Raw genomic sequence first — 57,671 nt, 5'->3', positions numbered from 1 at the left:
TTCAATATATGCTACTAATTCTTCTATCGTTTGAAAATTTCTCATGTCATCCCTCTTAACGCAATTTACGAAACATTTGGTCTTGGTACATACGAAATGCCGAATTTCCTTTTATTTTTCGCTTCTCCATTAACTGTTGAAATCGAAGAGTTTTTGCTGTTAACTCCTCTTTTAATTTTGCTCGTTCTGTTTCATCGTAACAACAAGCGATTAAATCTTCTATTTTCAATATATCCTTTTGTAATTCCATCTCTGCCGGAATCATTCCAGCATTCTTCAAAATTTTGTAGCTCATTCTAAGGTCTGGAGGTACCATTGAAAGGTCTTCTAATTGCAGTGGTTTCCCTTTACCTGGAAGATCATCAAGGTCACCATTATTGATTGCTTGACGAATTCTTTCTTCAGCAATGCTTAAGAAAACATCCATGCCGCTCCCTCCCTTACATATTTTTACTATTATTTTACATTAAAAATTCTAATTATACCATAATATGGTGCGCAAAAAATCAGATTCCATATTTATTTATACCTATATAATTTTGATTTTTCGACATATAAGTCACTGTTCCGAAGAAGAACAAGTGACTTTCACTCATTTTCTCTTTCCGTTTTAACCTGGCATGGTGCAGGAACAGAATATAACCGCCGCTATGCATAATCGCCTCCTCTCTTCCGCCTAAAAAGAAAGGATTTATGGCGTTTTTTATTTTGGTTTATATACTCCAAAAATAAAAAAATGCGGTAACTCTTATAATAGAGCCACCGCATTTCGTCAATCTTTCTTCAATTTTCTAGCAATCCCATTTCCTAGAGACTGTAAGCCTTGAACAAGAATAATTAAGATAAATACCGTTGCATACATCACTTCCGGTTCATACCGTAAATGGCCAAATCGGTATGCTAAATCCCCAAGTCCACCTGCTCCTACAAGCCCAGCCATTGCTGTTGCACCTATTAAACCAATCGTCGCAATTGTAAGTCCTAATACAAGAGATGGACGCGCTTCTTTCACCATAACGTGCCAAATAATCTTTACTGTAGAAACTCCCATCGCTTGATATGCCTCAATCACACCACGATCCACTTCTAATAAAGCTGTTTCCATTAACCGCGCAATATAAGGTGCTGTAAAAACAACAAGCGGTACAATTACACCTTTCACACCAATCGACGTTCCCATAAGCAGCTTCGTAAAAGGTAAAATGAAAAATAATAGAATAATAAATGGAAGAGAACGAATCACATTAATAATCGTATTCAAAATGGGATATACAATTTTATTCTCACGTTGACCACCAGGCCTTGTTAAAACAAGTGTGACGCCAAGTGGCAATGCAATAATGACTGATATAAGTAGTGAAATGGATGTCATTTGAAATGTTTGGATCGTCGCTTCCCATATCATCTTACTCCACTCATCCCAAAAGGACTTGCTTCCCATACTCTTCTTCTCCCCTTTCTACGATAATTCCTTGTTCCCTTAAAAACGTTAAAGCCCGTTTTACCTCGTGCTTTTCACCCTGCATATGAACAACGAGTTTACCATATGATTCTGATTTTAGTTGTGTAATATTCCCCGATAAAATATTGGGATATACTTGAAATCGCTTTGTAGCAACAGCAAGTGCCGGTTCTCCTGAAGAGTTTCCGACAAAGGACAACGTTACAATTTCACCAGTATTTTTTAGTTCTTTCTGTATTTCTTCTGGAATCTTAACCGCTAAAGCACTATTCACAAATTTTTTCGTTGTTTTATGTTGTGGGTTTGTAAAAATCTCTTTCACTGTTCCACTTTCTACGATAGCTCCCTGTTCCATCACAGCAACTCGATCACATATGCGCTGGATAACGTTCATTTCATGTGTAATAAGTAAAATCGTAATCCCAATTTTCTCATTAATTTCTAGTAGCAGATCTAAAATCGACTCCGTTGTTTCAGGATCTAATGCGCTTGTCGCTTCATCACTTAGCAACACTTCTGGTTCATAAGATAACGCACGTGCAATTGCAACACGCTGTTTTTGTCCACCAGAAAGCTCGCTTGGATACGCATCTTTTCTATCAAACAGATCAACAATACGTAAATACTTTTCTACTCTTTTTTCAATTTCCGTTTTTGAAATCCCAGCTAATCGTAAAGGTAATGCAATATTTTCATAAACGTTGACTGTTTTTAATAAGTTAAATCCTTGAAAAATCATCCCGATTTTTTGTCTCGCCTTTGCTAACTCTTTTGTAGATAAGGTTGTTAAATCCTTTTCATTTACAATTACATTACCTGTTGTTGGTTTTTCTAATAAGTTTACACAGCGAATTAATGTACTTTTACCTGCACCGCTATATCCAATGATTCCAAACACTTCTCCTTTTTCTATTTTAAGAGAAGTTGGTTTCAGAGCTTCTATCTTACCTTTTTTTGTTGTAAATACTTTAGAAACATTCTTCAATTCAATCATGATATTCAGCTCCTACCAAGACGGTAAAACAGAACCATCGAATTTTTTCTCGATAAACTCTTTTACTTCTTTAGACTGATACGCTTTCTTCAGTTTTTTTACAACTTCATCATCCTTATTCTCCGTACGAACAACTACCCAGTTCACATATGGTGAATCTTTTCCTTCACGGAAAATAGAATCTTTAGCTGGACTTAACTTTGCACCTAATGCAAAGTTTGTGTTAATCGCAGCAGCTTTCACTTCACCTAATTGCGTTGGTAGTTGCGATGCCTCTAATTCAACAATTTTTAAATTCTTCGGATTCTCAATGACATCTTTTGCAGTTGCTTTTTCTGTTGCTTTTGGATCCACTTTTAAAACGCCTGCTTTTTCAAATAGTTTTAACGCTCGAAGTTCATTCGTTGGATCATTGGGTACAGCAATCGCATCTCCATCTTTTAACTCTTTTACATCTTTCAAACTTTTAGAATATACTCCCATTGGGAACGTGACCGTTGAAAATACTTCTGTCAGTTTCATATTACGTTCTGCTTTAAATACATCTAAATAAGACTTCGTTTGGTAACTATTTACGTCAATGCTTTTTTCATCTAGCGATACATTCGGCGCTACATAATCATTAAATACTTTTATGTCGACTTGCACCCCATCTTTTGCTGCTACTTCTTTTACTTTTTCAAAAATTTGTTCATGTGGCCCCCCAGTCACACCAACTGTAACTTTTTTCTCTTCTAGCGCTTTTGCCTCCTTACCCGAATCAGCACTACATGCACCTAGTAATAATACCGTTCCGCTTACAATACTTAACAACAACTTTTTCATATACAGTTCCCCCCACATATATTCTCTCTCTTCAAACCAAAAACACCTCTCAAATAAGAGAGGTGTCGAATAAACAAAATAGGCTCCTCTCTTATCTTCCAAAACGAAAATCGTTTTGCAGGAATTAGCACCTTAGCTTATTATTCATAAGCTCGGTTGCCGGGCATCATAGGGCCAGTCCCTCCGCCTCTCTGGATAAGAGTATTTGTATGAATTTTTTTAAAAGTTATGGTACTAATAGTAAATCTTACAAATTTTTTTGTCAATCATATTTTTCAGAATATATTTTATTTTCATTTTGAAACATCATAGCAATAGTGAGCAATTACTATGTACAAAGTATGTGCATCATTACTATACTTAGTAACAGCACATACACGAAAAGAGGTTACATTTTATGAGTGAATCATCATCTATACAAACCCTACTCCTATCTCAAATAGAAAAACTAACACAATCCTTTCATTACGATTTTTTATATGAGGTTGAACAACAAAAAACGCTATGCCAAATTCTTTTAAGGGATGATAACGGATCAATTGTAGCGACACCTCTTAGTTTTCATATGTCAATAGACGAAGTTGCCGGCAAAGGTGAATGTATTTTTTATCACGAACATGGTGAATTTCATCGACAAAAATTTGATATTTACACAGAAGACAGCATCGTTAAGTTGCTGTTGTTCATTCAAGAACGTTTGCAAGTAAATCAATGAACATAATGAAAGCAGCCACAAAAAGTGGCTGCTTTCATTTTATATTCCTAAATAACTTTCCCTCTTATTTTTTAGTACGATTCATTTCCTCCAAATTCCAAACTCGTGTCACCCAAGACTCATAAAAAGATGGCTCGTGAGAAACGAGTAAAACCGTTCCTTGATAATTTTGCAAAGCTTCTTCTAGCGCTTCTTTCGCATACACATCTAAATGATTGGTTGGTTCATCTAAAATTAATACATTACTCCGCGTTAACATAAGCTCACATAAACGTACCTTTGTTTGTTCTCCACCACTTAACAAGTGAAGAGACTGCCGAATATGCTCTTCCTTTAAACCACATCTTGCTAAAGATTGCCTGATTTCTTTTTGCGTCATATCCGGACGTCCTGACCAGATTTGCTCAAGTGGTGTAATTTCTTTCGCAAATTCTTCTTGAGCAAAATATGCAGGGTGTACTCGTTCTCCAATACTTACGGTTCCACTTATTGGTTTTAATTGCCCTAGTAATGTTTTTAACATTGTGGTTTTTCCAATTCCATTATGCCCAACAATTGCAATCTTTTCGCCCCTTTTCACTTGTAAATTAAGGGCTGTAAACAATGGTTCTGCATAACCAATTTGGATCTGCTGCGCTTGTAATATGCGGCTCACAGGCTCATTGTGAACCTGAAAATGAAAACGCGGCCTGTGTGCATCATTAGGCTTTCCAACCTTTTTCATTTTCTCCAATACCTTTTCACGACTTTTTGCTTGCTTTGCTTTTCGGATTTTATTTTTTTGAATAAAACCCTCTAAATTTGCAATTTCCTTTTGCTGCCTTGTATAAGCTGCTTTTAATTGTTGTTTCTGAAGTTGATAGCTTTCTAAAAAACTTTCATAACTCCCCGCGTAGCGCTTTATTGTGTTCCCTTCTAAATGATAAATCACATTCGTAATACTGTTTAAAAATGATTCATCATGTGAAACGACAATATAAGCATGCTCATACGTTTGTAAATATGCTCTTAGCCAATCAATATGAAGCGTATCTAAATAATTTGTCGGCTCATCAAGTAATAAAACGTGTGGCTTCTCTAAAAGAAGCTTGCCAAGTAATAACTTTGTGCGCTGACCACCACTTAATTTTGAAACATCTTTTTTCATCCCTAAATCTAACAAGCCTAAACCAGTTGCTACTTCTTCTATTGTTGTATGAAGTTGATAAAAATTTGAGCCTTCTAGCTTATTTTGTAATTCCCCATACTGTACTAATAACTTCTCTAAATCTGTTTCCTTTGCCATCTTGTCAGCAATATCCATCATTTCACGTTCAACCTTATACAGATGAGAAAATGCACTTTGCAAATATTCTTCAATCGTTGTTCCTTCTTGTAAATCAATATGCTGCTGTAAAAAACCGACTTTCACATGTGGAAACCATTCAATTGTTCCCCTATCTGGTAAAATCTCTCCTGCTAAAAGACGAAGCAATGTAGATTTTCCGGCACCATTACTTCCTACAAGCCCAACATGATCACCTTGTAATAACCGAAAGCAAGCATTATATAAAATGGTTTTATCCCCATACATATGCGAAAGATTTTCTACTGTTAATACACTCATTTTTGTTCTCTCCTTTTCTTTATCGCTAACAAGCCAAATAGAGAGAACAGCAAAATAAAGGTCTTATTAAATTGTGTATACATGAAAAATGGGTAAGGTGAATACACCTTACCCATCACAAAATATTATTGTAAAAAAGGATTAAGGTTCTTTATCTGCTGTCTTCAATTTGGCTTAAACTTTAAAAATGGGCAGACTTCTCCCATATCAAGCTAAAACCATTTGAAGAACAGTTGATAAAGTCATCTTATCCTTTCACTCCTTTATAAATCATTATTGTCTTATAATAAGCATGTACCATGCTCTTATATTTTATTCGTTATAAATCTGTTTGTTCCTCTTTTTCACAAAAAAATTTCTTCATACATCTTCTCCATTGCGTAAGGTCTTGTAACATCTAAAGTTAACGATTTCCACATAAAAAAGCCTCTTAACAATCATTATACCAAAAATTGTTAAGAGACCTTTTTCACTTCCGCATATAAGGAGCTAATATCTCTAAAATCTCCGCTTTGTCTTCTTTTAACTCAAGGGATGTCAACATATCCATCGTACGAGGACGTGGTAAATTCACTTGTACTTCCCCTACAATCGTTGCTGGCCTTTGCGATAGAATAAATACACGATCAGATAATAGAATTGCTTCATCCAAATCATGCGTTACCATCACAATCGTTTGCTTCTCTTGATGCCAAGAATCTAAAAGCCAACGATGCACTTCCATTTTTGTAAATGCATCTAACTTACCAAAAGGTTCATCAAGCAACATAATCGGTTTTTCACATAAATACGTACGAAGGAAACTAATGCGCTGACGCATACCACCTGACAATGCATCTGGATAATGATTTGCGTATTCAGCTAAACCAAACTGCTGTAAAGCTTCCATTCCATCTGCAAGTCGCTCTTTCTTTGGCTTTCTATCAATTTCTAATGGAAGGACAATATTTTGCAGTGCTGAGCGCCATGGAAGCAGCAAATCTTGCTGCGGCATATAACTTACAATATCCTGCTTTTGAACGAGAGTATCGTTGTAGATTACCTCACCGCTAGTCGCCTCTTCAACGCTCGCAATCAGATTTAATAACGTACTTTTCCCGCAACCACTTGGGCCTACAAATGAGACAAATTCACCTTCTTGTATAGAAGCGCTAATCTTTTCTAGTACATTTTTTCCATCAAATGCTTTTACAACATCTTTTATTTGTAATCCGTTCATTTTTCACTTGGAAGGAATTCATTTGTAAAGGCATCTTTCACATCAATTTTCTTTTTAATAACTTTGTTATCATATAAGAAATTCATGTAATTCGTCCAAACTTCTTCCTTCTGTACTCCCCATGCTTTTGCATCGTCTTGATACTTTGTGCTTAGCCACTTTTGGCTCTCTTGTACTAGTTCTTTATTAATATCTGGTACATTTTTAATTAAAATATCAGCCGCTTCTTTTGGCTCTTTAATTGCAAAATTATATCCTTTTGCTGTTGCATTCATGAATTTTTTTACAAAGTCTTTATCATTTTTCGTATGTTTTTCACTTGTAATAATGACTGGGCTATAGAAATCTAATGCTGGGTCTAAGTCTTTTACCATAATTGTATTTAATTCTTTTCCTTGTCGTTTCGCTTCGATACCATCCCAGCCATAATAAATCCATTCAAAATCTGCATCTCTACCAATTGATTTAAAGAAATCAGTTTGTCCAAGAACAATCTTTTCTACTTTACTAAAGTCAGCTTGATGTTTATCCATAATTGTTTTTAGCGTCGCTTCTTCTGCTGGTGCTCCCCAGCCTCCATAACGTTTTCCTTCAAAATCTTTTGGAGAAGTAATATTGTCTTTTTTCAACGATGCAAATGCAGATGTATTATGTTGAATAATTGCTCCAATAGAAACGACCGGGATTTCTTCAACACGAGCTGATGTTACATTTTCTTGATAACTTACACCGAAATCCGCTTTTCCTGATGCAATCATTTGCTCTGCCGATACGTTATCACCTGGCTGAATGATTTCTACATCTAACCCTTGCTTTTTATAATAATCTTTCGTCTTTGCTACGTATAAACCAGTATGGTTTGTATTTGGAAACCAATCTAAAACAACTTTTACTTTCTTTTCTTTATCTGGACTCTCTTCTTTCTTCGCCGCATTACAACCGACCACGCCTACAGCTAACAACGCTGCTAGCATAACTTTTAAACCTTTTTTCATTTTTTATCGTCCTTTCTATAGATCCATGGTGCTGTTAGTCTTGCCATAAATTCTACGATAAAATACAAGAGTAATGTCACCATGACGATAATTGCTGCGATTCCAAATACACGAGCTGTTAAAAAGGATTTTGTTGCACGCGTAAGCATGACACCTAATCCTTCACTCGCGCCAAGCCATTCCCCAATAATCGCTCCCATCACGCTATATGTAACGGCAATTTTCAGCCCCGAGAAAAAGTATGGAAGCACGGCTGGAAATTTTACCTTTTGGTAGATTTGCCATTTGGTTGCACGCATTGTTTGTAATAACTTAAGCATGTTTTTATCTACTGTTTGAAAGCCTTCTAAAATACTAAGAGCAATCGGAAAGAAACAAACAAGAATAACGACCATCACCTTTGGAAGCATCCCATATCCAAACCAAATAATAAATAAAGGTGCTAGCACGACAATCGGAATGGTTTGTGAGATAACGAGTAACGGGTTAATTAAAATGCGAAATAACGGAATAACATCCATAATAATTGCAATACTTGTTCCAAGTAAAATCGCAAAAAACAAACCAATTACAACTTCTTGTAGTGTTTGCATTGTATTTGGTAACAATAAATCTTTCATTCCAATTAGCTCTTGAACAATCGCAGAAGGTTTTGGCAAAATCCACGGTTCAATTCGAAATAATGAAACAGATCCTTCCCATATAGCAATGAGAAGGATAAGCCAAATTGTTGTAATTGTTATGTTAGATTGTTTCTGGTTTTTCATATTCATCACGGTACTTCCAAACTTTCTCATCAATCGTTACACCAGTACTTGGACGATAATGAATTTTAATAGAAGTAATCACTTCTTCTGCTCCAGCATCGACACAAGCTTGTTGTGCACGCTTAATAACATCAAGAAGCACGTCTAATTCTCCTTCCAGCGTTGTTTCCATTGCACCTACTTCATAGCGAACACCAGATTGTTGTACGACTTCAATCGCCTTATCAACAACGGAATACACATCTTTCGTTTTCGCTTGTGGTACAACTGAAAATGAAATGGTAACTTGTTGTGACATACTAAAATCCCCCTTGCAAAATATGTTTTGTAAAAAGAAAAGGCTTTCCTACGAAGTACGCAGGAAAGCCTTGTATGCAAGTTATTATACAATAACATTTGCTTACATCACTTTAAGTAACTCCCTACGCTGGCATTATCCAGATCAGGTTGAGGGTCGATGCTTACTTACATCCTCTCAGCCAATTGGCTCCCCAGTCTTAATTCGTTTTCATTGTAGCATGATTTATTTTTTCAAACAAACAAATCCACATTTTTTTTCATAATATGATACTGCTTACAATCTATTGGTCATATATTTTATCATAGCAAAAATACAAGCATATTAAGGAGGGGAAAAATGGGAATCCGTTTTATTCAAATCTCTTCTATTTATTTTGTCATCGGTGTTTGTATGGGGTTATTCATGTCAATTTCATCTAATTTCAAATTGACCGCAGTTCATGTGCATGTTTTATTACTAGGCTGGACTTCTATGATGGTAGCTGGTATTTTATATTATATTTTCAAAGAAGCTGGCACCTCAAAACTTGGTAAATTACATTTTTGGCTCTTAAATATCGGACTACCGATTATGATGATTGCACTTGCCTTTGAGATTTACGGTTACCATGCAGCTATCCCTTTTGTTGCTGGTGGAAGTATTCTTGTTGTTCTTTCCATTATTATCTTTACTATTAATATTTTTGTGCATATAAAAGAAAACAATAGCATTCTTTAAAAGGAAAAAGCAGAAACGAATAAACTCGTTTCTGCTTTTTTCTTTCCCCCCTCTTAACATCCTCATTTCACATTTTCTTAAAATATTTTTACTAAATATAATGAATGTTACTTTTTATGTGTTATATAATAAAAAAGGTTTATATAACAGCACTTCATTTGTTTAATTTAATAATTATCACTCAAATTAAATTATTCAAAAATATCTTACCATATGGATTTTGGAGGTATTTTATCATGTTTTGGCTACAATTTCTTACCTTACTAGTCTGCATTTTTATCGGTGCACGCCTTGGCGGAGTCGGCCTAGGAGTAATGGGTGGAGTTGGTATGGCAATCCTCGTTTTTGTCTTCCACTTACAACCTACCGCTCCTCCTATTGACGTTATGCTGATGATTTTAGCAGTCATTACTGCTGCCGGTGCCCTGCAAGCTGCGGGCGGAATGGATTACCTTGTCCATCTTGCAGAAAAAGCACTTCGTAAAAATCCAAAGCGCATCACATTCTTCGCACCAATTGTAACTTATTTATTTACATTGTGTGCTGGAACTGGACACGTTGCCTATTCCGTACTTCCTGTTATCGCAGAGGTGTCACGCGAATCAGGAATTAGACCGGAACGCCCGATGTCAATCGCCGTTATCGCTTCACAACAAGCAATTACAGCAAGTCCAATCTCTGCTGCAACAGTGGCCCTTTTAGCAATGCTAGCTGATTATAAAATTACATTGCTAGATATTTTAAAAGTGAGTATTCCTTCTACTTTTATTGCTTGTATGTTAGCCGCTTTCGTTGCAAGCAAAATGGGCAAAGAGTTAAATAAAGATCCAGAATACTTAAAGCGTTTAAAAGAAGGTATGATTCCTAAACTTGAAGAAAAGAAAGAATTTATCGGTGCGAAAGGTGCCAAATTATCTGTTATTCTTTTCTTATTCGCAACTGTTCTTGTTGTTCTTCTTGGTTCATTCGAAACACTTCGTCCAGGATGGATGATAGACGGAAAATTAGTTCGTCTTTCTATGCCAAATACAATCGAAATGGTCATGCTTACAATTGCTGCCCTTATTATTATCTTCTGTAAACCAAATGTAGAAAGCATTGTATCTGGAAATGTCTTTAAAGCCGGTGCTACAGCTGTTGTGGCAATCTTCGGTATCGCTTGGATGGGAGACACATTCTTTAACGGAAACTTAAATATGATTCAAGGATCAATTCAACATTTAGTAACAAGTGCACCATGGTTATTCGCTATTGCGTTATTTATCCTATCTATCTTACTGTATAGCCAAGCAGCAACAGTACGTGCTTTAATGCCTCTTGGATTATCACTTGGTATTTCACCAGCACTTCTCATTGCGATGTTCCCTGCAGTAAACGGATATTTCTTCATTCCAAACTATGGGACAATCGTTGCCGCAATCAATTTTGACCGTACAGGAACAACACGTATCGGTAAATATGTATTAAATCATAGCTTTATGATTCCTGGTCTTGTCGCAACGTTTGCTTCCATTGGAATTGGGGTGTTGTTAATTTCAATTATGTTTTAGTGTTACAGGTACAAATCTTTTATCATAAAAGGTTTGTACCTTTTTTTACACACATAACTTAAAAAAGGGATTTTTTGTTATATAATTCATATGAGAAGTATTTATTCGAGGTGAAACATGGTACAAAGCGAGAAAAAAGAATTGTTAATCGATATAAAAAAGTGCACAAAAATAGCTAATATTTCTCTTCTTCTATTGGGAATTATCACTTTTATTATTTATTCTCTATTATGGGGAATTTCTATTAATCTTGATTATATATTTTTAACAACCTCTTTTGTGCTTTACTTCGTATTAATAATTGCGCACGAATTGTTACATGCAATCGGCTTTATTGTTTTCGGAAAAGCCGTTTATAAAGACATTAAGTTTGGTATTATCCTGCGTTATTTCATGCCCTATGCTCATTGCAAAATACCTATGCAAAATCAAAATTATAAAAAAGCCCTGCTACTCCCAGTCATTGTGACAGGAATCATTCCGCTCCTAATCGGTATTACATTTGAATATGGTTTACTTACTTTTGTTAGTGTAGGTCTAGTGGCTAGCGGTGTAGGTGATATGATGATTTATCAACTCATCAAAAACCTTCCCAGCGAAACAATGATTCAAGATCATCCGAGCGAACCTGGATGCATTGCCTTAGAAAATAAGAGCTGACAATTTCGTCAGCTCTTATTTCATTTCATCAAACGTTTGTTTAAATTATTCATTCAACAATTTCTACGTTGTACCCTTTCTTTTCTATCCCACTTAACACTTCTTCAATATGGTTTTTATCTTTCGTTTCTAATGATAAATGGAGCTGTGCATATCCCGGAAACACCTTTGTTCCAATCCGCTCTAAATGAATATGTAATACATTTGCTTCAAAACTTGTTACAATTTCCAGTAAGTGCTGCAAATGTCCTGGTTTATCTTTAATCATTGTTGCAATGTGAACAAAGCGGCCAGCTTCAACCATCCCATGTTCAATAATGCGAGTAATAAAGTTAACATCAACATTTCCACCACTTAAAATCGACACAACTTTTTTCTCTTTCACAGGAATCTTTTGATAGAGCAATGCGGCCAACGAGCTAGCACCTGAGCCTTCTACTAATAATTTATTCCGTTCCAATAGCATTAACATCGTTCTCGCAATTTCCATTTCATCTACACAAAAAATATCATCTACATATCGCTCTACAAGCTGAAATGTAAGTTCTCCCGGCCTCTTCACTGCAATTCCATCTGCCATAGTTGGTGAAGATTCCACAGTAATTACTTTCTTTTCTTCCAGAGATTGCTTCATTCCTGGACAAGCAAGCGCTTGTACACCATATACTTTCACCGACGGTTTTTGTTCTTTAATCGCCATCGCGACACCTGCAATTAAGCCACCACCACCAACAGGACAAATAACAGCTTCGACATCATCAAGCTGTTGCAATATTTCTAAACCTACCGTTCCTTGACCAGAAATTACAGCATCATCATCAAATGGATGTACAAACTTCGCTCCTGTTTGTTCTTTCAAATCTAGCGCATAAGCTAATGCGTCATCAAATACATCACCTTGCAACTCTACATGCGCGCCATATCGTTTAGTCGCAAGTACTTTACTAAGCGGTGCACCTTTTGGCATCACAATCGTACAGGGAATATCAAGCATATTACTTGAATAGGCAACACCTTGTGCATGATTTCCAGCAGACGCTGCAACAACCCCATTTTCTAATTCACCTTTATCAAGAGAAACCATCTTATTATAAGAGCCACGCACTTTAAAAGAACCCGTCTTTTGTAGATTTTCGAGCTTTAAATACACTTCATTATGTGATAGTTCACTAAATGTGCTCGAATAATCTAGCGGTGTCATATGGACAATGCCTTTCATTTTCTCATGAGCAGCTATAATATCTTGTAAAGAAATCATGCATTCGCCTCCGAAACAATATATGTTCATATATACTTAGTTTAAGCGGCTGAGTTTGTTTTATTCTGTAAAAAAGAACCATTTCTATAATCGGCGCTTTTCTATATATCGGAATTTCAACGCTGTATAGCATATCCTCCAAAAAAAAATGTCTGTCAATAAAGACCAGCCATTTTCTTCGTACTTTCATAAGGTGAATCTGCTAAACTTATCGCTGAAATAACGGAAATCCCATCTGCCCCAGCCTCTATAACCGAAGCAGCATTTTCAAATGTAATTCCTCCAATTCCCACAATCGGAATTGTAATCCCCGCATCTCTAAAATGACGCAGACCTTTCGTTCCTTGTACTGCTTTTGTATCTTTTTTCGTGCTCGTTGGAAAAATAGGCCCTACTCCTAAATAATCCGCTCCATTTGCAATTGCAAAACGAGCTTCCTCTATCGTATGAGCGGATACCCCAACAATTTTATCTCCCATTTTTTCACGAACGGATGTGATTCCTTCATCATCTTGTCCGACATGAACGCCATCTGCATCTAATTCAATGGCTAATTCCACATCATCATTTACAATAAAAGGAACATCATATTCTTTACAAAGCGCTTGTAACTGCTTAGCAAAATGTACTCGTTCTTCTCCCGTTAAAGCACCTTCACCTTTTTCACGAAATTGGAAAAGTGTCACTCCGCCATCTAACGCTTCCTTCATTACTTGCAACGGTTCTTGCTTACAGTTGTTACTTCCCATAATAAAATACACTTGCAATAATTTAGATATTTGCTGTTGATCCATACACGCCATTTCTCTCATCCCTTCTTACTGCACCTCTTGGACATTTCCATATTGTTCAATATCGCATTTAGTAGTGTTTGCTAACTGATTCAAAAATTCGATTTGGAAACTTCCTGGTCCTTGCTCCACTGTTTTATTTGCAGCTATTTCTGCTGCTACCCCATAAAACGTTAATGCAGCCACCGCCGCTTTCACATAATCCTTTTCAACTGCTGCAAATGCTCCCATGACTGAAGTTAATAGACAGCCTGTCCCTGTCACTTTCGTTAAAATTGGATGACCATTACGAATAATGATTGTTCGCTCACCATCTGTTACAACATCTTCTTTTCCTGTAATGACAGTGACTGTATCTAATTCATCTGCTGCTTGTTTTGCAATTCCTACAACGTCACCATTACCAGCGCCAGCGTCAACACCTTTAATTTCCCACTTTTCATTAATCACATTAGCAATTTCTGCTACGTTCCCGCGAATCATCGCTAAATTCACTTCACTTGGAATGTGTCTTGCAACTTCTGTTCGATAAGACGTTGCTCCTGCACCAACTGGATCAAACAATACAGGTACATGATGTGTATTTGCAGACTTCCCGGCAATTAACATCGCTTCTACTTCTTCAGGACGAAGTGTACCCATATTTAAAACAAGCGCCCCAGCAATGCTTGCCATTTCTGCCACTTCTTCTTTTGCATATGCCATAACAGGTGAAGCTCCTAATGCAAGTAAACCATTGGCTGTAAAGTTTGTCACAACGACATTTGTAATATTATGCACAAGCGGACTTACTTCCCTTACTTTCTCTACTACTTTTGCGATTTCTTGTATATTCATTCTCTTCATCTCCTAACCTTATAATGGGAGATACACAAAAAGACACTTCGCGTATGCAAAGTGCCTGAACATGTGCTACTTACACTCTCCCTACGCTGGCATTATCCAACAGGTTCAAATGGTCAACGGGCGGTTTAGCCGTACTCTCAGTCTGCATCCGCAAACTCCCATGTGTTCTTATTCATCTACTTCAGAGTCTACTCTTATTCTAGTAAAATAACAAGTTACAAGTTTTTATTATCTGAATGTATAAGACTGATATAAAACCATTTCTTTTAAGTGGGAGAGAGCATCCGCTCATGCATAGAAACAGTCAGAGCCTTTTTCTGCCCCATGCCTTGTGAAAATAGAAGGAGAAAACAAATGGAGAATTTCTGTTGTTTTCATAACCGTGACTTATATATAAAAATAGTGGTAGGAAATCAAATTTCCTACCACTATCTTTCACATTATTTTAAGCCTTTAGATACTTCTTTCACCATTTCAGAAACAGACTCAAGTCCGCCGCCAGATAGGTACCAGTAGTTTGCATCTAAGTAAACTACATTACCATTTTTTGCAGCGTTTGTTTTGCTAACAATTTCATTTTCTACAACTTGTTTTGCAGAAGATTTGCCGCCAACAACAGCCCCTCTATCAATTACAAATAAGTAATCTGGGTTTTTCTCTAAAATATATTCAAATGAAACTTTATTACCATGTGTATCTGCTTTAATTTCTGTATCCGCAGGAGCTACACCAAATACATCATGAATAATACCGAAGCGAGAATTTGGACCATATGCACTTACTTGACCGTCATTCGCTAAGATAATTAAACCTTTTTTATCACTTTTCGTAGCTTTTTCATTTAATGCTTTTACATCTTTTTCAACTGCTGCAATTTCTTTTTTCGCTTTATCTTCTTTACCGAAGATTTTTGCTAACATTTCTGTGTTTTCTTTAAATGATTTCATATAATCTTTTGTATCTTGTTCTACATAAATTGTTGGAGCGATCTTTTCGAATTCTTTGTATGAATCAGATTGTCTTCCAGAAATAATAATTAAGTCTGGTCCAATTTCGTTAATTTTTTCGAAATCTGGCTCTTTTAGTCCACCAACGTTTGTATATTTTTTATCTTTGTATTTAGAAAGATATGCTGGTGTATTTTTTTGTGGTACACCCGTTACTTCAACGCCTAATTTATCTAACGTATCTAAAGAACCAAAGTCAAATACTACAACTTTTTTCGGGTTTGTTTTAACTTTCGTTTCTCCTAATTTGTGCTTAATCGTAATTTCTTTACTTTCACTTGCTTCTGTCTTTTTGTCAGAAGAAGCATTATTGCTACATGCTACAGCTACAATAGCAAGCATGAACGTTAATAATAACATTGCTAATTTCTTCATTTCCTTCACCTCTATAAATTTTTTAAAATTATTTTAAATTGATAGTAAGTGATTACTATCAAAATAACTTCCACTATGAAAAATAAATACATATATTGTTGCCAGCTATTTCTTCAATATGAATATCCATATCATAAATCTCTTTCAAAACAGCCGGATCAATAATTTCATTTGTTGCTCCTTCTTTCATTACCTTTCCATCTTTCAAGGCAACAATGTGATCGGAGTAACAAGAAGCGAAGTTAATATCATGAATGACAATTACAATTGTTTTGCCAAGCTCTTCAACTAATCGTCTCAGCACTTTCATAATTTGGACAGAATGCTTCATATCTAAGTTGTTAAGCGGCTCATCTAGCAAAATATATTCTGTATTTTGAGCAATGACCATCGCAATATACGCCCTTTGTCGTTGCCCGCCACTGAGCTGATCTAAATACTTATATTGAATATCTTCCAGCTCCATATAACGGATTGCTTCTTCAATATGATTCCAATCTTCCTTTGATAGATTGCCTTGTGAATACGGAAACCTTCCAAAACTCACTAACTCTCGAATTGTAAGTCGTAAATTGATATGATTCGTTTGTTTTAGAATAGAGATTTTCTTGGCAAGTTCATTACTATCCCATTCGCCAATCTCTTTATCCTCTATATGAATTTCACCAGCATCTTTTTTCAAAAGCCTACTCATCTTAGATAGAACTGTACTTTTCCCAGCTCCATTCGGTCCAATAAACGATGTTATCTTCCCTTTTGCTATTTTAATAGAGACATCCTCAACAACATTTTTATTTCCATATTGTTTTGATACATTTCTTACTTCTACCATGTCTTGCTCTCCTTTAATAGAAGATAAATGAAGTACACGCCACCAACGAAATTGACAATAACACTTAAGGTCGTATTAAACTCAAACACTCTTTCAACAATTAGCTGTCCACCTACTAAAGCGATAATACTAATAAAGATGGATTCCTTCGCCCATCATCTTAATTTTTTGTTTCAAATCCTTCGCTACATCACGTTTTGATATTTTTCCATAAAAAAGAAAAACATACTCAACTATTCTATCTATCCGAAACACGAAAGCTTTCACCTCTTCACTACTTAAAGATGTAGAGGATTTAAGTAATAACAAAAGGTTAGAATCTTCGGCATAACTGAATCCGCAAAGGATGTATGCTATATTTAACTTACGGAAATTTGAAAGGATGTTTGAAATATGGCAAAAAGTGTTGTAATTGCTGAAAAACCTTCTGTTGCACGTGATATCGCACGTGTACTGAAATGTGATAAAAAAGGGAACGGCTACCTTGAAGGTAGTAAATATATTGTTACTTGGGCTCTAGGTCATCTCGTTACATTAGCAGATCCAGAAAGCTATGATGTGAAATATAAAAAGTGGAATTTAGAAGATCTGCCAATGTTACCTGAGCGTTTGAAATTAACAGTAATTAAACAAACTGGCAAACAGTTTAATGCTGTTAAAAGCCAACTGATTAGAAAAGATGTAAATGAAGTAATTGTAGCTACAGACGCAGGTCGCGAGGGAGAATTAGTCGCTCGTTGGATTATCGATAAAGTGAAAGTTCATAAACCGATTAAACGTCTATGGATCTCATCTGTTACCGATAAAGCAATCAAAGATGGATTTGCAAACTTAAAGCCAGGTAAAGCCTATGACAATTTATACGCTTCAGCTGTCGCACGTTCAGAAGCTGACTGGTATATCGGTCTGAATGCGACACGTGCATTAACTACAGGGTTTAACGCACAACTAAACTGCGGTCGTGTGCAAATGTATCCCGTCAATAGTTAGGGTGAAATTAATATTTCTAGTATTTATATGACTTGTATGATTTCCTCCCAAATTTATATGGTTATAATGATAATTTAAAGTAGTAAAAACCTCGATTTGCTTGTAAAACACCTTCCTTTTTATTAACAGCGTATTCCCACCACTTTGAAATTGATTTAAAAAAGTTTGCAATTAAGTGTATAGGTATTGTTTTGTCTCATTTCCCTGATATTGGTTTGGAATAAAGTTTAATCGGAAATGTTTTGCAAACCCTTATTTGATAAGAAACAAAAGGAATCCATCTTGAAAAAAATTCATCAAAACGAATTCCTACTTCGCGAAGCATTATACAATTTTTGCGAAAAATTTTAATTAAAATGTTGGTTTGAAATAAAGTTTGATTAAAAATTAATTTTAATAAGAAGAAAACGGACTCGTTTTGAACAAAGTTTGATCAAAACGAGTCCGTTTTTTACTATTGATAAATTTATTTTTATAAAGAAATTCATCAAAATACTTACTATCGATATTTTACCAAAAGTAATTATATATTCCGAAGTCTTTTAAATTCCCAAGCTTAAAACACACCTAAAGCTTTATATACTGCATCAATTGGATCTGAATAAAATATTGGTTGCACCTTAATTAAAAGGTCAGATGGTACTGTCTGAAAATCTACGACAGACGAAGCTGGAATTAATACTTTTTTTGCTCCTGCATCTACACAAACTTGCAGTATGTTAGCAAGTTCTTCTACTTTTTCAATTGTTCCTCCTACGGTCATGTTTCCAAGTACAACCGTACTTTCTTGCACAGGTTTTTCTAATGCTCCTGAACAAAGCCCAATTAATTCGGCAATAGCTAATTGAGGAGTTAAACCTATTCCCTGCAAATCAGCAATATGCATAAGATAGTCTCTTGTTTTAATAGATATTGTACCACTAATGCTTTTACTGTTCGCAGTAAAGTAACGATATGCTGTATCTAAACCCTCTTTTACCCCCCTGTTAGTTCCAATGCCTGACTTTTCAAATTTCCCTGATCCACTAACAACCTGATTTTCAAGTTTAAAGACTCCTATCATACCTGATTCCCCAACACCTACAGTATAAACATGTCCAGGTTTCCCCATTCCTTCTGGTATAAGTTTACCACCGCCTTGTTCAGGAACAGATACATATTCTTCTTGCAAAGACCTCTTGTCAATGTAGGAGAACATTACATCGTAGAACTCCATGCCGCCAATTTTCTTTAATTGCTCTTTTACACGTCTACGACCCTCAAGCGCATATTGTAGAACTTCTTCGACATCTTCTTTTGTATATTCCCCATGAGGATACAGTAACTTCATAAGACCAGAAGCTGTTTTCCTTACACCGATAACATCACGTTGATTCAAATTATTACCAAGCTTAAAAAACTGATCAATTGAATCGCCGTATGATCTTTTTCTCATTTCTCTAAAATACTCAGCCAAATAATCAACAATAAATCCATATCGATCCGTAAAGAAATCGGGTCGCATTTTTGGAATCTCCCAACCTGGAAGATAGTAGTGCATCCGATCAAAGAATGCTGAGTCATTATTCATTCCCTCTGGAAATGGTGCAAATAAGTGAGATGTCTTGATTAGAGAATCAACACTTTGATTAATATTTCCAACAAAAACCATGGAAGCTGATGCCGCCTTCTCTTCTTTTCCTCTAGCAAAGGAACCACTTGCCATATAATCTTTCATGATTTGGATGCCGTCTTTATCTTTAAACTTAATACCCGCTACTTCATCAAATGCTACGACATCCCACATACCAACAAGTCCAACCGTTCTTGATGACATATTGTAAAAAAGGTTGGCAACTGTTGTTTGTCCGCCCGAAACTAAGATAGAGTTCGGGGAGATTTCTTTATATACATGACTCTTACCTGTCCCTCGTGGACCAAGCTCACACACGTTATAGTTGTTTTCTACAAGTGGAACAAGGCGTAATAATAGATGCCATTTCACTCGATCATTGATTTGTGTAGGCTCCATCCCTGTGGAACGGATTAATATGTCGATCCATTCATCTTTTGTGAATTGTTTTCTACCTTCAATCATTTCATTTAGATCCATGTTTGGCATCTGAATCGGTTTAAGGTTACTTATACTGAATGGATTTATATTTCGCTGTTCTTCATCATAGAAGTAATCCATTTTCAGCATACACCAAATTCCGCCAGCCAAAAGTTTATCGTACTCTTTTACATAGTTCGATGAGATAGGCACTTCTCTCAAGCCAAGATTAGAAAATTCTGCTTCGTATGTGTCCCTTTTCGGATTTAATCGAACCGTTATCTTATCTATAATGGAATATTGCCCAATTTCTCGAATTTTGCTTTTTATCTTTTCTGCTTCATCTGGGCGAACAAAATTTTCAGAGAGTATTTTCTTTACTCGGTAAACGCCTTCCTTGATGCTTTCATCATCATCTGTGGCACAGTACATTCCCAGCAAATATTCTAATACGTAAACAGGCACGTTGGCACCCTCTTTAATGAGCTTTGTGAGATCTTTTCTCACGACACGTCCCGCAAATACTGAATTTAACTTTTTGTCTAACTCCAACGTATTGATTTCATTCACGTTCTCCAACAGTTTCCCTCCTTTTCTTTAGAAATCAAAATCACTTACAATGCCAAGATTAATCGTAAATGGTATCTGTTCAAGCACCACGCCGGTTTCCATATCTTTCAAGATTAAGTAATAGTCCTTATTCTTGTCATAAGTGATTGTTTTTAATGCGAATCGCAGTTTGAACATACGCCCTTCTGGTTTATCAGATGTACGGTCTCCAATAATGGTTTCTTCATTTGATATGCCATTTCCCTCTTCATCAGTCATGTAAATGAGGACTGTTCGTGGAATCATTTTCCCTTCTACTTTTTCTGTTTGGAAAAACGACAAGTGAAAAAGACTATTTGTTATTTTTCTTGTACTACTTGTAAGCTTGACATCTACCTTCGTGATTTCACGACTGTGCGACTGCCCTCTGCGGATATTTTTATACTTAATTAATGGAACAACAACTTCTTGAAGGCTGGCTCCTCCATGAACAAAGTTGGCACCAGAGCCTGGCATCTGAAATCGAATCGTTGCTTTTGGAACATATGCTTGTAATTGTTGCTCATTTTTAATGATTGAATCCAAGCCAATTGTAAGAATGCCATTTATTTTTCTTTTTTCCTTTGAAAGTAAATACCTTCTTTTAACTTCAAGTGTTTGGATATCTTCTTGTTGAATTTTATCACTCTCAACCAGTTCTTCACGCTGATAAACAAAACCATGATCTGCTGTAATCAGAATATTAGTTCCAGACACATCATCACGAATAATCTTAATGAGTATAGAGATTTCCTCGATTGCTTTCTTTACTGCATCAAATGTGTAAATTTCAGTAGATGCTTTATCTCCCATCGCATCAATCGTGTCATGATAGATGTAAATGAGCTTCTTCCCTTTAAATCGCTCTCTTCTTCCTGTTTTATTCATCGCAAATACTTCTTGAGCATGAATTGCAACACTATCTGAAATGGCTGACTCAATGATGGCCTTGCGCTTTTCAAGTCCGTTTGACGATTTCCCATCGACTATCACTCTTGCATTTTCATCCAAATCAATCTCTCTGTGTGGAAGTAAGGATGCCATACCAAGCTTTGTCACGGAAGGAATTACACTCAACATCGGCTCTATTTCACAAGCCCCGAGCGTTTCTGCGTTTAACTTCTCTGCAATCTCTACCCCGACTTCATAACGAAGTGCATCAGAAATAATAACAAATACTCGCTCACCTTTCTTCACTTTCGGAGCAACATGTTGCCTGTAAAATTCCTGTTGGTTTATCACACCTGGAAGCAACCATTTTTCCGTTAAATCGTCTTCTACTGCTTGAGACCAGTGTGAATTTAAATTACCCATATACCAGTGTGTATAAAGATTTTCGACCATCCCTTTTAACTTTTTGAGAAGTTCACTGTTTGGTTCTTGGTCAACTGCTACATAAAACTTACGATAATATGTATCCATCTCGTAGTATTCATTGATGTAATTCTTCCATAGATCGATTGCTGGCAATGTCGGTATGCCTGCCTCATACTTTTTATAGAAATCATACATTTTTACGGTATAGAACAATCCCTCATAGATAAACTCAAACTTTTCATAAAAATGCTTTACTCTTCTCAAATTGATCAGTTTGATATATTCCTCATAATCTTCATGTGAGGCTTCCAAACTGTTCGCAATGTAGATAATAATGGCTTTATCGAAGTAAGGGAATGTATCTGCCTTTTTAAAAGCATCAACTGGCATTTTTGAGACAACACTTACCAGTTTGAGTTCCTGTTCTACCATTTCAGCCAACTCATTATAAATAGCATAATCTGTTTTATGATGCATCCAATGATCAATAAATACGAGTGCATTGGACTTGTTTCTCTTCGCAATAAACCCCTTAAAGTTATCTAATAATGATTCATCAATCGAATGGCTCAATGCCGTTACAGTCAGGTGCATAAACAACGTTTTTAATGATTTTTCTTCTCGATCATACCCGTAAAGATTGGATACATACGTCCAGAACACTTCCACATCAAAATACTTCTTGAATAAATCAATATATTTATTATCCTCTTCGGAAAGGCTTTCCTTCAAAATTATTTTCAATACTTCTTCAAAGTTAGGTATCTTCAAATTACAGAAAACGCTCATAATGGTAATTTCAATCATCTCTTCTGTGAAGTCATGAATTCCATAAGATTTGAACTTTTGCGTGTGCTTTTTATTAAAAAATTTCTCATATTTCTTTACGATTGCTCGTAATGACGGATCAATTCCCAAATCAGCTAACAGCAGGGAAATCTTATCCGCATAAAAGGTTTTCGAGTAGGACACTGTATCGATTAACCAGTTATCCTCCACAATCAAATCACCACTTGTATAAATAAGATAATGAGAGGTCGGGTCTTCCTCTTCCAGCAGATGTTTTGTATAAAACTGGTTCCGTTCAGTTAAATGATGAATTTTCACACCATCGATTGACAACCGATTGATCTCTTCTATAAACTCTCGATCCTTATCGACCCAAAATATAATTTTCCGCTGTTCCTCATCATTTAATGGTTCGTTAAATGAACCTTTTAATGTATCAATGACTTGATTTAAATTCAAATCTACTCACCCCTTTACAGTTAACTCCATACAACAAGGATACACCAGTCATAGCTGGCATATCCTCAATAACTGCTTATATTTTCGCAACAAGCCCTTTGAATTTCTCATAATTGACTTTTATACCATCATCTAAATCAATTTCTATTTGCATATCAGCCATATGATGTAACAACTCATCGTACTCTTTCAACTCATCAATCTTTTTATCTAAAGTCTTCAATTCTTTCTTCGCATTACTAATTTCTTTAGTCGTATAATCCCCTTCAATAATATTCAACAAATCTTTCTTCTCAGCATCCAAGCGAATCTGATATTCATGTAAATAGTCCGTACGAATACGTGATAAAGTCGTCTCATCATAACGATGCATATAAATTAAACAATTAAACGCCTTCTGCTTACCAGAAGTAAATTGCCAATAGATTGGTCGCTTTTTGTACATTTGAACGTGATCCTTAAAGAAATCATTTAAGAAATATCGTCTAATTGTTTCTTTAGCTGTTTCACCTTTCTTCTTACCAAGTGTTTCAGCAATAAATTCAAGATTTTCTACTGATGTTGCTTTACCAAATGTAATCTGCACAAATTCAATAAACTTTGATACAATATCATCTTCAAAATAAGCACCTGAGAGAATAGGAATTATATTATCCTTATCTACTTTAAATGATGAATACTTTTCTGGATTAAACTTTCCTCCTGCATAAACAAGACCTTCTTCATCTAAAGAGTATCTTCCTAAAATACAACCAACAGCATATGAGATAAAAGACACTATTTCTTTTTCTTTATCTGCTATCCTTACAGTTATATCTTTTCCCTCTACTTGAGGGGACATTTCTTCATTTAAATTATATATATCAATGAAGGATTTGTTTAATTTTTCCTCGTTTGACTTTAATTGATCAAATTGCTCTTCTTTTAATTTTCTCCATTTTTCATAATTTTCTTCAATGCTTAGATTTCTATCTGATATCAAAGGATGTATTTTAAATTCCCATGAAGTTTCATAAGAGTCCCAATCAGATTTTGATAATGTGATACATTCTTTACTTAACTCATCAATTTGTTTTCTAATATCTTCATTTACATTAAGAATAACAGGAAGCTTAGAAATATTTTCAACTTGGAAATTTAATGTTGGATTTTGCAATTTTAGAAACTCAAATGTTAATTTGCTACAAAGAAGAGCAATTAAATAATACTTATCCTCTTTCTTAGGAAATACTGAAGAACCTGCAACATCGAATAAAAATCCCCTTGGAGAATAACGCACACCAAATTTAGATGAACTAATGAAAGACCAAGTAATTGACTCTTTAAAATAGAGTCTTGGTTCCCGTAATCTATAATTATTTTTACCTCCAAAGTTTTTTATGGATTCTCCATTATTCTCCATATTTACCACATAATCATTATTACCATACCATTTTCTGAACTCGCCACCTTTGTTATAAGGGAACCACTTATAACCATATTTATTAATATCAGCGAACTCCGTCATGTTAAAGCCAATTTTATTCAGGGGAACTTCAAACCAATATCTTAAAAAAGCAGTATTATTCCCTGTTTGTATCCCGGTCTTGGGTTCAGCAATTTCACTTAATTTTACTTCTTGATCGAAGATATCTCTTATTCTTTTTGTTGCCCAGTAAGAAATTGGATACCCTGATATGTCATTAAATGCTGACGTTAGGGTGGAGTATCTGTAAGGAACTCTAGGATCCATTACCGCCTCTTTAACTTTTTTAGGTTGATTTATTGCTCCAGGAAAATCCGAAAGTTTTACAAACTCACCCGTAATTGAGATGTTATAATTTCTTAACGTAAATGCACATATTGGAACAGTCGCTTCCTCGAAACCAGAATATTCCAATTGTATTAAACTACTTATATTTTTATTGCTTATTAGTTTACTTCTTAACTTTTCATAAGAAGATATAAACATCCATACAAAAGGAGTCATGAAGCCAATTTGCCCATATTTTTTTGTCATTGAAAAACTGTATTCAATAAACATTGAAAAAAGGTCGGCCTTCGAATCCTTATATTCCAATTCAGCATAATTAATTAACTCTTTATTCATATATCTATTTCCAATATAAGGTGGATTGGATACTAAGATATCGAACCTTTCATTCATTATTTCAGCCTGTATTATTAATTTTGGTAATAACTCACATGCCTTTTTTCTAACCTCTTCTTGAAAAAGGTCTTGAGCGGGATTTTCCTCTATTTGCTTTAATCTTTCTTTAAAGTAATCAATATCAAACTCTTTTGTTTTTATTAATGAGCCTATAATCTTTGCATTTTCAAATTGATTTATAAAATTCTTTGTCTTTTCATAACCTTCTCCACTACCTTCACCCGCTATATAGGATATCTCTTCAGTATTAAACACATTTGTTTCTTGAATAGAAGCTAAGTGCAATTCTAAACCTTCTCTTTCAATACTTCTAAAGAAACGACTGTTGTACTCCAAAGCTTTCATCACTACAGAAAAACATGCCAGTTGATATGCTCGATCATCTATATCCAATCCATAGAGATTATTTTCCAAAATTAATCTTGGAATTTCTCTCTCCATATATCCACACTTGCTGTAAATCTCATATAGAACATCAAACATATAAACAAGGATATGTCCACTACCCATGGCAGGATCAAAGCATTTAATGTCCTCAATATTAAGTCCTTTATTAATATAAGTAGCTAGTTTCCCCTCGAAATCTGGTTCAGGATTCGGGTTTTCCAGGTAGAATTCCCAATTCACTAAAAGGTCTCGGTGTTCTGGATGTGATTCCACCCAATAACGCCCTAATGAATTCTGTACCATATAACGTACAATCCAATCAGGAGTGAAAAGTTGTGTTGCAAATGGGATCTCTTGTGTTTTGTATTTCTTTTTCGCCTTGATTACACGATCTTTTTCTTCGGCAATATAATACTGATACAACCAACCAACAATCTCAACATTCTGCCAGTTATCCTCTGGAATAAAATCCTTATCTGTCATTCGACGAACAAATGATTCTTTTGCTAATAACCCTTCTGGAAAGAGAATTTCTGTATAATCGTCAATTGTTTTAAACATAAATGGAAGGTATTTATTCAAGTGATTACAGTGTTTAATAATTAGATATTTAAATAGCTCTTCTGTCTTATTGTTCAATTTTAATTCGTACACATATTCTTTATCAATCTCTAGATCCAACTCTAACGCTTCATTGAGCATATCCGGATCGGCACTGTTTGGATTTAAAGAAGATAATACCCTTACTCCTGTTGGAAGATATTCGTTTACCTCCATAAACCGCAATGCTGTAAATCGGTTAAACCATGTATAGGCGACTTCTTCCAAGACTTGTTTGAAGCCGATTTGATTGATACGAGCAATCAATTTCTTACGCTGAATTTTCTCTTCTTTGGAAAGCTGTTTGCCATCAATAAAGATGGCATCCGAGCTTTCAATATCTGCTTTTTTGATCGTTTCTTCTGTAATTCCAATTTTCATTGCCTTTGCTTCTACTTTTTTTAGCAGTTCTTTTCTTGCACTGGGTGCAAAGGTCTTCAGTGCTGATTTATTCATTCCCTCATCTCCCACTTAGTCAATAAACTCGATTTCTTTATTCAACTTAATGATTTGTTTTAATTTGTTTGAAAGCGTATTGATATATTGGTCTACATCTTCTTCTGACCGCAATGTCTTGACAATTACGAGTTCAGATGCCCATATTTTTTCTTTTTGGGCAGGTAGCTCCACTTCTCCGCCACCATCTATAATAATTTCTGGCTTCTGACGTTTCTTCCAATCCTCAATTTCTCGACTAATGATTCTTTCATATCTTTCTTTAAAGCTATCACTTTGGGAAATCGTTGCATCCACTTTATAGATATCCATAAAACTGTCGAGCTGGTTCTTCAAATAAGAATAATACTGCTCAATTTGTTGTTTTGTACTATCTGATACACCATATTGCCTTGCCAATAAGGAAATATGGTCATATACCAGCCGAATTTTTTCATTTGCGTTCTCTTTTTTTTCATTCAATACCGCCTGAATGCTACTTTCCATTTTGTTAATGATTTCTGGGATGAATTTTATTTTCCCATATGGGACGGGGTTATCGAGTATTTCTTTTAATTTGCGAGCCTCCTCGTCAGCTTCCCCATCCATAAGATATGCCCGATTCTCTTCGTGTTTATTGATAGCTGAAAGACCCTTGTCGAAGATATCCTTTTGATCAGTATTAAAAAAGCTCTTCAAATAAGCCATGTCTTCTTCCCAATAGCTTAAATCTTTCTGTAGCTCTTTCATTTTGGCGAAGAAAGAGGCATTATCCATACCCTTATGGAATTCTTCAAAGTGCTCAAGCCCTTTATCAAGCAGACTCATACCGGGATATTTTCTTCCTTCATAACGTGCTTTATAAGCCCCTATATCTCTTATTTGGTTTTCAATTAATAAACGAATTCCTTTTACTAATCCATCTTCATCGTCTGGTAAATCTGTTTTATTGAAAACTTCTTTACATACTTTTTTTGCTACTCGAATAAGTTCAGGATCAACGACTTTTCGTTTAATAATAATTCCTTTACTGGCTTCCGATGTCTTCGTAAGAATAGTGACAATTTTACTTGCATCATCTTCTGGCTCTAAATACTCCGAATTGTAGCGCATACGAATTTTTTGATCTTTCATTAACTCTGCAATTAGACGCTGAATGTCAAGTAATCTCCATCCATAAGGTTTCTCATTGAACCGACTCATAATTATTTCAACTCTGATTTGTTTCTGAATCGAATCCTGAAGGCTAATGAAATCCATTATTTCTTTCAATGCTAATTCATTAGGATTTTGTCGAATATCCTCACCTAAAGTTAATTGTTCTTGCTTCTCATCCAAGAGAACAACTAGCTCTCTCTCACTGTCTAAGAAGTCTTTTACATATCCTAACTTTGTATAGACGTTCTCCACTAAGACACACATCGCTGTATTGATTTTTTCTTTCACTGTCGAGCCTTTAATATCTGATTCATCACCATTGATAAAGAATTTACCACCTTTAATCGCATCTTCTAACATTTCTTTTACTCTTCTTCTTCTCTCTCGAACTTCAGCCTGCTTGTTGTTTAAGATATTTTGAATACTTTCAGGGAGTTGAGTAATATTCTTTTTTTTACGATATTCTTCAATTTTTAGTACTTCTTCCATTTCTTCAATGTAAGATTCATTGCTACCCAATTTAATGAGTAGTTCATGAGCACCAGAAGACATCAAAATCAATTCTTGGTCAGATTTGACGTAATGATCGGACAATGGAGAAAGAATATTTATGCTAATACTTGAAGTCTGATTTCCGTAATTTTTCTCATCCATTTTCTGATTATAAGAAAAGGAATATTCCGAAGAATAGCGATATTTCTTTTCGTCATAGAGATCCTGGAAAACATAATTCGCAATCTCTCTTTTAATCAGATCTTCATCTATATTGATTGAATTGATTTCACGATTAATATCTTGTTCATCATCTGTCAGGAAAATATAGTAGTCACCATTTTTCTGAACAAGCGTTTGAGCAATAAGTTTGCGTAACGAGATCTTTATTTTTTCTTTCAGTTCCAATTTGTCTTCATCAATGTTCGTTACCATTAAAGTTGCGATATTGTCAATATTTGAAGGGAGTTCTTTTACGTATTTAATCATGAACAATACTTTGAGCAAATTCATATTGAACTTATCATCTTTTAAAGCAGGGTTCTCGTAAGCTCCTTCAATTACCCTTGAAATCGAAGGATTTAGAAATTCTTTAATCGTATCGTAGAAAGCATAGAACGGGATGAGCATGCCCTCTTCTTCGTCTTTATAGCAAAGTCCAGCTTCTTTAAAAGCTGATAACATGGAACGTTCTCCTTCAGACAAATGTTTCCCTGAAGAGCCATGTCGCCTTACCTGCTCAAAGACATTTTGAAGGAGCTTGAATTGATAGGGAATAAAGGGATAAACGTCTGCAAATTCTTGCTCATTATCATATCCCCTTAAATCTGCAGTACTTTCTTTAAAGCTAATCAAGTTTTTCAAAATGGCACTTTTCTCAGGGAATATCAATTTGAGCTTATCATTGACAAATTCCTTCTTTAAAAGAATTCTTTTCTTTATTACTTCATCAACCGAAATAGAAGATAGGGATAGCCTTGTATCAAAACGGCCTTGAATACGAGAAAAATCGTCTCCTTTTACTTTGACAATACTGTCAATGCTCTCTTGAGATGTCACCATAATCCATACTTTCCCTTGACAATATGTACCTAAATCTTCTGCGACTGTTTGAAGGTTGAGCATTAAACTACGGCTATCTCCGATAAATTGACCAATTTCATCCACTAAAAAGACCAGATGAAAATTCTTTCCTTTCTGATCAATGTAGCTTTTTACATCTTTAGCGAATTTCTCGATGCTAATTTCAAAGTTATTTACACCATTTTCGAACCAGTTACGGGCTGAATCTTCACTCATATCTGTTACTTTTGTTAAAGCTCCAATTACATAATCGGCATCAAAATAAAAAGTGTTTCTGCGATCTATCCATTCTTCTCCAGACAACAATTTAAATTCCAACTGAAAATCGTTAAACACGCCTTTTCCATCTAAATACTTTTCCATTTCAGCTACTCCAGGGATGTCCCCGTAATATCCTCTGTGTTCATAGAAAACTTTCATAAATACACGCAAAATAGCATCTTCTTTGGATTTGCTATCCAACGATGCTTTAGATTCAATATTGAAAAGAATAGTTTCAGTTTCCACATCAGCTGTACGATTCATGTTCGCTAGAATCAATGGGTCTTGTAATTTATCCTGGAAAAAACCAATCGCATTCTTCTTTTTGACTTGTTTATTTTCAATAAGATAAGCAAGAATTTTTAGGAAATGCGATTTACCAGAACCAAAAAAACCACTAATCCAAACACCCATTTTATCTGTAACACCATCAATTCCTTTTTGATAGTTCTCATAAAACTTTGATAGGTGTTTGTTCAATTCTCGTGTGACAACATACTCATCAAGTTCTTGGTAAATATTATCTTCATCAGTTTGTGCAACCTTAATAACCCCTCTTATATCCCTCTCTATATTCTTCTGGAACATGTCTTTGATAATCATATTGTTTCCCCCTAACTGTTAATCAACTAATGGAAATGCTCTATAGTAGTTATCATCTTTAAATTTACCAAACAATTGAAGCGACTGACCATCATATCTCCCTGGAAAAAACATGATGACAGGAATCTTATCAATTACTTCTTGTAAATTATTTAGGATGGTATGCGATCTCACAAATGGATAAACTTTTCCTACACCTGTTATCAGCACTACATTATGATTCCCTAGTTGTTCCTTTATTTTTCTTAAGAAAATCTCTGGTTTTGCAAAGGTAGTCATCGCTTTAAAAAGAGCTTCTCTCCCCTGTTTTTTCTCTACTTCAAAAACTCGTTCAAAAATCCGCTTCTCCTTGGCGATTTCAAGAAGCATTTTGTATAAATCAAATTCAATGATTCTCCTTTCTGCCCCTTCATATTGAAACTCCTTCTTTATGTGTCGGATATAATCACGTACGATTAGTTCCTCATTCGGTTCATAATCGAAGATATAAAAACTTATTTCGTTGCCCAACCCTCTACCTTGTGTAAATTTATCTTCTTGTATTTTGGGTATAATTTTATCAAGCCTTCGATTAATATTTGCCATATCAATGTTCCTTTCACTCACCCATCGCTTGTACATACGAAAAATCGCCAATACTAATAAAATGACGTTTTAACTCCTCGTCAATCAGCAGCCGGTTTAATTCACCTGATTTTTTATCTCTTAATAAGCCCGCTTCTAACAACAACTTTATATAAACCTGCTTTAATTTATTGATGGTCAACTCTGTCCATTTTGCTACTTTTTCATCTTGTTCAGTTTTTGAGAGAAAAAAAATGTTTAAGTCTTTCTTCTCCAGCAAATAGTTGTTAACTTCGAATTTTTCTTGAATCACTTCTTTCATAAATTCAAAAAATAGTCTATCTGTCTTCATGATGGCATATAAATTAATAATTTTACTTACTTCTAACGGACTTTCTAATAATAAATCGTACAAATTATCATCTATTACGTTTGCTCTTCTGATAACTGAAGGTAAGCTACGTTTTAAACTAGATATTGTTCTATACTCAAAAATATTATCCTCTACTACTTTCTTTTTAATTTCAGCATCTGATAATCCTTGCCTCTTTAATTTCAATACTTGCTTTAATTCGTATAACAAAAACGAAGCACCTGTTAACGCTGCACTGTACTCTAACCCTTTAACCATGAATTCATTCTCTTCCTTTTATATAGAGGTTTTTACTTCTTCGTTTACATCAATCATAATAATTTTCCCTATCACTTCGAGTCTTCTTTTACCACATTGTTGTTTAAGGACCGTAGTAAATGCATCCTTTTTCATCATTTTTTCCGGATTATTTTTATACAAGCTTCTTACACTTCTAATAAACGCTTCTTCATTTAATTCATCATTCCAATAAGCATCTACCATTTTATTAATTGATAATGCAAGCTCTCTTTGTGTTTTGTAAAATAGCTTCATTAAAAAGGACCTCCCCCAATAACCTACACCCAATTATTATCTTATTCTTATTCTATTCTTACAGAGTTTAAAAAGCAAAAATAATTTATTCACATTATTCCCCAATAGAACTCTTTCCTAGTAATTTTAGATTAACTTTTTGCTAACAATCGTGCTCTATGAGCAATCCCCTTTCTACTATGCTTGGCCTTTTTCACCAAGATCCCTTGACTTTCGATTGCCATGATTAACTCGCTATTGCAAATGCTACTTTTTTCTACTAAATTTAATAATACATTTTGAATAATAGAAAGCCATTCTACATTAATCGTTGAGTACAATACTAACATTAAGAGCGAACGACTTTCACGCTCTATTTCTAAAACTTTATACTGTCTTCCATTAAATAATTCTATACTAGCTACTATGTACTTACGATTTGTAATTCCATCATCTAAGTAACTAATTTTCCGCTTTTCGCTCCCTATTGTAATACACCTGTAGTCACTTTAATTGATTGAACTTCTGAGTAATTTTTTGAAGATTCGGCATTTTTATAAAGTCCAATAATTCACCTTGTGCCTGTATCTCATATAAAGATTTGTTTTCTATTCCTCTTAAAAACTTATTACACCAACACCCGCGGTAGATTTTCTTCCGTTATCATCAATAAAATAACACTTTGTATTTTCATCTTCTTGTGTTCGTTACTTATTAGAATTCCTACGAATTTCCGTTACCTTCGGAGGCTTTTCGTATTCATGAATTTGATTATCCATTTCTATTAAATTAAAATCATCAGTTGTTCCATCAGCTTCTTCATCTAATTCCATTCCAAACTCACCTGTACCATCATTCTGATTCGAGTGAACCGTATATTTTTTCGCTTCGCTTGATCTTTTATTTTGCACTATCTCTGGATGAGTAAATGAAATCTCTTTATAAGGAATCTTTTTATTTTTAACACTCTTTATTCGAAGAATAGTTCCCTCAACTACACTTGATTTCACTGTTGGTTTGGAATAAAGGTTGATTAAAACACAGCCGTAAATGCTAATTTGAATAATAAATCAAAAAACTCCTAAGACTAATATAAATCTTTTTTCTCATCTATATTAAATTTTTCACTATCACTAAAAGTAAGACAACTATTTTTGAATACTAAATACTCATTTATAGACAACCAAATCGAGTCTAAAACTATTTTTAATCAAACAATTTTGATAAAATCACATAATTATCAAATGGGCACAAATATGAAAAAAGTAAAAGGTTGATACATATTAGTCATGTATCAACCTTTATTTTTTATGGCCTTTTACAAATTAGATCTTGATAAATTGCAAATGTCCAAAATAATTTAGAAAGAATGGAAAAGATACTGCAATTAAATAATAAATTCAGATGAAAAAGCTAAGTCATGTTGAATTTCTTGTATGCTCAGGCTTTTTGTTAGTCGAACTTCAATCCTTTTAGCGCTTCTGCCAGTGCATTATTTAATGGTTCTTCTTCTTTGTTCTGTTGTTTCATATATTTTTGAACGTCGCGTTTATCAGCTTTGTTTCCAGATTCTTTTTTACGTCTTTCTTGGAATGTGGATAATTTCTCGCGATAGCCACATTTACATGCGAAAATTTGGCCTGCACCTTCCCCACGTAATTCTAGTTTTTTCTTACATTGCGGGCAACGGGCATTCGTTGTACGAGATACATTTTTACGATGACCACATTCACGATCTTGGCAAACAAGCATTTTGCCTTTTTTACCGTTTACCTCTAGCATTGGTTTACCGCAGTCTGGACAAGACTTTGTTGAAATGTTGTCATGTTTGTATTTTTTGTCACTTGCTTTAACTTCTGCAACGATTTCTTTAGTGTGCTGTTTCATTTCATTAATAAAGGCATCTTTTTTCAGCTTGCCTTTTGCAATTAGTTCAAGTTTTTGTTCCCACTCTGCTGTCGTAGCTGGTGAACGTAATTCTTCTGGAACTAATTCTAACAGTTGACGACCTTTTGATGTGATGTAAATATCCTTGCCACCACGTTTTTCGATTAAAAATGAATTAAATAATTTATCAATGATATCTGCACGTGTCGCTACAGTACCTAATCCACCAGTCGACTTTAATGTATCAGCAAGTTGTTTATTTTGCGTATCCATATATTTTGTAGGATTCTCCATTGCTGATAGTAAAGTTGCCTCGTTAAATCTTGCAGGTGGCTTTGTTTGACCTGATGTTTGCATAATTAGCTTTATAGTTAATGTATCGCCCTTTTCAATGCGAGGTAGAAGTTGCTCTTTTACCTCATCAGTTGCATCATCGTCTTCAAAGCGATTTTCGTATACTTCCTTCCAACCAGCATGTAAAATTGTTTTTCCACGTGCAATGAACGTTTCATTGCCAACTTTGGTACGTAACGTTAGTTGCTCGTATTCGAATGCTGGGAATAAAACAGCTAAGAAACGTTTTACAACTAAATCATAAATTTTGCGTTCTTTATCTGTGAATGCTGAGAAGTTAACGTATCCTTCTGTTGGAATAATCGCATGATGATCGCTTACTTTACTATCATCAACAAATGATTTGTTAGGTTTGATAGGCTTTTGTAATACTTTATGTGCTAAAGAGCGGTATTCTCCTACACCACATGCCTTTAGACGCTCTGGAAGTGTTCCGACGATATCAGATGAAATGTAGCGTGAATCCGTACGAGGATACGTTAGCACTTTATGCTGTTCATACAACTTCTGCATAATGTTTAATGTTTCTTTAGCTGAGTAACCGAACTTTGTATTGGCATCACGTTGTAGCTCAGTTAAATCATAAAGACCAGGAGAGAATGACTTCTTCTGCTTTTTATCAATCTCCACGACAGTAGCATTTTGTTTATCTAAGCTCTTTACGATACTATCAATTTTTTCTTTGTTAAAGTTTCGATTATTCCCCTTAGTATCTTGCCAAGTTAGTTTGACTGAATCAGTTTGCGCTTCAATACCATAGTACACTTGTGGTTTGAAGTTTTTAATTTCATCTTCACGTGCAGCTATCATGGCTACAGTAGGCGTCTGAACACGCCCACAATTTAACTGTGCATTATATTTTGTCGTTAAAGCTCTAGTGGCATTTAGTCCGATGTACCAATCTGCTTCAGAACGAGCTACGGCAGCAAAATATAAGTTTTCGTATGCTTTACCAGGTTTTAAATTATTGAACCCATCTTTGATTGCCTTATCTGTTACGGATGAAATCCATAAACGTTTAATTGGTTTATTTACTTTAGATTTCGCAATAATCCAACGGGCCACTAGCTCACCTTCACGCCCCGCATCTGTTGCGATAATGATTTCGTTTACGTCATTACGATTTAACTGTGATTTAACGGAATTAAACTGTTTACCGGATTGTTTGATTACTGATAGTTTTAAACGATCAGGTAGCATTGGTAAATCTTCTAAATTCCATTTTTGATATTTCTTATCATACATTTCTGGATCAGCTAGGGTTACTAGATGTCCTAGTGCCCATGTCACGATATATTTATCGCCCTCTAAAAAGCCGTTCCCTTTTTTATTACATTTCAGTACATTCGCAATATCACGAGCTACTGATGGTTTTTCTGCTAATACTAAGCTTTTTGCCATATCTTCATGCTCCTTCAATATCTTGTACTTTATACTATAACACAGTTCTAATACATGAAATATGGATAAAGGATTAGTTCTATTTTGAAGTCATTATTGTCATTGCTTGTTTAAGTATTTCTACTTCCTGTTTTAAACGTTTATTTTCTTTTTGAATAGCACTAAATTCTTTAAAAGAAATAGCCGATTCATCAGCATATAGTTTTATCCAAGAATAGATTGCGGTGGGTGACACTTTATATTCCTTACCCAGTTCAGTTGTCGCCCTTCCTTCAAGATGTAATTGAACAATTTTCTTTTTAAATCTTTCGTCATATTTTTTACTAGACATAAAAAATCTCCTTCAAAAAATGTTTATTAATATTGTAGCACCACCTCTTTATGATGACTATAGTCGGTCGATTAAATTAGTGAATTTCTTAGTTAATTAACTAAGAGGTGAGCTTATGGAGATATCGAAAGCTTTTGGTACCGTGTTAAGAAAACACAGAAAACTAGCCGGTCTTTCCCAAGAACAATTGGCGTTACAATGCGACCTAGATAGAACTTTTATTGGATTACTAGAACGCGGACAAAGACAGCCTAGCATTACTACGATATTTATTATTTGTGGGGTACTAAAAATAATGCCTCATGAATTGATTAAAGAAGTTGAAAGTTTATGCGTTATTTAAATGATGTATTTCACAAAACACAGAGGGAAATTGAAGAGCGAATATACTATACGAAAGCATGCCTAGATTAAGAGAGCCCATGCTAGCTGAGTAAGGTTCTCTTAATTATAAGCAAAATATATTTTTTATCTTTCCACTTTATCGGAAGACTATAAATCTAAGTCTTCGATAAGTGTATTTTTTGTCTTCGTTATTGTTACTACATTATCAATTTTATTGTCAGTATTAAGCTCTAGTATAGCCTTATTAGACTGTTCTTTAAACATATCCTGAAATAGCTGTTCCACTGTAGCAGATCTAGTTTTTCCAGTTGTAATTAAGTTTATTAAATCAAGCTCTTTAATACTTGATAAATTTGCCCATTGAAAAAGAACATTTTGATAGATTTCGTTATTGTCCTTAAGATTTGCAATCTCAGCCTTAAGTTCGACGATTTCTTGTGTCATTTTAGCTTCTTTTTCTTTGAGTTGCTTGTAGCGAGTAGATATTTTACGATAACCATACTCATTTACCTTCAGTTGATTAATAATTTTCTTTTTAGTAGCTGGAGTGTCTTGTGATAATCTGTTTATAACATCATTTGTTGAGATAATTTCAATGTATTGATTATTGTTTTCTATTAAAGCGCTTCTCTTTTTATTGATTTCATCAACTAACAATTTTCCTTGGCGACCAGGTTTTCTCCAAAAATCTTCACTCAATTTAAAATCTAATATTCCTTTGTTATATTCTTCTAGCGCATAAAGAAAGATTTCTCTATACCTTATAATTTGAACATTTGCCTGATTTCTTAAGAAATCATCAATAATCTTTAGAAGAATATCTTTAGGATATAAATTAGGCTTGCGCCCTCGACTTTTCATACATTTCAAACCTTTCCTTTAGCTTTGCTAATTGGTATAATGCATCTTTTACTTCCTTAGAGCTTTCTACTAATTGATAATTGAACTGTGAATTTTTTTCATCATATACATCATTTTTATGATGAATGAGACCAGTTTTATGGAGTGCTAATAGTTTATCGATGCATAATTTAAGAACAGACTCTTGATTAACAAGAATAGTTTGTAGTTTATCATAATGTTTTTGATAATCATCTAAGGTTATTCTCCAATGTTTACAGAGATGGTGTTCATCTACGGGACAATCTTGTAAAGGATCTGTACAATAACCGATTTCTAATGGGATTTTAACAACCTCAGAAACTTCCGTAGTAGTATTCATCGCATTTTTGAAAATAATTTCTTTGAAAAATTCGTTTGAAAGTTCACCTAAGTGTCTTTTTTGATTCGTTAATAATTTTATTAGATCTGAATCAATCCAATATTCCAAGTGGTTATGATAAGTCATTTGAGAATAAACAGAATTGTGTCCCCCTAATCTAGCAATCTCACTGGGATGATAACCTTGCAACATTAAATTCAAAAATGCAAAATGGCGAGTATCATTTGGTCTTATTTTCCTATAGATATTGTAAGGTGATTGGGTATGTGGCTCCGAACTATTCTCTAATAATTTGAGGCCATACTTCTCACAAACAATTTCCCTATAAAATTTGCCTAATAAATTCCTGAAATTTCTGTAATTAAAGATTTCTGGTTTTATATTTCGAACCGTACTAGGCGTTTGTAATAATGTTTTAGACGGTTTAACTGAATATATTTTTTGTTGATATAATTTGATTGACTTAGCAATTTTATCCGAAACCAAAATTTTGTCGTAAGCGATTTTACGATTCCTTAGATTTTTACTTCGAGGTAAAGATAAAAAATATCCTTCTTTATTAAAAGTTAAACAATCAAATTTCAAATTACAAAATTCATTAATACGTATCGGGATAATATTTGTTAAATTCCACCATAAATAAATCGGATAGTAGTCCACATGTTCTTTATCAATTTCCTCATTAGAAAAGTATACTTCAACTACTAAAGAAAATTTTAGAACATCTTGGCTTGATGGTAATTTCCTTATTACCGTTGAATTCTGTGTTTGATAGTATCCTAAAATTAGTTCCAGATACTCTTCTGGCACTATCAGGTCTTGGCAAAAGTCTAGAAATTCTAGTAGTAAAGATGCTTTATTTTGCAGAGTACTAGGTTTAAGATTTTTAGAAAAATAGTTCAGTTCAAATTCATCTATTGCTTCTAGATTAAATCCTTTACTTAGGATCAATGCATCCTTTGCTCTTCTTGTTTTCTTTGTTAAATGATGGAAACTATTCCCCCCTTCTAAAAGTAAAATAAACCAAGATTTTAATAGCAAAATGAATTGGTCAGTATTAAACTTCTTTGATGAAAAAGAATCGAAGCCAAAGTCTACAAAATATGTTTGTGAGAAATATTCATCATAAATATTCCACCTGTTATTGGACGCTTCGGCTGTAAGATTTACCCCTGTATCTTTAAGATTGTTTATTCTATCTTGTAAAGTGCCACGGAGACTCTCGTTATAATGAGTTGAGGTAGACGAAAAATCTAAACTATGATTATTGTCCATATTAAGTGCCTCCAATTGTTAGATTTTCATTTATACTCTCTAAGCTGCGTATGTTATTTAAGAAATCTGAGTAGTCCTTGCCTAAAAATGAGCTGAGTACATTTTCTCCAAATTGTTTTTTAGCAGTACTTATTAAGGAAAGGTTTTTGTATAATAAATTAGCCAATCTAACTCTTTCGCCTTTATAAGAAATATTTTTAATCTTTTCTAATTTAGGTATTAAATTATTTAGGTTGTAAACAGTCTTTGTTAGTACATAGAAATGTGGAATTGCAAATGGGCAACTGTTACATTTTCTATCTAGATATAAACAATCACCGAGAATACATTGCCAAAAGGTTTCTTTGGCCGGCAATTGATTCATATTTATTAAATCTAATACTTCTCTCTGTTGTTCTTCCGATAAACTCTTAACGAACTCGTATAAAGGTTTTTTCTGTTCTTCAATTGTATTTAACGTAATAGAAAAATTTTCAATTTTATATATATCTCCAAAAACTGTGGCTAACAGATTTTTTTCATTGTTTTCAATAGAATTATTTTGAGATTCACCAATAACAATTTGTTTTAAATAATCGTAGGCATAGCCAAAATAGCCTTTATCAAATAATTGCTTACTAATTTTATTTAGATGTTCTTCATTTACATGTACATATCTGTTGGTAGTGTCTAAAGAATCATGATTTCTAATGAATTTAGTAATCTCCAAAGGATTACGATTTGTTTTTTGTTTTAGGATTGAATTCACAAAGGTTATAAATGTACTGTTAGCCATTAGCGATTTAAATTTGAATTTTTTTATAGGAAAAGTTTTGAAAAACTTATCATGCATGCTAGTAGTCAATTCGTTTGAATTACCTAAATCAATCAAGTTATTTCTTTTTGAATTTATTAATTGAGCCTTAAGTTCACATAAAACGATGGCATTAGCTACAGGGACAATCATATCTTCAGAAATAAAGAAAAAAGCCTTTTTACCATTTTTGTTATGATAAACATTCATTAAGTTTGATGTTAACTCCCAGATGATTTTTGTAGCTTCTTCTAAGGTTAAATTGTGGTTTTCAAATGAGTTATAATCCTGCACAGGGATAGACAAGGGGATACGAGGTATCTTTTCAATAAAATCAGTACTTCTCCATCCGTTATTTAAATGAAGCATTACATATAACCAAATGGATTCATAATTCCCCTTTGTCCCATCAATTGGTTTTGTCTTATATTCAGAAATAGCATTATCTTTATGGAATTTAATGTCTTTAACATAGTCCAGTAGTGTTAAAAACTCATTAATCGAATAGATTTTCTTATTGTGTTTAGAGTTTGCTAAACGCTCATTTTTTTCCACATATGGATTATTAAGCTCTGAAATCAAATACTTACAATTAGAAAATCTTAAAAGTAGGTGATTAAAGAAACTATATAAAGTTTCTCTGTAAGTACTTGGAACTTTATTGTTTAAAAATACGAAATTAATTTCATTAGAAGTCATGTCCATAATTTCTTTTGAAATTAATTTCGATTGCATCAATTCTGTTATTTTAATAAATCGAACAAAAAGTCTCTTAATTGTTTTAATATTTCCGTTTGAACTTAATAATTTTTTCGAAACAAAATTATGCCATGCTGTTTCTGTCTCTTTAACTAAATTCTGAAAATTTAAATCCAATTCTTTGACTACTTTTAAAAAGATTTTATCTGGGAGAGTATTATATTCTAATTCATTTTTATATCGTTCAATTAAATTGGAAAATTTTAATACTTTTAAGTAATTATCAATAACTTTCTTAGGATATACGTATTTAAGTTTTTTTAGGCGACCAAATCTTAAATGAGGTGGTATTTGAACCTTTTCTCTATTTTTATATAATACGGTGCTAGGGACTTTGGCAATTGCTTCAACATGAGTATAGTTTAAACTTAATAAATTGTTTTGCTCTTCATATAACTTTTTTAAAAGATTAGAACAATCCTCTAGCAAATAATAATTAATATTTCCATACTCCCACTTTAAGATGCGAAAGTGTTCTTTATTTTCATCAAACTGTTTCTTTGAATAGTCTAATTGGATTATTAAATCTTTTTCGGAAATTATGGTTTTAATTTTGTCATTTATAGAGGGCGTTGAATAATTTGTTATTTCCTCTACAATTTGTACAATCTTTTCATCTTCTAAATGTCCAAGTACTTGAAGTAAACTCTTTATTTCTGAGATGGTGTTTGGATCATACTGTATAACATCAATAGACTCCATAATAGTAGTTGACTGATTAGTTTCTGTAGGTGAGGAATGTTTTTTGATTTTCTCAGTAATCAGTACATTCTTTTCCTCTTCTAAATATTCAAGCGTTTGAAATGAAGTCTCTGCTCGTGGGATAATATTTGAATCCTGCTGTATATCATTAATAGATTCCAAAGCATTGGCCGTTTGATTATTAGTAATTTGCTGTTGTTTGTCATTTATTCTCGCAAGAATGGTATCGATTTTATTTTTTTGAAAAGCTAAATGACATTTATTAAATTTATTAAATTTCACTTCAGTCGGTAATTCTTCAGAAATAACGAGAATATTAAAATTTGAGCAGATTCTGTAGAACTTACTTATGTTACATCCTAGTAAATATTCTACGTCACTAATTAAATAATAATTCGAATCGTAGTAGTTATATAAATCAGTTCTCCTTTTAACCAAATCATCAATCTCGCCCTTGGACCAATAATTTTGACGTGATGAAGAAATTTTTATAGGAGAGATTCTAAATTTAGCCATATATCTATTAATATTATTTGGTATATTGAGCAATTTCATTAATTGTTTAGAAGTATAATATTCAGTTAAAACATTATTAGTTTCAGCTAGATCTTGATATTGTTTCTTTAAATCGAGAAATTGTTCCTTATCATAGAAAATAACGGCGTTCGCAAACTTATATACGTTATCAATAGGTCTTGTATGGATAGGGGTTAATTTACGAATAAGTTTTTTAGAATATCCTAAGGCTTTTATTTGGGCACCGGTTATTTTGGTTTCAAGGTTATGTTCATAATTTTTATCTATAATATTTTTCAAGGAATCTATACTTGACTTGTCATAATAATTAATTTCATATTTCCCGTTTGACGTTAATGCAATGTCATATTCTTGAATTACCTTTTTGAACTTTTTAGTATTTGTATAGCCCAAATGTTCTTTAGCATCCTTTTCGCAAACAGTATGAGTTAAAAATTTTCTGAATTTTAACCCCCTCTCCACTTCGGTTTTATCATAAAAGGCAAGTCCCCCAGCGTCAGCATACTCATTAATCCTATCGATAGGTTCTGCCTTAACCTTTTGAAATACTATTCTATCATTTTTTTTAAATCCTAGTTCCTGCATTTGTTGAGTACTCAAACGATTTGCTTTATTGAATGAATACCTTTTTTTAACCAAGTCAATAAAGAACTTTATATCTGATTCCTTATAATACTTGAAGGAGCTATATCCTCTTTTTACTTCTTTAATATTGCAATCATTTAATGCATGTTGAAGTTGTTGGAGTGTTTTAAAACCCACTAATTCCATTATTTGCAAAAGTGATAATAGTTCAGAACCACGGCTTTTAGATGCTAAATATGCATTTACTTCTAATTTGTCATAGAAATAAGAGACTCCAGTAAAAGTCCTATATCTATCGAAAAGCGCAGTAGGTTCGCTCTTAAGAATAGCTCTATCGTGTCCAGTACATCCTAACGTGATAAGTTCTTTAGGAGTATATTTATTTAAGCAATTGTCTTTATATCGTTTTTCAAGAATATCCCGTAAATTATTTATAACATTGGTATCATAAACAATTTCTCTAGAATTATTAATACCTATTTTTTGTATTGAGGCTTCTTTAAGAAATAATCTAGTTTGATATATCGATAAGTTAAGGAGGGTTGAAACCTCTTTTAATGTCATATGATTAGGCAAGTCCTACACTTCCTTTAGTATGTCAAAATTATTGATTGCTAAATTCATAGAGCTAAGTAATGTATTTTCATCTACATAACTTAATGCAGACTGTAAGCTTCTATCGCCTCTAGCTAATGCAATTTGGGTAGGAGTTAGACCAAAATCTATTAATATGTTCGTGAAAACGCCTCTGCCAATATGCGTAGACCATTTATTGTTTGTTAACAGTATATAATCTTCGACTTGATTTTTTGCTAGTAAGTCATTTAAAAACTGTTGTTTAATCTTATCAATTTTTGCTGAATATCTTTTGCCCCTTAAAGCTTTAAAATTCCTCGCTGAGATAAAAAGTGCTTCGGAAGTTCCTTTAGTTAATTTGGTTAGTATTTTTAGGTGTTCTTCATACAGGGGCTTTATAATTTCAGAGCAAATACATATTTGATCTCTTGGATATTTAACTTGAATATCAGCCTTATTTATTGCATCTGCAAATAAGATGTTTTGATTGTCTCTAATCTCAATTATTAGGTTACTATTAGCCCACTTTAAACTAGAGCATTTTAAATTAATGACCTCAGAACGTCTTAATCCTCCAAAGAATTGTAAAGCTATACCTAATGCTATTAATGGTTCAATACGCTTTGCTGTCATAATAAAATCTATAATTAGTCTATTTCTATTTTTACCGAAGTCTTTAATAACATTATTTTGAATGGAATTTCTTATTGGTAAAATAATATCTAAGTCATTAGTGTTTTCAAAAATATTAGTCTCAATTTTTCGACTTTTTCGACCGTAATAAACAGTCTGGTAATTTACACTAAAGACCTGGTTAATTATGTTTTCTGATTTCAACCAATGGAAAAGTTTGTTTAGATACTGTATCTCAGTTTTTACATATTCACTCTTTAATTCACCTGCTCTACTTTTTAATGATAAATAGGAGATATAATCCGCTCCATGTTGAAGAGTTAAACTACTTAGTCCCCCTATAATTAATTCAGGATAACTATCTTTATTTTTATATAAATAATTTAAAAATCTTGTTACTGCATAAGCTACATTTCTTTGACTATTAATAGACTTTCCTTTATTTTTATATTCTCTTTTTATAAAATTTGAAAGAGGTGAGGGAAATATTAAATAACTATTTTCTTTAATTCCAATACCAATACTACTGAATATTTCTCCATTTCTTGAAGTTTCATCAAATTCCCTTACAACAAATCTCATAGTTTCCTCCCCTAAGTTCTATTACTATGCTTATTTACTTTTTATACCCAAAATAAAAATGTACATGGGTGAAATTATTATTGATATCATTACTATTAAAAGAATATATTAAATTTCGCCCTAAAAACAGTATACATGTCCAAACACCTACTGTAGCTATCATTGCTGGACGTGAAGACGAAATTAAAAACTTCAAAGCGCAAACATACTATGGTATTGAAGCTCAAACAACTAATAAGTTAAAACTAACTTGGCAAGATGCTAAAGGGAATGGTCGCAGTTTTGATAAAGCCAAAATTGATACGATTGTGAAAAAACTCGACAAACAAAATGCAACTGTGGTGGAAATCGATAAAAAGGTAAAAAAATCATTTGCGCCTGGTCTTTATGACTTAACAGAACTACAACGTGATGCAAATAAAATCTTTGGCTACTCGGCAAAAGAAACATTAAATATTATGCAAAAATTGTATGAGCAACATAAAGTATTAACCTATCCTCGTACAGATTCACGCTATATCTCATCGGATATCGTCGGAACACTTCCAGAGCGTCTAAAAGCGTGTGGAGTAGGAGAATATCGTCCTTTCGCTCATAAAATTTTAAATAAACCTATAAAATCCACTAAAGCATTTGTTGATGATAGTAAAGTAAGCGACCATCACGCAATCATCCCAACGGAAAGCTATGTGAACTTCTCTGCTTTCACAGATAAGGAACGTAAAATTTATGATTTAGTTGTAAAGCGTTTCTTAGCAGTTTTATTCCCAGCCTTTGAATATGAACAGCTAACATTACGCACGAAAATTGGTGATGAAACGTTTGTTGCACGTGGCAAAACGATTTTACATTCCGGTTGGAAAGAAGTATATGAAAACCGATTCGAAGATGACGATGCAGCTGATGATGTCAAAGAGCAAATTTTACCTCGCATTGAAAAAGGCGATACATTAAGCGTAAAACTAATTGCTCAAACATCAGGTCAAACAAAACCACCTGCACGTTTTAATGAAGCAACATTACTTTCAGCAATGGAAAACCCAACGAAATACATGAATACACAAAATAAACAACTTGCTGATACATTAAAATCAACTGGTGGATTAGGTACTGTAGCTACACGAGCTGACATTATCGACAAACTATTTAATTCGTTCTTAATTGAAAAACGTGGTAAAGATATTCACATTACATCAAAAGGTCGTCAGTTACTCGATTTAGTACCAGAAGAACTAAAATCTCCTACACTAACTGCTGAATGGGAACAAAAGCTTGAAGCGATTGCAAAAGGAAAATTAAAAAAAGAAGTATTCATTTCAGAAATGAAAAGCTATACGAAAGAGATTGTTACCGAAATTAAAGCGAGCGATAAAAAATATAAACATGACAACATTTCAACGAAAACTTGTCCAGACTGTGGTAAGCCAATGCTCGAAGTAAATGGGAAAAAGGGAAAAATGCTTGTATGCCAAGATCGCGAATGTGGTCATCGTAAAAATGTATCCCGTACAACAAATGCACGATGCCCGCAATGTAAGAAAAAACTAGAGCTTCGCGGTGAAAGAGCTGGCCAAATCTTCACATGTAAATGTGGATATCGTGAAAAGCTTTCTACATTCCAAGAACGTCGTAAGAAAGAGTCTGGTAGTAAAGCTGATAAGCGCTACGTTCAAAAATATATGAAGCAGCAACAAAAAGAAGAAGAGCCATTAAATAATGCATTAGCAGAAGCATTAAAAAAATTAAAGTTTGATTAAAATAAAAAAGTTCCTACCGCTCTCGGTAGGAACTTTTTTTAGTGAATAATTTTACTTCCTTTTGCATTCTCAACAAATTTTTCACTCGACTTGTTAATTGGTGTTTTCAGTAATAATGCCATAATAAGCATGATTACGACGAAGACACTTAATACAAGAAGGTCCCTCAGGACAACATCCCAAAGCATTCCTCCCACTGTTTCACGAATTGCACTGATTGCATACGTAAACGGTAAGAACGGATAAATTGTTTGGAAGAATGTTGGTGTCATTTGAATTGGGAATGTTCCGCCTGATCCAGCTACTTGCAGTACAAGTAAAATGATTGCCATCGATTTCCCTACGTTTCCAAAAATAGAAACAAGTGAGTATACAATACAAACAAAGACTGCACCGATAAATAAACTGAATACAACGAACCAGAACTTATTAACCACGTACGTACCAAGTAGGAATATATCTCCCATTGATACGATAAACGCCTGCATAAGACCTATTGTTAAGAACGTTAAGAAACGTCCAAAGTAAATCTCATGGCTCTTATAATTCGCGCCCGGCTCATGTACTTCTACTGTTAATAACGAAACCATTAACAATGCCCCTACCCATAACGCAAGCACCGTATAGAATGGTGACATCGCAGAACCATAGTTCGGCATCGCAAATAATTTATTTTCTTTTAAATTTACTGGATTTGCAAAATAGTCACTTTGCTTTTCAACATCATTTTTCAATAAACGGATGATGTCTTTTATATCTTCTTCCGATTCAAACTTGCGAATTTTATCTGCTAATTCTTTAATCTTTTTCTCAGTAGCTGGCATCTCAGCTTTAATATCTTCCACTTTCTTTTTACCTTCTACTAAGCCTTTAGATGAATCTTCTAGCAGTTTTTTTACATCTGGAAGCTTTTTATCTGCATCATTTAAAATTTTAGATGTATTTTTTGACATCTCTTTTGTACGAGCAATTGCTTCATTGAAATTCGGAACGATTTCTGAATCGTATCTTGCTAAAATGTCACCTAATTCAGCTGAAACATTTTTCGATACTTCATTAATACTTTCAATAACATCTTTTGCTGGTTGCTGTCCTTTATTAATAGCGTCAATCCCTTTATTAGTTAAATCCATGCCTTTTTCTAAACCATTTTTTGCTTTTTTCAACTTCGCAATTTGATCATTAAAGTTTTTATCGCTATTTACATCAGCTAAAACTTTGTTGGCATTCTCTAAGACAGGCATCATGTCACCAATCATATTTGAAGCTGCTTGGAATTGACCGTTTAAACTATTTAAGGCTACTTTCGTTCCATCTAACCCATTAATACCTTTATTTTGTATATCTTCCACTGCTTTTTGAGCGTTAGATTTAGCATCCTCAATACCATCTCTTACTTTATTATATTCAGTCTTTACTTTCTCGTAATCCTCGTTTATTTTGTTTTCTGTCTGTTCTTTAAACTGAACTGCTTTTTTATAATCCGCTACAAACGTTTCATTATAATCTTTTTCAGCTTGATCAATTAAAGCATTTGTTGCATTTAATTTTTGATTAATCGCATCTCTCACATCTTGTTTCACTTCTTGACCTGTGCTAATTAGGTCATTAAGATGTTTAAATCGATTGTTCAAATCTTGTTGACCTTCTCTAATAGCTGTTAAATGCGCTACTCTATCGCCAAAGAACTTCTTACCAAAATCAGTTGTTGCATTCTGTTGAAGGGTTGACATCATCGTAATGATTGAAGAAAGATTATCTATATGCGTTTGGAGATTATTGGACACAGTTGCGATATTTTTCTTTGCTATCTCTGGATCAATTTTCCCATTCTGTAACCCATCCATTACACTTTGCGCATATGCAGTTCCCGTACGCGCCGAGTTCAACACATTATTTACGGTTTGATTAATATTTTGTGCAATATTTCTATATCCTTCATCATTCAACTGTGGAAGGTTAGAAAGAGATGGGAACTCAGGAAGTGTTGGGATCTTCGAAAAATCAGGAACTTGTAAATTAACTCCTGGACCCATTAAAAAGTCAGTTATGGCCGCCGCACCATTCATACCTTTTTTCAGTACCGTTAAATCTCTCTTAATTGTTCCCGGAGCATTCTTTAACGTTTCATCATTTCGTGCGAAAAATTCATCTAAACTTTTCAACGTTGCCTGCCCATCATTAATCACACTTTCTACGACCGGTAAATCCTCTTGCGCAACTTTCACAAGATCTTGTGCTCTAGTCGCATCATCTAATGCTGTATCCACAAGCGTATACATTTCTGGGAACTGTGCTTCTAGCTTGAATACAAGATCTTTTACTTTTTCAATACTTGGTAAGTTTGTTTCTAAATCGATTCCAAGGTCATTGAAAACTTGAAAAATCTCACCGTTTGCTGTTTTAACGAAGTTTTTGCTGATTTCTTCGGTTATACCTGATGCACCTTTTGCTGTAATTTTTGGTGCAATCGCATTTACCTTTTCATTCACATAATAATCTAGTTCTGGTTTTTGTGGATTATCGCTAATTACTGTTGCAATTTTTTCAGAGAAATCTTTAGGAATTGTAATACTTGCATAATAGTCTCCCCGCTCTACTCCATAAATTGCTTGCTTTTCATCAACGAATTTCCACCCAAGGTTTTTATTCTTTTTCAAAGAATCTACAATTTCATTCCCGATGTTAATATCTTTTCCTCTTAGATTTGACCCAACATCTTGGTTAGAAACTGCAATCGGAACTTCTTTCGTGTTTCCATATGGATCCCAAGAAGCTTTAATGTTAAACCATGCATATAACGATGGTAAAATCATTAACCCTAATACAATTACAATTGCAGCCCAATGTTTGGCTACATTCCGTAAGTCCGTCTTATAAATACGCCATATTTGTTTCATATAAGCTATCACCTAATTATATATTTTTCCTTCTTTAGAAAATGATACATGCATTTTGCCATTATATCATTTTCTACATCGTGGATTAAACGAAAGTGTAAGATTTTTCCAATCAAAACACTTCACTTACTTCATTATATAACGAAGTCGATAAAGTATTCATACAAAATGACCAACTTAGTTTTACATTCAGTAATAACAAATATATAGGAAATGTCATAAAAAATACAAGTATTTTATCTTGGAAATACTTGTATTCGTAGAAAAAAATCCTCACAGCGCTTACATAGCTATGAGGATTCCTTCTATATTATATATCCAATTGAACTACTACTCCGAAATGATCTGAAATAACATTGCGATTTACACCATTGAAAATAACTTTTGAAGAAATAACTGTTGTTGGTTTGTTACTTAAAATAAGATCAATTCGTAAGTTTTGCTTATTTTCATCCCAACCAGCAATTTTTCCTTGTACAGTTGTTCCTTCATCTTTTTTCAAAGCTAGCTCATATGTGTCATAAAATCCTTTTTGCATAAGATAATCGTATCCTTCACCTTGCAAACGAGCATTATTATTAAAATCACCCATTAAGAATGAAAGTTCATTTTCATTTCCATTTACATACTCTATTAAACGATTCACTTGTCCTCGGAACGATTCTTCCTCATCATTCCACCAGCCAAGATGACAAGAATAAAATGTTATGTTCTTACCTTGATAAGAAATTGTTGCATGAACAATCTTACGTGTTTTCCAATACGCTGTATCCTTACTTTGTGAGACAAAGAAAGAACCTTGTTTTTCAATCGGATGTTTCGTTATAATCGCTGAACCTTCTTCATATATGTCATAACCAATATGCGAAAAATCCCAAACAATATTGTAATTTTCTAAACCCAACTTCTCAAGCTCTGTAAGTAATACAAGTCCAAAGTTATCCTTTTTCTTGTTACCGCATACATTTTGAGCTTTAATAGACTGACTAACCTCTTGTAAGGAAATCACATCGTAATCTTCTTCTTGAATTGTCTTAGCAAGATGTTTTATTTTTTCTATTTGATTCTCTTCTTGCCAGGAATGGCAGTTTAAAGTAAGTAACTTCATTATTATGCACCTAACATATCTTGAATGTCTGATTTCAATACATCAGCTTTCGGACCGTATACCGCTTGAACACCTTTATCTTTTACAATGAGGCCTAAAGCTCCGTTTTGCTTCCACTGTGCTTCTGGTGCAACAGCTTCTAAATCTTTCACCGTTACGCGTAAACGTGTCATACAAGCATCTACGTCCGCAATATTATCTTTCCCGCCTAGAAGGTCAATAACCTTTGTTGCTAAAGATCCCTCTTTTACATTCGCTGCTGTTTCTGAAGAATCATCTTCATTATCAATATAGTTACCCGCACGTCCTGGTGTTGGTAAATTGAATTTCTTAATTAAGAAATTGAATAATGTAAAGTTTAATCCAAAGAATACCGCTGAGACAACAACAAAGTTAATTAAATCTCTTGTTAATCCTGCATTAACCATCATTGGTGTACGTGTAAGTAGTTCAATGAATCCAAATGCATGCACACGTAAATTAATTAAATCTGCTAGTGCAAATGCAAGTCCCGTTGTAATTGCATATACTACGTATAATACTGGTGCAATAAACATGAACATAAATTCAATCGGTTCTGTTACACCTGTTAAAAATACTGCTAATGCTGCAGAGAAGAACATTGGTTTATATTTTGTACGTTTATCTTTATCAACATTACGGTACATCGCAAATGCAATACCAATTAATGCTGCTGTAGATCCGATAACTTGTCCTGCTTTGAAACGTGCTGGAACTACATTGTTTAATAAATCGTTATAAGCTTTCGTATCACCATTTGCTAGTAAATTATTCAAGTCTGTAATCCAAGCAAGCCATAATGGATCTTGTCCTGCAACTACTTGACCAATTTTTGATCCAGTTAACATCGTATATGTGCCGCCAAGCTCTGTATAGTTCATCGGAATCGTTAACATATGATGTAATCCAAATGGTAATAACAAACGCTCTAATGTCCCGTATACGAACGGTGCAACAACTGGTGCACTATCTTTTGATTCTGCAATCCAGCGCCCAAATTCATTTAGTCCACTTTGAATGAATGGCCATAAAAGTGATAATACAATTGCAGTAACTGTAGACCAAACAATTACAACGAACGGTACAAAGCGCTTTCCATTAAAGAACGCTAATGCTTGTGGTAATTTGTTATAGTTATAATATTTATTATATAAAGTAGCTCCTAAGAAACCTGTAATAATCCCTACGAATACTCCCATATTAAGTGCTGGTGCACCAAGTACAGAAGTGAAATAATCTTTTACAAGTAAATCTCCAGCTAATAATGAAGAAACTTTCGCTTTTGAATCCGCTAACATTTCGGCGTTAACACCAAATATAGCTCCTGTAATCCGGTTCGTTAAGACGAATGCTAACAGCGCTGCAAATGCACCACCTGCTCGGTCCTTCGCCCATGATCCCCCAATTGCTACCGCAAATAAAATATGCAGGTTTGTAATAATTGCCCAACCAATGTCTTCCATTACTCTAGCAATCGTATGTACTGCATTAACATCCCCAGCAGACATACCAATTAGCTTACCAATGGAAATCATTAAGCCCGCTGCTGGCATAACTGCTACAACAACTAGCAATGCTTTTCCGAACTTCTGCCAAAAATCAAAAGACGTAATTTTCATCTGTTTCTTCCTCCCCTTTATTTATAAAATCCCTAATGATATAGATAATAATTTCTTTTTGCTTATGAAAACGATACCTTTTAGCGCAAACGTTTTCATAAACCTATTTTAATAAAAGCGTTTTCACATTGCAATATAAATTTATTATTTTTCATAAAAAAAGATGCTCTCGTAGCATCTTTTTTTATTAAGAAATATGATAAACCCTTGTTTCATAAGGCTTTAATGTCATTGTAGTACAATCATGATATTCAGCTACTTCATAGTTATTTAAAAGCAAACGTTTGCGCTCTAATGTAAATGAGTTCTCATTATACACAGCTTCCTCATTTGAAATATTACTAATAACCATCACTTTTTCATCATCTAACGTACGTGTATACGCATAAATTTGTGGATCATTCTCTAAAATTAAATCATATATTCCATAATTAAATACATCATGCTCTTTTTTTAGTGCAATCATCTTTTTGTAGAAATTAAAAATAGAGTCCGCTTCTACTTTCTGCTTTTGAACATTGATTTCTTTGTAATTTGGATTCATACCAAACCACGGTGTTCCAGTTGTAAAACCAGCGTTTTCTTCATCATTCCATTGCATTGGTGTACGTGAGTTATCGCGGCAAGATGCCCATATAATTTCCATCATCTCTTGATGAGGTACACCTTCTGCAATTTTTTCACGATATAAGTTTTTAATAGCAACATCATCATAATCTTCAATATTCGGGAACTGAACGTTAGTCATACCAATCTCTTGCCCTTGATAAATAAACGGTGTTCCATGCATAAAGAAGTACATTGCTCCTAAAGCCGTTGCACTTTCACGCCAATACTGTTTATCATCTCCCCATGTAGAGACAATACGCGGTTTATCATGATTCTCAATATAAAGTGCATTCCAACCTTTATTCTCTAATCCTTTTTGCCACTTTGTTAACACCTTTTTCAGTTCCACAACATCAAGCTCTTTTTTCTTTTCTGCATCCCATAAGCTTAAATGTTCAAACTGAAATACCATATTAAATTTACCGTTTTCTTCCCCAACCCAAAGATCAGCATCTTCAATTTTGACACCATTGGCTTCCCCAACAGTCATAATATCGTATTTTGAAAATGTACTCTCCTTCAATTCCTCTAAAAGTGGCTGAATTCCATTTACATTCATATGTTTATCAAAAGAAGGCACATACTTTAACCCTTTTGGATTTGGCATGTCTTTTAGACCCTCTTCTTTTTTGATATGACTGATTGCATCTACACGGAAACCATCAATTCCTTTATCTAACCACCAGTTTACAGTGTCATATAAAGCTTCACGGACCTCTGGATTCTCCCAGTTTAAATCTGGCTGTTTACGTGAGAATATGTGTAAAAAGTATTGATCTGTTACTTCATCATACTCCCAAGCAGAACCATTAAAAATACTCTCCCAGTTATTCGGTTCTTTTCCATCTTTTCCATCACGCCAAATGTACCAATCACGCTTTGGATTTTCTTTAGAAGAACGGGATTCAATAAACCAAGGATGCTCATCGCTCGTATGATTAATAACTAAATCAATAATAAGTTTCATGCCACGTTTATGCACTTCATTTAGTAACTCATCAAAATCAGCCATCGTTCCAAATTCATCCATAATGTCTTGGTAATCGCTAATATCATATCCATTATCATCATTTGGTGATTTATACATTGGACAAATCCAAATTACATCTATTCCTAAATCCTTTAAATAATCGAGTTTTGCAATAATACCTTGTAGATCTCCAATACCGTCGCCGTTAGAATCCATAAAGCTGCGTGGATAAATTTGATAAGCAACCGCTTCTTTCCACCAAGTTTTCTTCATAATAATCTCTCCTTTTGCATCCTTTTAAAATTTATGCAAACGTTTTCGTAACACTATCATAACAAAATATGGAGAGTTTGCAACGAGAAATTTTATCTTATTATTAAATATCTACGTTTCATTAAGAAATAATACCCCCATTTGATTGCCCTTGCGCATTTTTATATGACTTCAAGTTTTTAGCTCACCTTTGATATTCAAATAATGGCAAATAAAAAATCATCCAATTTATGAAATGGATGTCTCAGTTTCGCTTTTCATTTATAGTTATTTCTCCCACATGTACGCCTCTTGTTGATTAACTAATTATATGTTTGATGCTTCTCGTTTAACGATTGTAAATTAATATTTGGTGCTTTATTTTCTAATACAGTCGCCCCATCGACAAGCGGTATTTGAAATTCAAATTTCTTTGTTTCATGGCGCTGTAAATAAATCGGGTTTGGTACCTCATACCTCTTCCCTTTCTGATTTTTATCTTGATATAGAACTAACTGTAATGCTTGCGAATGATTACGATAATTTTTTAAAGTGACGACACAATTTTGCTTAAAATGATTTCCTTCTTTCACCAATCTACATTGGCTATCATCTTTTTTATATTCAATTGCTGCTAGCCCTTGCTTTCCTGCGTAATGCCACGTCTTATCAAGAGTCTGAAGTACTTGATTTAAAGTAAATGGCACCATAATAATCAACATACTTATACACGCTACTTTTATTATATTAAGCTTTTTTAACCAATTAGAGTCCTTCTGCTTTAACCATTTCAGAAGAAATAAAAATGCAATTCCTTGTAATGCAAACGAGAAAATCCATATATTCGAAACTCTATAACTCGTATAAATATATGTATCTACCGGAATCCCATACGCTTGAAATAATTTTTCCCCTATTAATTCGTTATCATTTGGTAATTTTATTAATAGTAATACCCCGATACTGTAAAAAATAGCTACTAATCGATCATATTCAATCCGAATCATTTTTTCTCTCTTCCCCTTGTTTTATTATCGATTTTAGCTAAAATTATCGGAATATACAATCTCTTTATAGTGAATAACATAAAAAAGTTCCTTATAAATATATAAAGAACTTTTTTAATATACAATATGAATAAAAGAGTTATTTTATAGATTTCTCTTATTTACTATTATGAAGTTTTCACATCGAAACTTCTTCAAAGTATGTCGGGTCATGTATCGTAATTTTTTTGCCTAAAACTGTAACAATACTATCACTCTTCAATTGCTTTAACACACTACTAACAGTCTCCCGAGATGTTCCAGATATTTTGGAAATTTCGATTGTGGTGAGCGGTGTTTGAATGACGCGATCTTGTGCGTTTGGGATTGTAATATTTTGTACGCGGTTCTCATTGGTTTTTAATATAGAGGATAGCTGCCGGACAACGTATATCAGCTGCGTTCGACTTGATTTAACCATGTCTTCAAAAATCATTTTAGGAATATAATATACATCCACATCTGTCATCGCTTCCGCTGTATAAGTATAAGATTTGTCTGTAAACATACCACCATAAGGAAAAACCGAAAACTTCTTTACGTAATCCTCATATAACAAATTTCCACTTTGATTCACTCGCTCTAACTTCACGAAACCATCTAACATAAAGTAGATCCTTTCTCTAGAATCACCTTCTAAAAACAAAAATTGACCTTTCTTATAAGTTCGCCAATACACAAACTCTGTTAAGCCTTTCAGTTTTTTTTCTGTGATATGAGCAAATAATTCAAACTGCTTCAAATCTTTCACTACATTTCGGTTATTCATAAAACTCCCTCTCTCTTTCTATATCTGGAGTTAAACGTTGAGAAAGCGTATTCAAACTTAATTTTACCATATTTAACCTCCCTACCTCTTTATGATCATGACTAATTTATGAACATTAGCCTCCTAAAAATCACCAATAAATAAAAAGAATGAAGTGGCTAACTTCATTCTTTTTATAATCGGCAGAACAAGTTTATACACAAACACATGCATCCTGCTTAGAAATGATAGTCCCTGCTTTTTCTTCTAATGCATCATATACCTTATCTAAAGAAGTGATAATTGTTTTTCGCTTTGGATCTGCATTCGCAAAATGAATAGCTGCTTCAATTTTTGGAAGCATACTTCCTGCAGCAAATTGATTTTCTCCTATATATCCCTCTAACTCATCAACTGTAACAGCCTCTAATTTCTTTTGGTTAGGCTGATTAAAGTTTACATACACATAATCAACTGCAGTTAAAATAACAAGCGTATCAGCGTCCACTAATTCTGCTAATTTTTGAGCTGCAAAGTCCTTATCAATAACAGCTTCCGTACCTTTTAAACCTTCATCAGAGGCAATAACAGGTATTCCCCCTCCTCCAACAGCAATTACTATGTTCCCGTTCTCTACTAATGAATTGATTATTTTATGTTCATGAATGCTCACAGGTTTTGGTGATGGTACAACTCGTCTCCATCCTCTTCCTGCGTCCTCTTTAAATACAGCTTTTGTTTCTTCCATCAACTTTCTTGCTTCTTCTTCTGTATAGAAAGGTCCAATTGGCTTTGTTGGATTTTGAAAAGCTTCATCTTTTTCGTCCACGACTACACGTGTTATAACTGTTGCTACTTCTTTATTTATTTTATGCTTTTTCAATGCCTTTTCGATTGCATTTTCCATCCAATACCCAATCATTCCTTGGCTCATAGCACCACAAGTATCTAACGGCATCGCCGGTGTTTTCTCTGTATCCGCTGCTTTTTGTTGCAATAGAATATTCCCTACTTGCGGTCCATTGCCATGTGCAATCACAATATCCACGTTATTTCCCATAATTTTAACAAGCTGTTCTGCTGTTTTTTCTAATGCCTCTTGCTGCGCCTCAGCAGTAGCATTTCCAGATTGTATAGCATTTCCCCCTAGTGCAACTACGATTTTTCTTCGTGTCATATTTCAGCCCTCCAATTGATTTCATTTTCACAAACTTTATAAGCTAATACTTCCTGTAATTAATCCATAAATCGCAAAGAATGCTAAAGCGCCGATCGCTACAGAAGATGCCAATTCCACACGAGTAAATATTTGCTTTGGATTCGTTTGTTTTTGAACATTGTAAAAGATGAAAATACCTGGTGCATATAAGGTCATTGTTAATAATAAATAATCTAAGCCAGCTGCATAGACTAACCAAACTCCATAAATACTTGCTATCAAACCAATGATTATATTTTTTGTTCGATCTTTTTCTTTAGATTGTAAACTATGCTTAAATTGATAAAATGCTGAAAAGGCATATGGAATTAAAATAGCTGAGGATGCGAGAGAAAATGCAAAATTATATGCTTGGTCGGAAACAACAAATGTTAATAAGAAGATTTGAATTAAACCATTTGTGATCCATAATGAATTGACCGGAGCTTTGTTTTTATTTTCTTTCGCAAACCATTTTGGAAATACTCCATCTTTAGCCGCTAAATACGGAATTTCAGATGCAAGTAAAGTCCATCCTAACCAAGCACCTAATACAGAAATTACTAAGCCTAAGTTAATAAAAATAGCGCCCCATTTTCCGACAACACTTTCAAATAAATATGCCATAGATGGATTTTTTAAATTTGCAACATCCGCTTGTTGCATAAGTCCAAGAGATAGTAGCGTAAGTAATATGTAAATAATGAGTGTACCAATTAATCCGATAACAGTTGCTTTCCCAACATCACTTCTATTTTTTGCACGACTGGATAGGACAACCGCACCTTCAACACCGATAAATACCCAAAGTGTTACAAGCATCGTACTCTTAACTTGGCTGCCTACCGCTCCCCAAGAAAAGGAACCAGCTTGTCCCCAAAATCCATCTAAGAAAATATCGATATGAAAAGCGAAAATTCCTACAACAATAAACACAAAAACAGGAACTAATTTTGCAATTGTAGTTACTAAATTTACAAGTGCTGCTGATTGTACCCCACGTAAAATCAACATGTGTACACACCACAATAATATGCTTGCTCCGATAATAGATGCTACATTTTGGCCTCCTTCAAAAACTGGGAAAAAATAACCTAATGAAGAAAATAATAATGTACCGTAAGCTACATTGCCAAGCCAAGCAGATAACCAATATCCCCAAGCACTATTAAATCCCATAAAGTTACCAAAACCTGCTTTTGCATAACTAAAAATCCCGCCATCTAAATCCGGTCTTTTTATAGTTAAGTTTTGAAATGATAATCCAAGCGCAATCATCCCAATACCTGTTATAACCCAACCAATAATAATAGCTCCGGCGCCAGCACCTTTTGCCATATCACTCGCTAAATTAAATGCTCCACCGCCAATCATCGAACCAACAACAAGAGCCGTTAACGTAAATAACCCTAATTTTTTTTCTTCCCCCATTACACTCACCTCTCTTTAATTACAAGTAAGAATAAATAGCAATAGTGAATGATAGTATTTAAAGGAGGAGAAAGAAGGAAGATTCCCTTCCTTCTTTACTCCATATTTCCTAAAGTAGCTGCCATAACAGCCTTAATTGTATGCATTCTATTCTCTGCTTGATCAAATACTTTTGAATGTTTACTGCGGAATACTTCGTCAGTTACCTCCATCTCTTTTAATCCATATTTTTCATAAACCTCTTCTCCGTACATTGTTTCCACATCATGGAATGCAGGTAAACAATGTAAGAACATCACATGATCGTTGCCAGTTGC

Annotated in this window: 43 protein-coding genes, 4 pseudogenes and 3 riboswitches (1 of these 50 running past the window's edge); of the genes and pseudogenes, 7 read left to right on the top strand and 40 right to left on the bottom strand. The window is 34.0% G+C overall.

What is annotated here, in order from left to right; translation table 11 throughout:
• From LOK41_RS17520 to LOK41_RS17500, 5 genes and pseudogenes are all read right to left on the bottom strand, one after another.
• A pseudogene (locus tag LOK41_RS17520) lies at nt 1–45 on the bottom strand (thioredoxin domain-containing protein); its annotated part reaches 198 nt to the left of the window's first position; the annotation flags it as partial.
• A 10-nt stretch (nt 46–55) separates the two neighbouring features.
• The gene (locus tag LOK41_RS17515) at nt 56–427 is read right to left on the bottom strand and encodes a DnaJ family domain-containing protein (protein WP_241817619.1); all 372 of its coding nucleotides are present in this window, start codon (nt 425–427) and stop codon (nt 56–58) included.
• A 345-nt stretch (nt 428–772) separates the two neighbouring features.
• Entirely contained in the window at nt 773–1,441 is a 669-nt protein-coding gene (locus tag LOK41_RS17510) for a methionine ABC transporter permease (protein ID WP_241817618.1), read from the bottom strand.
• Complete coding sequence (locus tag LOK41_RS17505; RefSeq protein WP_174101236.1) at nt 1,416–2,456, bottom strand: methionine ABC transporter ATP-binding protein; 1,041 nt, start codon at nt 2,454–2,456, stop codon at nt 1,416–1,418. The genes LOK41_RS17510 and LOK41_RS17505 overlap by 26 nt, the downstream gene beginning before the upstream one ends.
• Before the next feature lie 12 nt (nt 2,457–2,468).
• Nucleotides 2,469–3,281 (bottom strand): MetQ/NlpA family ABC transporter substrate-binding protein, encoded by an 813-nt coding sequence (locus tag LOK41_RS17500; protein WP_241817617.1) that lies wholly within the window; start codon nt 3,279–3,281, stop codon nt 2,469–2,471.
• A gap of 88 nt (nt 3,282–3,369) precedes the next feature.
• Nucleotides 3,370–3,483: riboswitch (SAM riboswitch) on the bottom strand.
• A 195-nt stretch (nt 3,484–3,678) separates the two neighbouring features.
• Between LOK41_RS17500 and LOK41_RS17495 the strand changes: the two genes are divergently transcribed.
• Nucleotides 3,679–3,996, top strand: a complete 318-nt coding sequence (locus tag LOK41_RS17495) for a hypothetical protein (protein WP_241817616.1) — start codon at nt 3,679–3,681, stop codon at nt 3,994–3,996.
• A 64-nt stretch (nt 3,997–4,060) separates the two neighbouring features.
• Here LOK41_RS17495 and LOK41_RS17490 read toward each other — a convergent pair whose 3' ends face one another.
• From LOK41_RS17490 to LOK41_RS17470, 5 genes are all read right to left on the bottom strand, one after another.
• Nucleotides 4,061–5,602 carry an ABC-F family ATP-binding cassette domain-containing protein gene (locus LOK41_RS17490; RefSeq protein ID WP_241817615.1) on the bottom strand — a complete coding sequence of 514 codons (1,542 nt, stop codon included), beginning with the start codon at nt 5,600–5,602 and terminating at the stop codon, nt 4,061–4,063.
• Between the two features lie 469 nt (nt 5,603–6,071).
• Nucleotides 6,072–6,821 (bottom strand): ABC transporter ATP-binding protein, encoded by a 750-nt coding sequence (locus LOK41_RS17485; protein WP_241817614.1) that lies wholly within the window; start codon nt 6,819–6,821, stop codon nt 6,072–6,074.
• Nucleotides 6,818–7,816, bottom strand: a complete 999-nt coding sequence (locus tag LOK41_RS17480; protein ID WP_241817613.1) for an ABC transporter substrate-binding protein — start codon at nt 7,814–7,816, stop codon at nt 6,818–6,820. Before LOK41_RS17480 ends, LOK41_RS17485 begins: the two co-directional genes overlap by 4 nt.
• Nucleotides 7,813–8,589 (bottom strand): ABC transporter permease, encoded by a 777-nt coding sequence (locus LOK41_RS17475; protein WP_241817612.1) that lies wholly within the window; start codon nt 8,587–8,589, stop codon nt 7,813–7,815. The genes LOK41_RS17480 and LOK41_RS17475 overlap by 4 nt, the downstream gene beginning before the upstream one ends.
• On the bottom strand, nt 8,561–8,881 hold the full coding sequence (locus tag LOK41_RS17470) for an MTH1187 family thiamine-binding protein (RefSeq protein ID WP_241817611.1): 321 nt from the start codon (nt 8,879–8,881) through the stop codon (nt 8,561–8,563). Before LOK41_RS17470 ends, LOK41_RS17475 begins: the two co-directional genes overlap by 29 nt.
• A gap of 104 nt (nt 8,882–8,985) precedes the next feature.
• Nucleotides 8,986–9,087: riboswitch (TPP riboswitch) on the bottom strand.
• A 133-nt stretch (nt 9,088–9,220) separates the two neighbouring features.
• Here LOK41_RS17470 and LOK41_RS17465 point away from each other — a divergent pair.
• The 3 genes from LOK41_RS17465 to LOK41_RS17455 all read left to right on the top strand — a co-directional run bounded on the left by LOK41_RS17465 (nt 9,221) and on the right by LOK41_RS17455 (nt 11,811).
• Complete coding sequence (locus LOK41_RS17465) at nt 9,221–9,601, top strand: cytochrome-c oxidase (RefSeq protein WP_241817610.1); 381 nt, start codon at nt 9,221–9,223, stop codon at nt 9,599–9,601.
• Nucleotides 9,602–9,837: 236 nt separating this feature from the next.
• The gene (locus LOK41_RS17460) at nt 9,838–11,151 is read left to right on the top strand and encodes an anaerobic C4-dicarboxylate transporter family protein (protein WP_241817609.1); all 1,314 of its coding nucleotides are present in this window, start codon (nt 9,838–9,840) and stop codon (nt 11,149–11,151) included.
• A 117-nt stretch (nt 11,152–11,268) separates the two neighbouring features.
• Nucleotides 11,269–11,811, top strand: coding sequence for a DUF3267 domain-containing protein (locus LOK41_RS17455; protein WP_241817608.1), 543 nt, complete (start codon nt 11,269–11,271; stop codon nt 11,809–11,811).
• Nucleotides 11,812–11,860: 49 nt separating this feature from the next.
• On the opposite strand, the gene ilvA is transcribed toward LOK41_RS17455, so the two are convergent.
• From ilvA to LOK41_RS17425, 6 genes and pseudogenes are all read right to left on the bottom strand, one after another.
• On the bottom strand, nt 11,861–13,069 hold the full coding sequence (gene ilvA, locus LOK41_RS17450) for a threonine ammonia-lyase (protein ID WP_241817607.1): 1,209 nt from the start codon (nt 13,067–13,069) through the stop codon (nt 11,861–11,863).
• Nucleotides 13,070–13,224: 155 nt separating this feature from the next.
• Complete coding sequence (gene thiE, locus LOK41_RS17445; protein ID WP_241817606.1) at nt 13,225–13,872, bottom strand: thiamine phosphate synthase; 648 nt, start codon at nt 13,870–13,872, stop codon at nt 13,225–13,227.
• Nucleotides 13,873–13,887: 15 nt separating this feature from the next.
• Entirely contained in the window at nt 13,888–14,706 is an 819-nt protein-coding gene (thiM, locus tag LOK41_RS17440; protein WP_347269323.1) for a hydroxyethylthiazole kinase, read from the bottom strand.
• Nucleotides 14,707–14,767: 61 nt separating this feature from the next.
• Nucleotides 14,768–14,878: riboswitch (TPP riboswitch) on the bottom strand.
• A 268-nt stretch (nt 14,879–15,146) separates the two neighbouring features.
• Complete coding sequence (locus tag LOK41_RS17435; protein WP_241817604.1) at nt 15,147–16,088, bottom strand: siderophore ABC transporter substrate-binding protein; 942 nt, start codon at nt 16,086–16,088, stop codon at nt 15,147–15,149.
• Between the two features lie 73 nt (nt 16,089–16,161).
• Entirely contained in the window at nt 16,162–16,920 is a 759-nt protein-coding gene (locus LOK41_RS17430; protein ID WP_241817603.1) for an iron ABC transporter ATP-binding protein, read from the bottom strand.
• A pseudogene (locus LOK41_RS17425) lies at nt 16,914–17,063 on the bottom strand (iron ABC transporter permease); the annotation flags it as partial. The gene LOK41_RS17430 and the pseudogene LOK41_RS17425, both read right to left, overlap by 7 nt.
• Before the next feature lie 250 nt (nt 17,064–17,313).
• Between LOK41_RS17425 and topB (LOK41_RS17420) the strand changes: the two are divergent.
• Nucleotides 17,314–17,889: pseudogene (gene topB / locus LOK41_RS17420) on the top strand (DNA topoisomerase III); the annotation flags it as partial.
• 577 nt (nt 17,890–18,466) lie between these two features.
• Here topB (LOK41_RS17420) and brxL read toward each other — a convergent pair.
• The 11 genes from brxL to LOK41_RS17365 all read right to left on the bottom strand — a co-directional run bounded on the left by brxL (nt 18,467) and on the right by LOK41_RS17365 (nt 35,686).
• Nucleotides 18,467–20,521, bottom strand: coding sequence for a protease Lon-related BREX system protein BrxL (gene brxL, locus LOK41_RS17415; protein ID WP_241817602.1), 2,055 nt, complete (start codon nt 20,519–20,521; stop codon nt 18,467–18,469).
• A gap of 18 nt (nt 20,522–20,539) precedes the next feature.
• On the bottom strand, nt 20,540–23,095 hold the full coding sequence (pglZ, locus tag LOK41_RS17410; RefSeq protein WP_241817601.1) for a BREX-1 system phosphatase PglZ type A: 2,556 nt from the start codon (nt 23,093–23,095) through the stop codon (nt 20,540–20,542).
• Between the two features lie 76 nt (nt 23,096–23,171).
• Nucleotides 23,172–26,687: a BREX-1 system adenine-specific DNA-methyltransferase PglX gene (gene pglX / locus LOK41_RS17405; RefSeq protein WP_241817600.1), complete on the bottom strand. Its 3,516-nt coding sequence runs from the start codon at nt 26,685–26,687 to the stop codon at nt 23,172–23,174.
• Nucleotides 26,688–26,702: 15 nt separating this feature from the next.
• Nucleotides 26,703–30,263 carry a BREX system P-loop protein BrxC gene (gene brxC, locus LOK41_RS17400; protein WP_241817599.1) on the bottom strand — a complete coding sequence of 1,187 codons (3,561 nt, stop codon included), beginning with the start codon at nt 30,261–30,263 and terminating at the stop codon, nt 26,703–26,705.
• 18 nt (nt 30,264–30,281) lie between these two features.
• Nucleotides 30,282–30,848 (bottom strand): DUF1788 domain-containing protein, encoded by a 567-nt coding sequence (locus tag LOK41_RS17395; RefSeq protein ID WP_241817598.1) that lies wholly within the window; start codon nt 30,846–30,848, stop codon nt 30,282–30,284.
• Nucleotides 30,849–30,861: 13 nt separating this feature from the next.
• Entirely contained in the window at nt 30,862–31,458 is a 597-nt protein-coding gene (locus LOK41_RS17390; RefSeq protein WP_241817597.1) for a DUF1819 family protein, read from the bottom strand.
• 18 nt (nt 31,459–31,476) lie between these two features.
• Nucleotides 31,477–31,734: a TIGR04540 family protein gene (locus LOK41_RS17385; RefSeq protein ID WP_241817596.1), complete on the bottom strand. Its 258-nt coding sequence runs from the start codon at nt 31,732–31,734 to the stop codon at nt 31,477–31,479.
• Nucleotides 31,735–31,865: 131 nt separating this feature from the next.
• On the bottom strand, nt 31,866–32,063 hold the full coding sequence (locus LOK41_RS17380; protein WP_241817595.1) for a hypothetical protein: 198 nt from the start codon (nt 32,061–32,063) through the stop codon (nt 31,866–31,868).
• 357 nt (nt 32,064–32,420) lie between these two features.
• Nucleotides 32,421–32,723 carry a hypothetical protein gene (locus LOK41_RS17375; RefSeq protein WP_241817594.1) on the bottom strand — a complete coding sequence of 101 codons (303 nt, stop codon included), beginning with the start codon at nt 32,721–32,723 and terminating at the stop codon, nt 32,421–32,423.
• A 442-nt stretch (nt 32,724–33,165) separates the two neighbouring features.
• Nucleotides 33,166–35,355, bottom strand: coding sequence for a DNA topoisomerase III (locus LOK41_RS17370; RefSeq protein WP_241817593.1), 2,190 nt, complete (start codon nt 35,353–35,355; stop codon nt 33,166–33,168).
• A gap of 79 nt (nt 35,356–35,434) precedes the next feature.
• Nucleotides 35,435–35,686 carry a transposase gene (locus tag LOK41_RS17365; protein ID WP_098450218.1) on the bottom strand — a complete coding sequence of 84 codons (252 nt, stop codon included), beginning with the start codon at nt 35,684–35,686 and terminating at the stop codon, nt 35,435–35,437.
• Between the two features lie 115 nt (nt 35,687–35,801).
• Here LOK41_RS17365 and LOK41_RS17360 point away from each other — a divergent pair, with 115 nt between their 5' ends.
• Nucleotides 35,802–36,029, top strand: a complete 228-nt coding sequence (locus LOK41_RS17360; protein ID WP_016103240.1) for a helix-turn-helix domain-containing protein — start codon at nt 35,802–35,804, stop codon at nt 36,027–36,029.
• A 149-nt stretch (nt 36,030–36,178) separates the two neighbouring features.
• Here the strand turns inward: LOK41_RS17360 and LOK41_RS17355 are convergent, their stop codons facing one another.
• Genes LOK41_RS17355 through LOK41_RS17340 form a run of 4 tightly spaced genes read right to left on the bottom strand, consistent with a single transcriptional unit; the run spans nt 36,179 to nt 43,695 of the window.
• On the bottom strand, nt 36,179–36,892 hold the full coding sequence (locus LOK41_RS17355; protein ID WP_241817592.1) for a hypothetical protein: 714 nt from the start codon (nt 36,890–36,892) through the stop codon (nt 36,179–36,181).
• The gene (locus tag LOK41_RS17350) at nt 36,867–38,528 is read right to left on the bottom strand and encodes a site-specific integrase (protein ID WP_241817591.1); all 1,662 of its coding nucleotides are present in this window, start codon (nt 38,526–38,528) and stop codon (nt 36,867–36,869) included. The genes LOK41_RS17355 and LOK41_RS17350 overlap by 26 nt, the downstream gene beginning before the upstream one ends.
• 1 nt (nt 38,529) lies before the next feature.
• A complete protein-coding gene (locus LOK41_RS17345; protein ID WP_241817590.1) occupies nt 38,530–42,480 on the bottom strand; it encodes a hypothetical protein in 3,951 nt (1,316 codons plus the stop codon).
• A 3-nt stretch (nt 42,481–42,483) separates the two neighbouring features.
• Entirely contained in the window at nt 42,484–43,695 is a 1,212-nt protein-coding gene (locus LOK41_RS17340) for a site-specific integrase (protein WP_241817589.1), read from the bottom strand.
• Between the two features lie 68 nt (nt 43,696–43,763).
• Here LOK41_RS17340 and topB (LOK41_RS17335) point away from each other — a divergent pair, with 68 nt between their 5' ends.
• Nucleotides 43,764–45,452, top strand: coding sequence for a DNA topoisomerase III (gene topB / locus LOK41_RS17335; RefSeq protein ID WP_481748822.1), 1,689 nt, complete (start codon nt 43,764–43,766; stop codon nt 45,450–45,452).
• Between the two features lie 38 nt (nt 45,453–45,490).
• Here topB (LOK41_RS17335) and LOK41_RS17330 read toward each other — a convergent pair whose 3' ends face one another.
• From LOK41_RS17330 to LOK41_RS17290, 9 genes and pseudogenes are all read right to left on the bottom strand, one after another.
• Nucleotides 45,491–48,352 (bottom strand): YhgE/Pip domain-containing protein, encoded by a 2,862-nt coding sequence (locus LOK41_RS17330; RefSeq protein WP_241817587.1) that lies wholly within the window; start codon nt 48,350–48,352, stop codon nt 45,491–45,493.
• Nucleotides 48,353–48,662: 310 nt separating this feature from the next.
• The gene (locus LOK41_RS17325) at nt 48,663–49,460 is read right to left on the bottom strand and encodes an endonuclease/exonuclease/phosphatase family protein (protein WP_241817586.1); all 798 of its coding nucleotides are present in this window, start codon (nt 49,458–49,460) and stop codon (nt 48,663–48,665) included.
• A 2-nt stretch (nt 49,461–49,462) separates the two neighbouring features.
• Entirely contained in the window at nt 49,463–51,100 is a 1,638-nt protein-coding gene (locus LOK41_RS17320) for a PTS transporter subunit IIBC (RefSeq protein WP_241817585.1), read from the bottom strand.
• A 187-nt stretch (nt 51,101–51,287) separates the two neighbouring features.
• Nucleotides 51,288–52,952, bottom strand: coding sequence for a glycoside hydrolase family 13 protein (locus LOK41_RS17315; protein ID WP_241817584.1), 1,665 nt, complete (start codon nt 52,950–52,952; stop codon nt 51,288–51,290).
• Nucleotides 52,953–53,254: 302 nt separating this feature from the next.
• Complete coding sequence (locus tag LOK41_RS17310; RefSeq protein ID WP_241817583.1) at nt 53,255–53,938, bottom strand: ABC transporter permease; 684 nt, start codon at nt 53,936–53,938, stop codon at nt 53,255–53,257.
• 178 nt (nt 53,939–54,116) lie between these two features.
• On the bottom strand, nt 54,117–54,746 hold the full coding sequence (locus LOK41_RS17305; protein WP_241817582.1) for a Crp/Fnr family transcriptional regulator: 630 nt from the start codon (nt 54,744–54,746) through the stop codon (nt 54,117–54,119).
• A 193-nt stretch (nt 54,747–54,939) separates the two neighbouring features.
• On the bottom strand, nt 54,940–55,902 hold the full coding sequence (gene arcC / locus LOK41_RS17300) for a carbamate kinase (RefSeq protein WP_241817581.1): 963 nt from the start codon (nt 55,900–55,902) through the stop codon (nt 54,940–54,942).
• A 36-nt stretch (nt 55,903–55,938) separates the two neighbouring features.
• Nucleotides 55,939–57,354 carry an arginine-ornithine antiporter gene (gene arcD, locus LOK41_RS17295; RefSeq protein ID WP_241817580.1) on the bottom strand — a complete coding sequence of 472 codons (1,416 nt, stop codon included), beginning with the start codon at nt 57,352–57,354 and terminating at the stop codon, nt 55,939–55,941.
• Nucleotides 57,355–57,449: 95 nt separating this feature from the next.
• Nucleotides 57,450–57,671, bottom strand: a pseudogene (locus LOK41_RS17290) (ornithine carbamoyltransferase); the annotation flags it as partial.

Source organism: Bacillus sp. TL12, from assembly GCF_022625245.1.
In the GTDB taxonomy this organism is placed as follows: domain Bacteria; phylum Bacillota; class Bacilli; order Bacillales; family Bacillaceae_G; genus Bacillus_A.
This window is presented reverse-complemented; position numbering and strand designations above follow the sequence as displayed.

Excerpts from the sequence above, each read along its gene's own strand:
- LOK41_RS17515 (WP_241817619.1), bottom strand. The coding sequence starts at position 427 with ATGGATGTTTTCTTAAGCATTGCTGAAGAAAGAATTCGTCAAGCAATC.
- LOK41_RS17510 (WP_241817618.1), bottom strand. The coding sequence starts at position 1,441 with ATGGGAAGCAAGTCCTTTTGGGATGAGTGGAGTAAGATGATATGGGAA.
- LOK41_RS17505 (WP_174101236.1), bottom strand. The coding sequence starts at position 2,456 with ATGATTGAATTGAAGAATGTTTCTAAAGTATTTACAACAAAAAAAGGT.
- LOK41_RS17500 (WP_241817617.1), bottom strand. The coding sequence starts at position 3,281 with ATGAAAAAGTTGTTGTTAAGTATTGTAAGCGGAACGGTATTATTACTA.
- LOK41_RS17495 (WP_241817616.1), top strand. The coding sequence starts at position 3,679 with ATGAGTGAATCATCATCTATACAAACCCTACTCCTATCTCAAATAGAA.
- LOK41_RS17490 (WP_241817615.1), bottom strand. The coding sequence starts at position 5,602 with ATGAGTGTATTAACAGTAGAAAATCTTTCGCATATGTATGGGGATAAA.
- LOK41_RS17485 (WP_241817614.1), bottom strand. The coding sequence starts at position 6,821 with ATGAACGGATTACAAATAAAAGATGTTGTAAAAGCATTTGATGGAAAA.
- LOK41_RS17480 (WP_241817613.1), bottom strand. The coding sequence starts at position 7,816 with ATGAAAAAAGGTTTAAAAGTTATGCTAGCAGCGTTGTTAGCTGTAGGC.
- LOK41_RS17475 (WP_241817612.1), bottom strand. The coding sequence starts at position 8,589 with ATGAATATGAAAAACCAGAAACAATCTAACATAACAATTACAACAATT.
- LOK41_RS17470 (WP_241817611.1), bottom strand. The coding sequence starts at position 8,881 with ATGTCACAACAAGTTACCATTTCATTTTCAGTTGTACCACAAGCGAAA.
- LOK41_RS17465 (WP_241817610.1), top strand. The coding sequence starts at position 9,221 with ATGGGAATCCGTTTTATTCAAATCTCTTCTATTTATTTTGTCATCGGT.
- LOK41_RS17460 (WP_241817609.1), top strand. The coding sequence starts at position 9,838 with ATGTTTTGGCTACAATTTCTTACCTTACTAGTCTGCATTTTTATCGGT.
- LOK41_RS17455 (WP_241817608.1), top strand. The coding sequence starts at position 11,269 with ATGGTACAAAGCGAGAAAAAAGAATTGTTAATCGATATAAAAAAGTGC.
- ilvA (WP_241817607.1), bottom strand. The coding sequence starts at position 13,069 with ATGATTTCTTTACAAGATATTATAGCTGCTCATGAGAAAATGAAAGGC.
- thiE (WP_241817606.1), bottom strand. The coding sequence starts at position 13,872 with ATGGCGTGTATGGATCAACAGCAAATATCTAAATTATTGCAAGTGTAT.
- thiM (WP_347269323.1), bottom strand. The coding sequence starts at position 14,706 with ATGAAGAGAATGAATATACAAGAAATCGCAAAAGTAGTAGAGAAAGTA.
- LOK41_RS17435 (WP_241817604.1), bottom strand. The coding sequence starts at position 16,088 with ATGAAGAAATTAGCAATGTTATTATTAACGTTCATGCTTGCTATTGTA.
- LOK41_RS17430 (WP_241817603.1), bottom strand. The coding sequence starts at position 16,920 with ATGGTAGAAGTAAGAAATGTATCAAAACAATATGGAAATAAAAATGTT.
- pglX (WP_241817600.1), bottom strand. The coding sequence starts at position 26,687 with ATGAATAAATCAGCACTGAAGACCTTTGCACCCAGTGCAAGAAAAGAA.
- brxC (WP_241817599.1), bottom strand. The coding sequence starts at position 30,263 with ATGATTATCAAAGACATGTTCCAGAAGAATATAGAGAGGGATATAAGA.
- LOK41_RS17395 (WP_241817598.1), bottom strand. The coding sequence starts at position 30,848 with ATGGCAAATATTAATCGAAGGCTTGATAAAATTATACCCAAAATACAA.
- LOK41_RS17390 (WP_241817597.1), bottom strand. The coding sequence starts at position 31,458 with ATGGTTAAAGGGTTAGAGTACAGTGCAGCGTTAACAGGTGCTTCGTTT.
- LOK41_RS17385 (WP_241817596.1), bottom strand. The coding sequence starts at position 31,734 with ATGAAGCTATTTTACAAAACACAAAGAGAGCTTGCATTATCAATTAAT.
- LOK41_RS17380 (WP_241817595.1), bottom strand. The coding sequence starts at position 32,063 with ATGTTAGTATTGTACTCAACGATTAATGTAGAATGGCTTTCTATTATT.
- LOK41_RS17370 (WP_241817593.1), bottom strand. The coding sequence starts at position 35,355 with ATGGCAAAAAGCTTAGTATTAGCAGAAAAACCATCAGTAGCTCGTGAT.
- LOK41_RS17365 (WP_098450218.1), bottom strand. The coding sequence starts at position 35,686 with ATGTCTAGTAAAAAATATGACGAAAGATTTAAAAAGAAAATTGTTCAA.
- LOK41_RS17360 (WP_016103240.1), top strand. The coding sequence starts at position 35,802 with ATGGAGATATCGAAAGCTTTTGGTACCGTGTTAAGAAAACACAGAAAA.
- LOK41_RS17355 (WP_241817592.1), bottom strand. The coding sequence starts at position 36,892 with ATGAAAAGTCGAGGGCGCAAGCCTAATTTATATCCTAAAGATATTCTT.
- LOK41_RS17350 (WP_241817591.1), bottom strand. The coding sequence starts at position 38,528 with ATGGACAATAATCATAGTTTAGATTTTTCGTCTACCTCAACTCATTAT.
- LOK41_RS17340 (WP_241817589.1), bottom strand. The coding sequence starts at position 43,695 with ATGAGATTTGTTGTAAGGGAATTTGATGAAACTTCAAGAAATGGAGAA.
- LOK41_RS17330 (WP_241817587.1), bottom strand. The coding sequence starts at position 48,352 with ATGAAACAAATATGGCGTATTTATAAGACGGACTTACGGAATGTAGCC.
- LOK41_RS17325 (WP_241817586.1), bottom strand. The coding sequence starts at position 49,460 with ATGAAGTTACTTACTTTAAACTGCCATTCCTGGCAAGAAGAGAATCAA.
- LOK41_RS17320 (WP_241817585.1), bottom strand. The coding sequence starts at position 51,100 with ATGAAAATTACGTCTTTTGATTTTTGGCAGAAGTTCGGAAAAGCATTG.
- LOK41_RS17315 (WP_241817584.1), bottom strand. The coding sequence starts at position 52,952 with ATGAAGAAAACTTGGTGGAAAGAAGCGGTTGCTTATCAAATTTATCCA.
- LOK41_RS17310 (WP_241817583.1), bottom strand. The coding sequence starts at position 53,938 with ATGATTCGGATTGAATATGATCGATTAGTAGCTATTTTTTACAGTATC.
- LOK41_RS17305 (WP_241817582.1), bottom strand. The coding sequence starts at position 54,746 with ATGAATAACCGAAATGTAGTGAAAGATTTGAAGCAGTTTGAATTATTT.
- arcC (WP_241817581.1), bottom strand. The coding sequence starts at position 55,902 with ATGACACGAAGAAAAATCGTAGTTGCACTAGGGGGAAATGCTATACAA.
- arcD (WP_241817580.1), bottom strand. The coding sequence starts at position 57,354 with ATGGGGGAAGAAAAAAAATTAGGGTTATTTACGTTAACGGCTCTTGTT.